Source organism: Shinella sp. HY16, assembly GCF_028534175.1.
GTDB lineage: Bacteria > Pseudomonadota > Alphaproteobacteria > Rhizobiales > Rhizobiaceae > Shinella.
This window is the reverse complement of the sequence record NZ_JAHYXL010000001.1, coordinates 1,601,327-1,657,133: the sequence shown is the minus strand read 5'-3', so window position 1 is coordinate 1,657,133 and position 55,807 is coordinate 1,601,327. Positions and strand designations below refer to the sequence as shown.

The following is a 55,807-nucleotide window of genomic DNA, read 5'->3' as shown; positions in this document are numbered from 1 at the left end:
CTGAAGACGCGCGCCTTCGAACACAAGGATACGATCCGCATCGGCCGCAGCCATGGCATCCATGCCGAGCCGACGACGATGGGCCTGACACTCGCGCGCTTCTATGCCGAGATGGACCGCAACCGCGCCCGCCTCGTTGCCGCCCGCGCGGAAATCGCTACCGGTGCGATCTCCGGTGCCGTCGGCACCTTCGCCAACATCGATCCGCGCGTCGAGGAGCATGTCTGCGCCAAGCTGGGCCTGACGCCGGAGCCGGTCTCCACGCAGGTCATCCCGCGCGACCGCCACGCCATGTTCTTCGCCACGCTCGGCGTCATCGCCTCGTCCATCGAGAACGTCGCCATCGAGATCCGCCACATGCAGCGCACGGAAGTGCTGGAGGCGGAAGAGTTCTTCTCGCCGGGCCAGAAGGGCTCGTCCGCCATGCCGCACAAGCGCAACCCGGTGCTGACGGAAAACCTGACGGGCCTTGCCCGTCTCGTGCGCATGGCCGTCACCCCCGCCATGGAGAATGTGGCGCTCTGGCACGAGCGGGACATTTCCCACTCCAGCGTCGAGCGCGGCATCGGCCCCGATACGACGATCACCTTGGACTTCGCGCTGAACCGGCTTGCCGGCGTCATCGAGAAGCTGGTGATCTACCCGGACAATATGCTGAAGAATCTCAACAAGTTCCGTGGCCTCGTTCACTCGCAGCGCGTTCTGCTTGCCCTTACGCAAGCCGGCGTTTCGCGCGAGGATTCCTATCGCCTCGTGCAGCGCAATGCGATGAAGGTCTGGGAACAGGGCAAGGATTTCCTGGAGGAGCTTCTGGCCGATGCCGAGGTGCGCGCCGCGCTCTCGGAGGAGCAGATCCGCGAAAAATTCGATCTCGGCTACCACACGAAGCACGTCGACACGATCTTCCGCCGCGTTTTCGGCACCGTGTAACCGTCTTGCCGAAGCCGGCCGGCGAAGCCTCTTCGCCGGCCGGTCCCTCTGTATTAGACTTCCCTTGCGTGCAATGACGCACGCCATCCTGGGGGCTGAACATGAGGTTTCCTGCTGCCGCGCTTCTCGCCGTGGCCTTGTTTGCCGGAACGGCGCAAGCACAAACACCGCAATCCGTCATCGACCTTCTGACCGCCGGCTACGACATCATCAACGTATCGCCGATCGCCGAAAGTTATGCGGTCTTTCTGGAGAAGGACGACACGGTCGTCATTTGCCAGATCGGCTTCAAGGACGGCGTGTTTTCCACCGACAAATGCTATCCGCTGACCAAATGACCGCCGGAAACAGCGATGGCGCCAATGGCGCCATCGCTCCCCTCTGACGGGCGGCCTTGCACTCTCCTCCCGGCGCGTGCCGCCCGCAAAAAACCGCGTCAGCGTCGCTCGTTAACGACGATCTTGCGATAGAGATGCCAGGTGGCATGGCCGAGGATCGGCATGATCACGGCAAGGCCGACGAAGACCGGGATGGAGCCGACGATCAGCAGCGCGGCAACGATCAGGCCCCAGCAGGCGATCGGCACCGGGTTCACCAATGTGGCGCGCAGAGAGGTCTCGATCGCCGCCACGGCGCCGACGTCCCGGTCGAGCAGCATGGGAAAGGCGATCACGGTCGTCGCCAGCACCACGAGCGCGAAGCAGAAACCGATTGCATTGCCGGCGAGCACCAGCAGCAACCCGTTCTCCGAGCCGAAGACCGAGGCAAGGAACAGGGCCAGCGACTGCGGCGGTTCCGGCCCGAACAGGCTGGTATAGAGCACCTGCGCAAAGACCAGCCAGGCGATGAACAGCGACATCAGCATGGCGCCGACGGCGAGGATGGATGGCAGGGCCGGCGAGTTGCGCACCTCCAGCGCATGGCGCCAGGAGGTGTCCATGCCCCGCTCGCGCCGCCGGCTGATCTCATAGAGGCCGATCGCGAAGAACGGGCCGAGCAGTGCGAAACCGGCCACCAGCGGAAAGATCAGCGGCAGCATGTTGGCGCCGGAGCTCCAGGTGACGAGCACCACGCCCGCGATCGGATAGATGAGGCTGAGAAAGACGTAGTGGGACGGCTTGGCGCGAAAATCGTCGAAGCCGAGGCGAAGCGCATCCATCACATCGGACATGCCGATCCGCCGGATCGCCGGGTGCGCCACCATCGCGTCGTGGCCTGCCATCACATGAAATGTCGTCATGACAATTCCTCCTTGCCGGTTCGAGACCGTCTCGGCACGCGCGTGGAGGGCAATCGTCCGCCAGCACGACGGGCCGTGATTGGCATTGAAGGGGTGGAATCATACACCCGCAGCGATGATTTGTCCCTCCCCCTTGACTTCAGCACTTCGTGAACGCACATGCCGGCGCATGAAAGCCTCAGAAGCAGAAATCCTCATCGTCCCCGGATACACCAATTCCGGACCCGAGCACTGGCAGAGCCGCTGGCAGTCCAAGCTCGGCTCGGCGCGGCGCGTCGAGCAGGCCGAATGGTCCAAGCCCGTGCGCGAGGACTGGGTGCAGCGCGTGATCGACGAGGTCGCGGCCGCCAGCAAGCCCGTCGTGCTCGTCGCCCATTCGCTGGGCGTGGCGGCGGCGATCCATGCCGCGCCACATCTTGGCAACAAGGTCGCCGGCGCCTTTCTCGTGGCGCCGCCCGATGTCGCCAATGACGGTATCCGGCCGAAACACCTGATGACCTTCGGCCCCTATCCGCGCGAGCCGCTCGTCTTCCCCTCGCTCGTCGTGGCGAGCCGGAACGATCCCTTCGGCACCTACGAGCATGCCGACGACATCGCTGCCGCCTGGGGCTCGATGCTGCTCGATGCGGGCGAGGCCGGGCATATCAACACGGAGTCCGGGCATGGCCCGTGGCCGGAAGGCACGATGGTATTCGCCCAGTTCTTGAGCCGCCTCAAGGCGCCCGACTAATAAGCGCCCAAGTGGCGTACACCCCCGCGTGGTGTGTGCCTCCGGTACACCATTAAGAGGAATTTCATAGAAATCCGGCACGCTGATCCTGTTGAGTTCCAAGCAGGCGCCGCGTTTCATGGCCAAACCATCCGGTTCGACCTCCATTGCCGTGCATGAAACGGAGCGTGAGCCGTTTTATCGCCGGCTTTTCGCACGGTCCGGATTCGGCTTTGCCGCTCTCGATTCCGAAGGACGCATCCTCGACGCAAACGGGACGTTCTTGCGAGCCTTCGGCGTCTCTTCTCCCTCCCGGCTACCGCCCTTCCCCGACTGCGTCTCGCCAAGGGACCGCGCCGTCATCACCTTTGCGATGCGCCCGAGCCTTGCCGAGCAGACACCGTGGGAGATCCGGTTGCAGCGGCCGGATGGCGCCGAATTCTGGGTCCTCGCGTCCTTCGTCGAAGCGCCTGTTCTGCCCGGCGAGCCGCTGGCGCCCGCCCTCATCGTCCAGACCACTGACATCGACGAGCGCAAGCGCAATGCGCTCGAGTTGGCGGAGCGCGAAAGCCGCTGGAACCATGCGCTCGAATCCGCTGGTCAGGGCGTCTGGGACCACGATTTCGCCCGCGGCGACCTCTTCTATTCCCGCCAATGGCGGGCGATCCGTGGCCTCCGGCCGGATGAACCCATCGATGCCTCGCTGGAGGGATGGCTCCAGTGCGTGCATCCCGACGACCGGGCGCATGTCCTGGAGGAAATCCACAAGCAGGAGACCGGCGAGACGCCGTTCAACATGTTCTCCTATCGCGAGCGCCACAAGAACGGCCATTGGGTCTGGATCGAGAGCCGCGGTGCCGTCGTCGACTACGGGGCTGACGGCAAGCCGACCCGCATCGCCGGCACGGACACGGACATAACCGAGCGCAAGGAAGCCGAAGAACGCCTCGCCCAGATGTCGCGGCGCCTGGAACTGGCGCTCGGCGTCTCGCGCATTGGCGTCTTCGACGTCAACCTGCAGACCGGCGAGGTCCGCTGGGACGACCGCATGATCGAGATGTACGGCGTTACGGAAAAGCCGGACGCCGGCACGTGGGAACGGACGCTTCATCCGCAGGATCAGTCGAAAGCAAAGGCAAAGGTCAACGACAATCTCACCCGGAGCCAGGATTTCGCCAACGAGTTCCGCATCATCCGCGGCGACGGCGAAATCCGTCACATCCGCAGCCGTGCGGCCCCCTATGTCGACATCGCCGGCGCACCACGCCTCATCGGCGTGAACTGGGACGTCACGGACGACATGCGGCTGCAGGAGGAGCTGCAACATGCCAAGGACCTGGCAGAGGCGCGCAACGCGGAACTGGAAGCCGCCCGGGCACGCATCGAATACACCGCCCTGCACGATCACCTGACCGGCCTGCCGAACCGCCGCTATCTCGATACCACCATCGAGGCTGCCGCGCGGCAGGCACAGCAGACCGGCAGCCGCCTTGCCGTGCTGCATATCGATCTCGACCGCTTCAAGGAAATCAACGATACGCTGGGGCACCTTGCCGGCGACCAGATGCTCGTGCACGCCGCCGGCGTGCTGAATGAACTGAAAGGTCCCGATGACTTCGTCGCCCGCATCGGCGGCGACGAGTTCGTCTTCCTGTCCGCTGGCTCTGCCGGGCGCAACCTTGCCTTGCTCGCCGAGGCGATCGTCGCGGCGATGCGCAAGCCCGTCACCTTCAACGGCCACATCTGCCGCTTCGGTGCCAGCGTCGGCATCGCCAGCCAGTCGGGCGCCGGCATCGACGCCAAACAGCTTCTCGTCAATGCCGACCTCGCGCTCTATCGCGCCAAGAACCGCGGACGCAGCCGGCACGAGTTCTTCACCAGCGACTTCCAGGCGCAGATCATCGTCAACAAGCAGACGGCCGACGAAATCCTCACCGGCATCGAGCAGCAGCGTTTCCTGCCCTATTACCAGCCGCAGTTCTGCGCCCGTACGCTCGACGTCGTCGGTGTCGAGACGCTGGCGCGCTGGGACCACCCGACCCGCGGCATCCTCGCCCCCGACACCTTCCTGAAGATCGCCGAGGATCTCGACTGCGTGGCGATGATCGACCGGATCGTGCTGGAAAAGTCGCTTGGCGACTATGCCGACTGGCAGGCGCTCGACCTCGGCATCGAAAAGATCTCGGTCAATGTCTCCTCCAAGCGCCTGCACGACCCGGAACTCGCACGCTCGCTGCATACGCTCGCCATCCGTCCGAAGTCCCTTTCCTTCGAACTCCTGGAATCGATCTTCCTCGACGATTGCGACCGCACCGTGCTGGAAAACCTCGCCGAGATGCGCAAACTCGGCATCGACATCGAGATCGACGATTTCGGCACCGGCCACGCCTCGATCATCAGCCTGATGAAGCTCTCGCCGCGCCGGCTGAAGATCGACCGGCAGCTCGTCAAGCCGGTCAGCCGCTCCCCCGGCCAGCGCAAGCTCGTCGGCACCATCGTCGAGATCGGCCGCTCGCTGAACATCGAAGTCGTCGCCGAAGGCGTGGAGACGCCAGCCCATGTCGCCATTATGCGCGATCTCGGCTGCGACATCCTGCAGGGCTATGCGCTCGCCAGACCCATGCCGGCCGCGGCCATTCCCGATTTCGTGCGCCGCCAGGAATGGCGCAACCAGGGCGGCACCGTACGCGACCTCCAGAGCGAGGTCCGCAGGGCCGTCACCCGCTAGAATCGAAAAAAGCCGCCCGGCAGTACCGGACGGCTTTTCGAAACATGGTATCGCGGCAGAGCGCCGATCAGCCCACTTCGAGCTGCGCGATGGCGACGGCCAGGAGCTCGATCATCTGGACGCGGATTTCGTCTTCGCTGCGGGCAATGCCGGCAGCATCGAAATCGGCCTTAACCTTGCGCACGACGTCCTCGTGGCCGACTTCCTCGAAATCGGCGGCAACGACTTCCTTGGCATAGGCGTCCGCCTCGCCGTCGGTCTTGCCAAGCAGGCCGGCGGCCCACAGGCCGACCAGCTTGTTGCGGCGCGCTTCGGCCCTGAAGCGCAGCTCCTCGTCCAGCGCGAACTTGGCCTCGAAGGCCTTTTCCCGATCCTGCATGTTCGTCATCGATGACTCCCGTAGATTCTTTAACCCGTTAGGCTCCCCGCCCATAAATCAAAACGACGGCAAAAGTGCAATGCGAACTTTCGTGACCGCGCCGGCTTCCCGCAAAGGCCGGAAAACGGGGGATCGACAGCGACAGCGATTGTTAAAGTGCGGCATTTCGTTTATGGGAGCGCAAACGAACGACACCTGCGCGGGCCCAAACGCGCCAACAACAGAGACAAAATCCATGAACCGTCGCCGCCGTATCTACGAGGGCAAGGCCAAGATCCTGTACGAGGGTCCCGAGCCGGGCACGCTGATCCAGTTCTTCAAGGATGATGCGACCGCCTTCAACAAGAAGAAGCACGATATCATCGACGGAAAGGGTGTGCTGAACAACCGGATTTCCGAGTACATCTTCACCCAGCTCAACAAGATGGGCATCCCGACGCACTTCATCCGCCGGCTCAACATGCGCGAGCAGCTGATCAAGGAAGTCGAGATCATCCCGCTTGAGGTGGTCGTGCGCAACGTCGCCGCCGGCTCGCTGTCCAAGCGCCTCGGCATCGAAGAAGGCACCGTGCTGCCGCGCTCGATCATCGAGTTCTATTTCAAGGCCGATGCGCTCGAAGACCCGATGGTCTCCGAGGAGCACATCACCGCTTTCGGCTGGGCAAGCCCCCAGGAACTCGACGACATCATGGCGCTCGCCATCCGCGTCAACGACTTCCTCTCCGGCCTCTTCCTCGGTGTCGGCATCCAGCTCGTCGATTTCAAGATCGAGTGCGGCCGTCTCTATGAAGGCGACATGATGCGCATCATCATCGCCGACGAGATCTCGCCCGACAGCTGCCGCCTCTGGGACATCGCCACCCAGGAGAAGATGGACAAGGACCGCTTCCGCCGCGACATGGGCGGCCTGGTCGAAGCCTATCAGGAAGTGGCCCGCCGCCTCGGCATCATCAACGAGAACGAGCCCGTGCGCGGCACCGGCCCGGTTCTGGTGAAGTAACACGCCTCCCAAGGATGGACAGACAGACATGATCAAGGCACGCGTAACGGTTACGCTCAAGAATGGTGTTTTGGACCCGCAGGGCAAGGCGATCGAAGGCGCCCTCGGCAGCCTCGGCTTCGACGGCGTCGGCCAGGTCCGCCAGGGCAAGGTCTTCGACCTGGAGCTCGCGACCGCCGACCGCGCCAAGGCCGAGGCCGACCTCAAGGCCATGTGCGACAAGCTGCTGGCCAACACGGTAATCGAGAACTATACTATCGCCCTCGCCTGACGGTTGAAGGAGACGATGGTGACGGATATCTCTCAGGGACTGATGTACGAGCTTATGAAGCGTATCCAGTCCGACCTTGTCACGCTTAAGGACGGCCAGAGAGATATGCGGCAGGATATCGTAAGTCTGCGAAATCACATGTATGTCATGCAAGGGGACATCAACAACCTGCACGGCAGCATGGCACAGGTATTGACACGCCTCGACCGTATCGAAAACCGCCTCGAACTGCGTGAACTCGCCGAGGCCCAGGCAAGGTTTGAACCACACCCATGAAGTCCGCCGTCGTCCAACTTCCCGGCCTCAATCGTGACCGCGACATGATCGCGGCGCTGACCAAGATCTCCGGCCAGGCGCCGGTCACCGTCTGGCAGACGGAAACGGAACTGCCGGATGTCGACCTGATCGTCATCCCGGGGGGCTTCTCCTACGGCGACTATCTGCGTTGCGGCGCGATTGCCGCCCGCATGCCGGTCATGCAGGCGATCAAGGCCAAGGCCGAGGCCGGCGTGAAGGTGCTGGGCGTCTGCAACGGCTTCCAGATCCTGCTCGAATCCGGCCTGCTGCCCGGCGCGCTGATGCGCAATGCCTCGCTGAAATTCGTCTGCCGCGAAGTGAAGCTGGAGGTGGTCAATGCCGAGACCGACTTCACCCGCGCCTACGACAAGGGTCAGGTCATCCGCTGCCCGGTCGCCCATCACGACGGCAACTATTTCGCCGACGCCGAGACGCTGGCCGCCGTCGAAGGCAATGGCCAGGTCGTGTTCCGCTATGCGGAAGGCACCAATCCGAACGGCTCGATCAACGACATTGCCGGCGTGATGAACGCGAAGGGCAACGTGCTCGGCCTGATGCCGCACCCGGAAAACCTCATCGAAGCCGCCCATGGCGGTTCCGACGGCCGCGGCCTCTTCGCCTCGGTGCTCGACGTCATCGCGGCTTGAGACGCCTCGAAAAACCTTTGGGCCGGGAGTGATTGCGATCTGCCGGCCCGCGGGTTCATGCCGATTCCAGGGATTCGCTCGGATGACGCGTTCCCGGTGCTTCCGACCGTTTCGTCAGGCTCTCTTAACGCCCTGTTGCTATCAAGGGCGCGTGTCCATCCCCGAAAGGCCTTCCATGCGCTCTCTCCTCGCCGCAAAGTTCCTCCTGCCGCTTCTCGCCGCCGCAGGTCTTGTGGCCTGCCAGGCGAAGGCACCCGCACCGAAGGTCAACGGCGCGGCCTTGCCGACCATGGAGCGTGTCGCGCTCGGCGCCAACAGCTGCTGGTTCAAGTCGGGCGACCCCGCCTTCAAGGCCTATCGCCTTGCGCCGGAGCTGAACTCCTTTTCCGGCCGCCCGCGCATCCTCGTCGTCCATCGCAATTCGCCGGAAGCGCGCCCGCTGCTCGTCGTGCAGGCGGAAGGCAATCCGGCGAAGCTCGACGCTTTCGGCCCGCTGATGGGCGAGGCTGCCGGCGCCCGCATCGCCACCGACGTCAAGCGCTGGGCCGGCGGCGGCAAGGGCTGCTGACCGCAGCCTCCCTTCAATCCCAATAGATCGACTTGCGGATTTCCCGCGTTGCTTCGGCACGGCTGACGCCGATGTCGCGAAGCTGTTCGTCCGTCATCTCGACCAGCGCGTGGCGCGTGCGCCGCGTGATGCTCCAGGCATGGCAAGCGCACCAGGCGTGATGCAGCAATGCGCGCAGGCCGGCGGGTCGATTGCACGCCTCCTCGACGAAGATTGTATCAATTGCCATAATCATTTCTCCTGAGGCTTCACAAGCCTTCACAGCAAGCGGTGCATTCAGGAAATAATTGACTCTCCACGCGGTGCAATCTAAGAATTGGCACCATGACAAATTGGCTTCCCGACCTGCAGGCCTCCGATGGCCCGCTCTATGTGCGCATTGCCGACCAGATCGAGCAGGCGATCAGCACCGGCATGCTCGCCTCCGGCAGCAAGCTGCCGCCGCAGCGCAACCTCGCCTATGACATCGGCGTCACCATCGGCACCGTCAGCCGTGCCTATACCATGGTGCGCGAGCGCGGCCTCGTCAGTGGCGAGGTCGGGCGCGGCACCTATGTGCTGGGCTCGGCGCAGGACAACGACCCGGCCGCCGTCGATCCGGTCAGCGCGAAGCTGGTGGGCACCCGCGCGGCGAATGCACCGCCCGGCAAGCTGCGCTTCGACACGACGGCCGCCACCGATGTCGGCCAGTCGGGCGTCGTCACCGACATGCTCACAGACATCTGCCGGGAGCAGCCGAACGAGATCGCCAGCTACACCCGCAATTTTCCGGTGCAATGGCTGGAGGCCGGGAAGCGCTGGCTGAAGCGGGACGACTGGCAGCCGGCGATCGAAAGCATCGTGCCGACGCTCGGCGCCCACGCTGCCGTCATCGCCGCCGTCTCGGTCATCACCGCCCCCGGCGACCGCATCGTCTTCGAGCACGTCACCTATTCGCAGGTGAGCCGCGGCACCGCCCTCATCGGCCGCCAGACGGTGCTGGTCGAATCGGATGCCCATGGCGTGATCCCGGAGGATTTCGAGCGGGTCTGTGTGCAGCAGCACCCGAAACTCGCCTTCCTCATGACATCCGGCCAGAACCCGACGCTGAGCATCATGCCGGAGGAGCGCCGCCGCGCCATCGCCGCCATCGCCCGTCGGCACAATGTCTTCCTCATCGAGGACAATCTTTATGGCGGCACGGTCGACGCCGGCATTCCGCTTCTGGCGGAAATTGCCCCCGACCGGACCTTCCTCGTCGGCGGCCTGTCGAAGAGCGTTGCGGCCGGGGTGCGCGGCGGCTGGATCGCCTGCCCGCCGCACCTTGCCCAGCGCGTGCGCATCGCCCACAAGATGGTCAGCGGCGGCCTGCCCTACCTGCTTGCCGAACTCGGCGCCCGTCTGGTGCTTTCAGGCATGGCGGATGCCATCCGCACGAAGGTTTCCGCTGAGGTCGAGGCCCGAGAGGCGCATGCGCGAGAAATCTTCGCGGGGCTCGATTTCAATTCGCATCCGCGCGTTCCCTTCCTCTGGCTGAAGCTGCCGGACCCGTGGCTGTCGGGCACGTTCCGCCAGGCGGCATTCGCCGAGGACATCCTCATCGACGACGAGGACGAGTTCAAGGCCGGCCGCTCGGAGAGGACGTTCTACCGGGTACGCATCGGCCTCTCCTCGCCGGACAGCCGCGCGGATGTCGTTGCCGGCCTCCAGCGGCTGCGCCGGCTCATCGCCCATGGCCCGACGGGCTATGACAGTCCGGCCTGAAAACGCGCCGTTTCGGCTGTGATCGGGGTCATTTTCCTGTCGCGCTGCAAGGCAGCATAGGTTAAAGAGACCGCAATCCTGCCCTCCACGACAAGACGAGCGACGATGACCATTTCGAACACCCGCCCGATCACCCCGGAGCTGATTGCCGCCCACGGGCTGAAGCCGGATGAATACGACCGCATCCTCTCGCTGATCGGCCGCGAGCCGACCTTCACCGAACTCGGCATCTTCTCGGCCATGTGGAACGAGCACTGCTCGTACAAGTCCTCCAAGCGCTGGCTGCGCACGCTGCCGACCAAGGGGCCACGCGTCATCCAGGGGCCGGGCGAAAATGCTGGCGTGGTCGATATCGACGACGGCGACTGCGTCGTCTTCAAGATGGAGAGCCACAACCACCCGTCCTATATCGAGCCCTACCAGGGCGCGGCGACGGGCGTCGGCGGCATTCTGCGCGACGTCTTCACCATGGGCGCGCGGCCGGTCGCGGCGATGAACGCGCTGCGCTTCGGCGCGCCGGATCATCCGAAGACCCGCCACCTCGTTTCCGGCGTCGTCGCCGGCGTCGGCGGCTACGGCAATTCCTTCGGCGTGCCGACCGTCGGCGGCGAAGTGGAATTCGATCCGCGCTACAACGGCAACATCCTCGTCAATGCCTTTGCCGCCGGCCTTGCCAAGTCCAACGCGATCTTCCTTTCGGAAGCCAAGGGCGTCGGCCTGCCCGTCGTCTATCTCGGCGCCAAGACCGGCCGTGACGGCGTCGGCGGCGCGACCATGGCATCGGCCGAATTCGACGAGTCGATCGAGGAGAAGCGCCCAACCGTGCAGGTCGGCGACCCCTTCACCGAAAAGTGCCTGCTGGAGGCCTGCCTCGAACTGATGCAGACCGGCGCCGTTATCGCCATCCAGGACATGGGGGCCGCCGGCCTCACCTGCTCCGCCGTCGAAATGGGCGCCAAGGGCGACCTCGGCATCGAGTTGAACCTCGATCTCGTGCCGGTGCGCGAAGAGCAGATGACCGCCTACGAGATGATGCTGTCGGAAAGCCAGGAGCGCATGCTCATGGTTCTCGAACCCGCCAAGGAGGAGGTCGCCAAGGCGATCTTCGTCAAGTGGGGCCTCGACTTCGCCATCGTCGGCTACACGACGGACGACCTGCGCTTCCGCATCCTGCACCAGGGCGAGGAAGTCGCCAACCTGCCGATCAAGGATCTCGGCGACCAGGCCCCGGAATACGACCGCCCCTGGCGCGAGCCGGGCAAGCCCGCGCCGCTGCCGGCGAACCTTGTCGCCGAACCCGCCAACTATGGCGAGGCGGTATTGAAGCTCGTCGGTTCGCCGAACCAGTCGAGCCGCCGCTGGGTCTACGAGCAGTACGATACGCTGATCCAGGGCAATTCGCTGCAGATCCCCGGCGGCGATGCCGGCGTCGTGCGCGTGGAAGGCCATGCCAGCAAGGCCCTCGCCTTCTCCTCCGACGTCACGCCGCGCTATGTCGAGGCCGACCCGTTCGAGGGTGGCAAGCAGGCCGTCGCGGAATGCTGGCGCAACATCACGGCGACCGGCGCCGAGCCACTCGCCTCGACCGACAACCTGAACTTCGGCAATCCGGAAAAGCCCGAGATCATGGGCCAGTTCGTCAAGGCCATCCAGGGCATCGGCGAAGCCTGCCGGGCGCTGGACTTCCCGATCGTCTCCGGCAACGTCTCGCTCTACAACGAGACGAACGGCGTCGCGATCCTGCCGACCCCGACCATCGCCGGCGTCGGCCTCCTGCCCGACTGGTCGGTCATGGCCAAGATCGGCGGCGCGAAGGACGGCGACCAGCTCGTTCTGATCGGTGTCGACGGCAGCCATCTCGGCCAGTCCGTCTATCTGCGCGACGTAGCCGGCCTCGTCGACGGCCCGGCACCGGAAGTCGATCTCCACGCCGAGCGCCGCAACGGCGATTTCGTGCGCTCGGCCATCCGCAACGGCCAGGTCACCGCCTGCCACGACATCTCCTCCGGCGGCCTCGCTGTCGCGCTTGCAGAGATGGCGATGGCCTCCGGCAAGGGCGCAACGGTCGATCTTTCCGCGGCGAACGGCCCAGCCCATGCCCTGCTCTTCGGCGAAGACCAGGCACGCTACGTGCTCGCCGTCCCGGCCGATCTTGCGGGCTTCCTGTGCGCCAATGCGGAAGGTGCCGGCGTACCGTTCCGTCGCCTCGGCACGGTCGGTGGCGATGCCCTCGTGGTGGACGGTCTCCTGTCGCTGCCGATTGAGCAATTGCGCGACACCCATGAATCGTGGTTCCCTGACTTCATGGATGGCAACGGCAACGCCGCTGCCGCCGCAGAATAACAGTAAGGGGAAGCGCACATGCCTATGTCACCCGGCGATATCGAAGACATGATCAAATCCGGCATTCCCGGAGCAAAGGTGGTCATCCGCGATCTTGCTGGCGACGGCGATCACTACGCCGCCGAAGTCGTCGCGGAAGCCTTCCGCGGCAAGACCCGCGTGCAGCAGCACCAGATGGTCTACGATGCGCTGAAGGGCAATATGGGCGGCATCCTGCACGCCCTCGCCCTCCAGACCTCGATCCCGGAGTAAAATCCGCCCATGGCCGATCTCATCAAGGAACTCGTCAGCGGTGTGGTCGATGCAGCCCTCAAGGAGGTGCTGAAGAAGACCGGCGTGCGCAAGGCCTCGACCCGGCGCACGCGCCGCAAGACGACGACGCGCAAGAAGGCGTCCGGCGGGCTCCTCGGTGACATCATCGAAGCCGCGCTGAAACCGGAAAAGAAGCCGGCCAGGCGCCCGCGCAAACAGGTGAGCCGCCGCCGGACGGCGGCAAGCCGCAGCCGCCAGCGCAGCCGCTGACCGGACGACCGGGCGCGGCGAACGCGCAACACCGTAGAAATGCTAAGGGAGCCCCGCACGTTTTTTGTGGCGGGGCTTCTGGCATTTGTCACACGAGATTGTTATCTAGGGCGAATGGTTCATCGCATCGGCCCTTGAAGCCGATTTGCTAGGGAATACGGCTATGAGTGGCATCCACGATTTCATCGAAAACGAAGTGAAGACGAACGACGTCGTCCTGTTCCTGAAGGGCACACCGGAATTCCCGCAGTGTGGGTTCTCCGGTCAGGTCGTGCAGATCCTCGACTACGTGGGCGTGGGCTACAAGGGCATCAACGTGCTTGCCGACGCCGACATCCGCCAGGGCATCAAGGACTATTCCAACTGGCCGACCATCCCGCAGCTCTATGTGAAGGGTGAGTTCATCGGCGGTTGCGACATCGTGCGCGAAATGTTCCAGTCGGGCGAGCTGCAGTCTCACCTTCAGGAACAGGGTATTTCGATCAAGGGCGCTGCCTGACGCTTTACGGTCTTTCCGAAGACCCCGAGCTTTTCAAAGGCGCCGCACCCCAGCGGCGCCTTATCTCTTTCATGGATTAATGTGATTATGTCTGGACTTTCCCCCGAAGCTTCCCAGCGCCTGAATGGCATGGGCAAGATAGAATTCATTGCGCTCATGGCGCTTCTCATGGCGCTCAACGCGCTCGCCATCGACATCATGCTGCCCGGTCTGCAGGAGATCGGCGCCAGCCTCGGCGTCGAGAATGAGAACCATCGGCAATATGTCATTTCCGCCTACCTGATCGGCTTCGCCTTCGCGCAGCTGGTCTACGGGCCGATCTCCGACCGGTTCGGCCGGCGCATTCCCATGTTCATCGGTCTGGCCATCTACATCGTCTCGTCGCTCGCCGCGATTCTCGTACCGAGCTTTGCCGCGCTTCTGGCGCTGCGCGTCATCCAGGGCATCGGTTCGGCCGCCATGCGCGTCATCACCATCTCGATCGTCCGCGACATTTTCGGCGGGCGCGCGATGGCGGAGGTCATGTCGCTGATCATGATGGTGTTCATGGTCGTTCCGGTACTGGCGCCGGGCACCGGCCAGGTCGTCATGCTGTTCGGCGAATGGCACCTCATCTTCGTCTTCATGGCGGTCATGGCGGCCGTCATCTGGGCATGGATGTATTTCCGCCTGCCGGAAACCCTGCATCCCGAGGACGTGCGTCCCTTCACGGTGCGTTCGGTCCTCGACGGTTTCCGCATCGTTCTGACGAACCGCGTCGCACTCTGCTACACGCTCGCCAGCACCTTCATCTTCGGCGCCCTGTTCGGCTTCATCAACTCGGCGCAACAGATCTATGTCGGCATCTACGGGCTCGGCGTCTGGTTCCCGGTCGCCTTTGCCGGCGTCGCCGCCTTCATGGCGCTGTCGTCCTTCGTCAATGCGCGGCTCGTCGGCAAGTTCGGCATGCGGCGCCTGTCGCATGGTGCGCTGGTGGGCTTCCTCGGCGTCAACACGCTGTGGCTGCTCCTGACGCTCGTCTGGACGCCGCACCTGCCGTTCGCCATCTTCATCGTGCTCTTCGCACTGTCGATGTTCCAGTTCGGCTGGATCGGCTCCAACTTCAACTCGCTCGCCATGGAACCCCTCGGCCATGTCGCCGGCACGGCCTCCTCGGTGCTCGGCTTCATGGGCACCGCCGGCGGCACGATTTTGGGCGCCATCATCGGCCAGGCCTTCAATGGCACGGCCCTGCCGCTGGTCATGGGCTTCTTCGTGCTGTCGATCATCGGCCTGATCTTCGTCTTGATCGCCGAGCACGGAAAGCTGTTCCAGCCGCACAACAAGCCGGTTTGACAGGGAACACCCTGCTTCCTTCCGCCATCGTCGGGCTCGCCCCAAGGATGACAAGGGAGAAAGGACAGGGATAGAGAAAAGGCCCGGCTGCGGACGCAACCGGGCCTTTTTGCTGGAATGAAATATACCTCAGTCGACGAAGACTTCGCGGCGCAACATCTCCCAGCTGTCCTTGTCGGGCGCGACCAGCAGGCCGCCCTCGACATGGTGCGGTTTGTAGGCCGAGCCGTCGAAGCGGGCGGCATAGGCACCCGCCTCCTGGGCGATGAGCGTGCCGGCAAGGTGATCCCAGGGCATCAGCTTGTTGTACATGAGATAGTGCAGGTGGCCGCCGGCAAAGGTGCGGTACTCGTGCGCGGCGCAACGATAGTTGGAAACGAAGGCGACCTTTGCGAGGTTCGACAGGATACGCGCCCGGCGCTCCCGGTCAAGAAAACTCGTCGAGGCCATGCCGGTCATCGCTTCCAGCGGCGCACCGCCGCGCGTCTTCAGCCGCACGGCCGGCCGGTGATCGCCGGTCTGCCAGGCGCCGCCGCCCTTTTCCGCCATGACGAAATCGTCGCCCATCGGGTCATAGATGATGCCGCCGACCGTCTCGCCGCCGGAGACGATCGCCGCCATGACGCCGAAGAGCGGTACGCCCGAGGCGAAATTGAAAGTGCCGTCGATCGGGTCGACGACGATCGCGACATCCGCATCCTTGAGCTTTGGCAGAAGGGCCGGGTCGGCCGCGACCGATTCCTCGCCGACGAACAGCACGCCCGGAAACTGCGCCGTCACCTCGCGCTTGATGAAGCGTTCGGCCGCCTCGTCGGCTTCCGTCACCAGGTCGTTGGCATCCGCCTTGGTGCGGATATCACCCTTGGCAAGCGCACGGAAGCGCGGGCGGATTTCCGCCTCGGCCGCCTGTGCAAGCACGAGAGCGAGGGCATTGATATCAATCGTCGTCATGGGGCCTTACCGTTTCGAGGGAGGAGAAATCGAAAAGTTTCGGGTCGAGAAGATGGGACGGATTGGTGTGGCCGAGCGCACGCAGCATGGCGTCCTTGCGGCCCGGCATGCGCGTTTCGATGTCCGCCAGCATCGCCTTCATCGCATTGCGCTGCAGCCCGTCCTGCGAGCCGCAGAGATCGCAGGGAATGATCGGGAACTGCATGGCGGCGGCGAACTTGGCGAGATCGTCCTCCGCCGCATAGGCGAGCGGACGCAGCACCATGAGGTCGCCTTCATCGTTCAAAAGCTTCGGCGGCATGGCGGCGAGCCGCCCGCCGTGGAAGAAATTCATGAAAAAGGTTTCGAGAATATCCTCGCGATGGTGACCGAGCACCAGCGCATCGCAGCCCTCCTCCCGGGCGACGCGATAGAGATTGCCGCGCCTGAGGCGCGAGCACAGCGAACAATAGGTCGCCCCCGACGGCACCTTCTCCTTCACGATGGAATAGGTGTCGCGGTACTCGATCCGGTGTTTGACGCCGATCGAGGCAAGATAGTCCGGCAGGATATGCTTCGGAAAATTCGGCTGGCCCTGGTCGAGATTGCAGGCGATCAGCTCGACCGGCAGGAGGCCGCGCCATTGCAGGTCCATCAGCAGGGCGAGCAGGCCATAACTGTCCTTGCCGCCGGATAGGCCGACGAGCCAGCGTTTCTGGCCCTTCAGCATGGAAAAATCATCCATCGCCTGCCGCACCTGCCGGAGCAGGCGCTTTCGCAGCTTGTTGAAGGAGACGCTGGAGGGCGCATCCGCAAAGAGCGGATGGCGGCCGGTCTCCGGTGCGTCGTCGTCGGTGTCAGCAAAGGCCAGGGTCGTTGATGCCGTCATGGGCCTGCAATGCCCCGAACCGGCCGCACAATCAAGCCCCGAACACCGACCAGCCCGTGCGCGCCGCCAGCATTTCGAGCGCCAGCGAGCCGAGAAGCGAATTGCCGTTCTCGTTGAGCCCCGGCGACCAGACGGCGACCGACGCCTTTCCGGGCGCGACGGCCAGGATTCCGCCGCCGACACCGCTCTTGCCCGGCAGGCCGACGCGATAGGCGAAGTCGCCCGAGCCGTCGTAGTGGCCACAGGTCAGCATGAGTGCGTTGATACGCCGCGCCCGAAGGTGCGAGACGACCCGGTGGCCGGTCAGCGGATTGGTGCCGCTGTTGGCGAGGAACAGCCCTGCCCTGGCGAGCTGCCGGCAGCTCATTGCCAGCGCGCACTGATGGAAATAGACGCCGAGCACCAGTTCGGCCGCATGGTCGAGCTTGCCGAAGGAGCGCATGAAATTGGCAAGCGCGAAATTGCGGAAGCCCGTCGCCTGCTCCGAGCGCGCGACGTCCTGGTCGATGATGATATCGTCCTCATCCGCGAGATAACGCAGGAACCGCACGACCTCGCCGATCGCTTCCTTCGGTGTATGTCCGGCCAGCACGAGGTCGGTGATGGCGATCGCCCCGGCATTGATGAAGGGATTGCGCGGGATGCCGCCCTCATGCTCGAGCTGGACGATAGAATTGAAAGCCGAGCCGGACGGCTCGCGCCCGACACGCTTCCAGATCGCCTCACCGTGTTTGCCAAGGGCCAGCGTAAGGGTGAAGACCTTGGAAATGCTCTGGATGGAGAAGGCTTCTTCCGCATCGCCGGCAAGGTGCACCGCACCGTCTGTGGTGACCACGGCGATGCCGAATTTTTCCGGATCCACATGGGCAAGCTGCGGAATGTAGTCCGCCACCCTGCCCTCGCCGCGCCGTGGCGACAGCGCCGCGTGGATTTCCTCGACGATACCCTGCAAGTCCGTCATCCCGTCCCCCCGAAACGAAAAAGCCGCCAATCTCTTGGCGGCTTTTCCGATTTGCGCAAGGTGTCTTCAGCGATTAACGCGAGTAGAATTCGACGACCAGGTGCGGTTCCATGACGACGGCGTAGGGCACGTCGGAGAGAACCGGGATGCGAACGAAGGTCGCGGTCATCTTGTTGTGGTCGGCTTCGATGTAGTCCGGAACGTCGCGTTCAGCCAGGCCAACGGATTCGAGAACCGTGACGAGCTGCTTGGACTTTTCCTTGACTTCGATGACGTCGCCCGGCTTGCAACGGTAGGAACCGATGTTGACGCGGACGCCGTTGACCTTCACGTGGCCGTGGTTGACGAACTGACGGGCAGCAAAGACCGTCGGAACGAACTTGGCGCGGTAGACGATCGCGTCGAGGCGCGATTCGAGCAGACCGATCAGGTTTTCCGGGGTGTCGCCCTTGCGGCGCTCAGCTTCGGCGAAGATCGCACGGAACTGCTTCTCGCGGATGTCGCCGTAGTAGCCCTTCAGCTTCTGCTTGGCGCGGAGCTGAACACCGAAGTCCGAAAGCTTGGACTTGCGGCGCTGGCCGTGCTGGCCCGGGCCGTATTCGCGGCGGTTGACCGGGGACTTCGGACGGCCCCAGATGTTTTCGCCCATGCGGCGGTCGATTTTGTACTTGGATGCAGCGCGCTTGCTCATCGCATTTCCTCTTGGTCTTGTTATCGCCTGCCCGTTGCCGGACCGGCTGAAGGAAACACGCCCTCCTCTGAACCTTTTCCGAGGTTCCGACAGGCTTCTCACGATCGCGACCGGAGAATCCACGGGACATGTCAAATGAAACACCGGACATTTCTGCCCGGCGTTGACGGGGTCATTAGGCAGTTTTCAAAAATTTGTCAACGCATCTTGCAGGAGGAATTCGCCTTGCCTATCTTCCCCGGCAGTAACAGCCCCGGGCCCCTCTGACTTGTGCCTTGCCGGACCTCGTGATGTCGAGGCTGTATCACCAACATATCCGGCAAGGGAAACCGTCATGGATTTTCTGTGGCTTGACTTCCAGGGCACTGCCGTCTGGATGTGGCTGTCGTTCATCGCAATCGTTCTCGCCCTCCTCGCGCTCGATCTCGGCGTTCTCCACAAGGAGAACAAGGAAATCGGCATCAAGGAGAGCCTCCTTCTTTCCACCTTCTATATCGGTCTTGGCCTCGCCTTCGGCGGCTTTGTCTGGTTCCAGTCCGGCGCACAGGCCGGCGTCGAATACCTGACGGGTTTCGTCGTCGAAAAGAGCCTTGCGATGGACAACATCTTCGTCATCGCGATGATCTTCGGCTATTTCGCCGTCCCCCGGCAGTATCAGCACCGCGTGCTGCTCTGGGGTATCCTCGGCGTGATCGTCCTGCGCGGCATCATGATCGCCGCGGGTGCCGCCGTCATCGAGAACTACGGCTGGGTGCTCTACATCTTCGCCGCCTTCCTCGTCTTCACCGGCATCAAGATGCTGTTCTCGTCGGACGAAGCCTACGATGTCGCTTCAAACCCGCTCCTGAAACTGCTGCGCCGCCGCCTGCCGGTGACCGACGCGCTGCACGGCGACCGCTTCCTCGTCCGCCAGCCCGATCCGAAGACCGGGCGCCTGCGCACCTACGTGACGCCGCTGCTGCTCGCCCTGGTGCTCGTCGAATTCGCCGACCTCGTCTTCGCGGTCGATTCGATCCCGGCGATCTTCGCCATCACGACGGATCCGTTCATCGTCTACACGTCGAACATCTTCGCGATCCTCGGCCTGCGCGCGCTGTATTTCGCCCTTTCGGCCCTGATCCACCGCTTCGCCTATCTGAAGTATGCGCTGGCGACGGTGCTCATCTTCATCGGCTCGAAGATCTTCGTCGCCGACATGCTGGGCCTTGCGAAAATTCCGCCGATGGTTTCGCTCGGCGTGACGGTCACCATCCTTGCAGCCGGCATCTTCGGTTCGCTCTGGGCGACCCGCAAGGACGGTGAGAAGGCGATCGCCGAAGACGCGTAAACCTCACTCCGCGGCGGCGGGATGGGTGTCCGTCAGATCGGGCCCATTCGCGTCGCCCGGCTGGGTCTCGCAGCCAAGATCCGGGAAAGCGACGATACGGTGGCCGGCAAGATCGCTGTGCACGACCACCAGCCCCTGCTCCTCGAAGTAACCGAGAAGGCGGCGCGCGCGGCGGGCGGAGTGGGTTCCGTAGGCGCGCGCGATCCGCGCATCGGAGGGGCAGGCAAGCCCGCGCACGGCAGCCTGCGCCACCAGCAGGAACACACCCTGCAGATCCTCGGTGACGCTTCGGGAAAGATCGAGCGCCCGGCCCCAGATTTCGGTCGCCGCGGTCTCGGCATCGACCCCGGAGCGCGCGACCGCCATCTTGCGGCGGAAGGCCGGCAGCGAAAGCGGCGCGCCCGGCACGCGGCGGATGCGGCAACGCACGAGGAAATCCTGAAAAAGCTCTGCATCGGCCCGGAAGGCCGCCTCGGGATTGCCGAGGATTTCGGCAAGCGCCTGGTCGAGCAGGCCCTCGCGCTCCTCCGCGGAGATTTCCGGCGCCGGCGCCTTCGTTTCCGCCTGCACCGGTTCCGGCCGCGCGCGGGACAGTTCGGCGAGAATGTCCGTCGTCGGGCGCGGCGCAGGCGGTGCACGGCGGACGAGCGGACGGGAAAACTCGTCCGGATCGGGCGTGAAGATCAAATCCTCGACATCCGGCAGGGCATCCGGCAACGGCATCAGCTTGGGGCTGGTCGAGCGTGCGGAGGTCTCCACCGTACCGATCGTCACCGGCAAAGGACGGCGCGACAGCGCCGGGCCGAGCGCGACGAAGGAACCGCGCGGCAGGTCGCGGAACATTTCCGCCTGCCGACGGTCGAGGCCGAGCAGGTCGGCGGCACGCGCCATGTCGATATCGAGGAAGGTGCGGCCCATCAGGAAGTTGGAGGCCTCGGCCGCGACGTTCTTGGCAAGTTTTGCGAGGCGCTGCGTGGCGATGACGCCGGCAAGGCCGCGCTTGCGGCCGCGGCACATCAGATTGGTCATCGCGCCGAGCGAGAGTTTGCGCGCCTCTTCGGAGACTTCACCGCTGACGGCGGGCGCGAAAAGCTGCGCCTCGTCGACGACGACGAGCACCGGATACCAGAAATCCCGGTCCGCATCGAACATCGCATTGAGGAAGATTCCGGCCGCACGCATCTGCTCGTCGGCCTCCAGCCCTTCCAGCGAAAGCACGCAGGAGACCCGATGCTGGCGGATACGGTTGGCGATGCCGACAAGCTCGGCCTCCGTGCGCTGGCCATCGACCACGACATGGCCGAACCGGTCGGACAGCGTGACGAAATCGCCCTCGGGATCGATGATGACCTGCTGAACCCATTGGGCGGATTGTTCGAGCAGGCGCCGCAGGAGATGCGACTTTCCCGAGCCCGAATTTCCCTGCACCAGGAGACGCGTCGCCAGCAGCTCCTCGATATCGAGCCTGGCCGGTGCGCCGCCCTGCACCGTCCCCATGTCGATGCCGACCTTCATCCCGTTCCTCGTCTAAAAATTCCTGATTCGCCGGCCGCCACCGGATATCAGGCATGCCCTAACACGAAACACGCAGCCGTCACGCCCGGCTTCTTGAAAGAATCCACAAGGTTCTCACCGCTTTTGTGCTCAAGCGGCCTTCTCATCAAGCGGCTGGACATCGGGTTGCTCACGCTGCATCGCCTGAGCCAGATCGAAATTGACCTGCATGGCAAGCCAAGCGCGCGCGGTGCTGGCCCCCGCCCGTTCAAGGCGCAGGGCAAGATCAGGGCTGACGGCGGCGCGGCCGTGCAAAACACGCGAAAGCGCGACTCGGGACATGCCGAGTCGGCCGGCCGCATCCGTTACAGACAAACCGAGCGGCCGAAGCACGTCCTCACGGAGCAATTCGCCGGGATGGGGAGGAAGTTTCATCATCGCTACAATCCTCTCAATGATAATCCTGGTAATCGACCAGTTCGACATCGGCTCCGATGAAGCGGAAGGTCACCCGCCAGTTGCCGTTCACCCAGACCGACCAATGCCCCTTCATGTTTCCCTTGAGAGGGTGAAGCTTGAAGCCTGGCAGATTGACGTCGGCAGGCGCGCTCGCAACGTCCAGCAAGCCGAGGATACGCCCTAACTTGGCGGCGTGAGATGCCTGGATCCCCTTCGTCGATCCCGACGTGTGGAAGAGTTCCAGGCCTTTGTGTCGGAAACTGACGATCATGACGAAACGTATCGCGTATCGGTACGCGATACAAGTTTCAGACGACCCGGAGCCCGAACCCCTGCATTAGCCGGCGTGTCGAAAAATCCGGTTTGCCCGAGGTGAAGACGGCGATGTCCTCACCGGGGGCGAGGGTTTCCAGTGGCGGCACGAGACGGCGCGCCTGGCGGGCGATGGCCTCGGCCGGGTCGAGCCAGTCGACCGGCCAGGGGGCGAGCTTGCGGAAGAGATTGGCCATGAACGGGTAGTGCGTGCAGGCGAGCACGACGATATCCGTCTTGCGGCCGTCCTCGTCGACGAAACAGGGTGCGATCTCGGCGCGCACGGCATCGTCGGAAAAGGTCTCGCCGCGGATATAGGCTTCCGCCATGCGGGCGAGGTTTTCCGAGCCGACGAGGCGCACGTCGCACTGGCTGGCGAAGGACTGGATGAGGTCGCGCGTGTAGGCGCGCTTCACCGTGCCGGGCGTCGCGAGCACCGAGACGAGGCCGGAACGGGTGCGCTCGGCGGCGGGTTTGATGGCGGGCACGGTGCCGACGAAGGGCATGTGCGGGAATGCGGCGCGCAGGTCCGCTCCCACCAGCGTGAAGGCCGTGTTGCAGGCGATGACGCAGATTTCCGGATCGTGCTCGGCAAGCAGTCCTTCGAAGAGATCGATGACATGCGTCTTCAGCGCCGGCTCTTCCCAGCCGCCGTAGGGAAAACCGGCATCGTCGGCCACATAGGTGAAATGCCGTTCGGGCATCAGCACGCGCGCCTCACGCAGAACGGTCAGGCCACCGATGCCGCTGTCGAACATCAGGATGGGCTTTGCCGTCTGTTCCGGAGCCTTGCCGAGTAAGGAACCGGCCGCCGACTTTTCGGGAAAGGGCCTATTCGTCGTCACGGGGCACCTTGGGCCGACGATTGCGGGTGCGGTTCGGATTGCTCGCGCCGCGCGGCGATTCGCGGGTGAAACGATCGAGGCAGGAGATGATGCCGCGCATGACCTGGATCTCCGTGCCGGTGAAGGAAGGGCGCGTCAGGATGGCGCGCAGGTTCTCCACCAGTTTTGGCTTTTTTTCGGCAGGCCGGAAGTAGCCGCGCGCGTCCAGCGTCTCCTCCACATGATCGAAGAGCCCCTGCAGCTCCTCCTTCTTGGCCGGGCGCTGTGGCAGCGCGTCGAAGGGCGTATCCTCGACGGAGGCAAGGCCGCTCTTCATCCATTCGTAGCTCATGAGGAGCACGGCCTGGGCGAGGTTGAGCGAGGCGAAGGCGGGATTGACCGGAAAGGTCACCAGTTCGTCGGCGAGCGCGATCTCCTCGTTGGTGAGGCCCGTGCGCTCGCGGCCGAAGAGGATGCCGGTCTTTTCGCCAGCGCGGAAGCGCGAGCGCAGATCGTCGGCGGCAACCACGGGCGAGCGAACTTCCTTGTAGCCATAGCGGTCGCGTGCCGTCGTCGCATAGACGAATTCGAGATCGGCGACGGCCGCTTCCAGGGATGGATAGACCTTCGCCGCCTCGATGACGTGATCCGCCTTGCTGGCCGCGGAAATCGCCTTCTCGCTCGGCCAGCCGTCGCGCGGGTTGACCAGGCGCAGCTCGGCAAGGCCGAAATTCGCCATGGCGCGCGCCACCATGCCGATATTCTCGCCGAGTTGCGGATGAACGAGAATGATCGCCGGTCCTTCGGCGATCAGCGTGCGTTCGCTGTTCGTGCCTGCCATGCCCATATGTCCCTAAAGCATGTCACGCAAAAGTGTGCCGCGGTTTTGCGCTACCGACATGCGAAAATCAAAAATCCAAGGCGCCGGAAGCGAATCCGAAGGACCGCGGCGCGCGCGCTTTGGAAAGATGGGCCTCACTGGCACAATACGCCGGAAATGAAAAGCGCCAGCCGCCTATTCCGGGGATTCGGCGGCGCTGCCGCTACCACCGTTGGCGCCAGCCTCGGCGATCTCCAGCATTTCCTTCTTCAGGGAGGCGCCATCCTCGAAGCTGGGACGCTCGATATCGTCGATGACCGCCCTTCCGTCCTCCTCGATCACCTTGAAGACCAGCTTTTCCGGCTGCCAGTCGCTGGCCCGCTCGCCGAAGCAATGGCTGTTGTCGAAGGTCACGGTCACGTCTTCAGCGCCGTTTGCCGGCTGCCCCTCGGCGGTCGCCACGTCCTTCAGCGCGCAGCCGTCCTGTCCGCCGATGATCGGATCGTAGTCGAACGGCGAGCCGCCGTCGTCATAGGCCGGGAACTTCGCCGCCTCCTTGTATTTCGCGACGAAATCCTTGCTGTAGAGACGCTTCAGGAAATCCTCGGAGAAGTAGTCGGTATAGGGCGGCGGCGTATCGGTATCCGTGCCCATGTCCTGCCAGTTGGCCGTGGCGGCCGCCATGACCTCCGCGACGGGCGCCTTGAAATCGGCAGCCTCGACGGAAACGGGAAGCAGAAGGGCGAGCGCCACGAAACCGAAACGCGACATCATATTCTCCATTGGATGACGGCGGACCGGAGCGGCCGCCCGAGAGCCTTCCTGAAACGGAATTTTGGCGAAACTTATTCTCAACCCCGGCGAAAATAAACCGTCTCGGTAATTGGTTGTCTTTGCCTTCCCGGCCGCGAGTGCTATAGGGCCAAGCGTTCCTTTCAAGTCCACGATCCGGGGCGCTAGGCCCCGACAAAACACGAGGCTCTCCATGGCAAAGATCAAGGTCGCCAACCCCGTCGTCGAACTCGACGGCGATGAGATGACGCGCATCATCTGGCAGTTCATCAAGGAAAAGCTGATCCATCCTTACCTGGATATCGACCTCCACTATTACGACCTCGGCATGGAAAACCGCGACGCCACCGACGACCAGGTGACGATCGACGCGGCGAACGCCATCAAGAAGCATGGCGTCGGCGTCAAGTGCGCCACCATCACGCCGGATGAAGCCCGCGTCGAAGAATTCAAGCTGAAGAAGATGTGGAAGTCGCCGAACGGCACGATCCGCAACATCCTCGGCGGCGTCATCTTCCGCGAGCCGATCATCTGCAAGAACGTGCCGCGTCTCGTTCCGGGCTGGACCAAGCCGATCATCGTCGGCCGCCACGCCTTCGGCGACCAGTACCGCGCCACCGACTTCAAGTTCCCCGGCAAGGGCAAGCTGACGATGAAGTTCGTCGGCGAGGACGGCAAGGAAATCGAATACGACGTGTTCGACGCCCCGTCCGCCGGCGTCGCAATGGGCATGTACAACCTCGACGATTCGATCACCGAATTCGCCCGCGCGTCGTTCAACTACGGCCTGCAGCGCAAGGTGCCGGTCTATCTCTCGACCAAGAACACCATTCTCAAGGTCTATGACGGCCGCTTCAAGGACATCTTCCAGCAGGTCTTCGACGCCGAATTCGCCGACAAGTTCAAGGAAGCCAAGATCTGGTACGAGCACCGCCTGATCGACGACATGGTCGCCTCGGCGCTCAAGTGGTCCGGCGGCTATGTCTGGGCCTGCAAGAACTATGACGGCGACGTGCAGTCCGACATCGTCGCCCAGGGTTTCGGTTCGCTCGGCCTGATGACGTCGGTTCTGATGACACCGGACGGCAAGACCGTCGAAGCCGAAGCCGCCCACGGCACGGTGACGCGCCACTACCGCCAGCACCAGAAGGGCGAAGAAACCTCGACCAACTCGATCGCCTCGATCTTCGCCTGGACGCGTGGCCTTGCCCACCGCGCCAAGCTGGACGGCAATGCGGAGCTGGCCAAGTTCTCCGAAACGCTGGAACGCGTCTGCGTCGAAACCGTCGAATCGGGCTTCATGACCAAGGACCTCGCGCTCCTCATCGGTCCCGACCAGCCGTGGCTCTCCACCACCGGCTTCCTCGACAAGATCGACGAGAACCTCAAGAAGGCCATGGCGGCCTGAGCCTGAAACGAGACTTCGGAAAGCCCGGCCCAGCGCCGGGCTTTTCTTTTGCATGCCCTTGCGCACCCCGGCCCGCGCCCTATTCTCCCCTCGCCATAGGAGGAGGATACCATGGCCGAAGAGCTTGTTTTCTATAGCAACCCGATGTCGCGCGGGCGCATCGCCCGCTGGATGCTGGAGGAGGTCGGCGCGCCCTACCGCACCGAATGGCTGACCTTCGAAGGCTCGATGAAGGCGCCAGAATACCTTGCGGTCAATCCCATGGGCAAGGTGCCCGCCATTCGCCACGGCAAGACCGTGGTGACGGAAGCCGCCGCCATCTGCGCCTACATGGCCGACGCCTTTCCCGAAGCCGGCCTTGCCCCGCCGGCAAACCTGCGCGGGGACTATTATCGCTGGATGTTCTTCGCAGCGGGTCCGGTTGAAATGGCGGTCTCGCTCAAGGCCTTCGGACTCAGCGTGCCGAAGGAACGCGAACGCAGCATCGGCTGCGGCAGCTATCAATCGGTGCTGGACGCCCTCTCCTTCGCCGTCACCCGCACGCCCTATATTGCCGGCGACACCTTCACCGCCGCCGACGTCTATGTCGGCTCGCATATCAGCTGGGGCCTGCAGTTCGGCTCGCTGGAAACACGGCAGGAATATCAGGCCTACTGGGACCGTCTGAAGGATCGCCCGGCCTATCTGAAGGCCAAGGCGATCGATGACGAGGAGATGCATCGGCAGCTCGAAGCGATGAAGAAGAGCTAGGGCTGGCTGTCTTTGCCGCTTCTCTTTTCTTTCGTGGTGGTCGGGTTCGGCCCGAACGCCCAGCACCCGGTGTATGGGGATCCTCGGGCCGAGCCTGAAAGCGACAGGTCGGAACAATCACCTGCTGCAACGCTCCGCGCCGTGCTGCCGGCCTCAGGCCACCGCCGCCGCCCGCTGGAGCGGCAGGCAGATTTCCGTCAGGAGCTCGTTCGGCGGAACCTCGCGCGGATTGTTGAGATAGGTCTCGAACATCACCTCGTCGCGGATCGAGCGGCCCGAGGCGGGAAGCCATGTGGCGTAGAGCCAGCGATAGGCCGCGCCCATATTCGCATATGGCCCCTGGTGGCGCAGCACCGCGTAGTCGCCTTCTGCGAGCGTGCGGCGCACGAGCGGCGCCTCGGCAGGAACCTCCGCGCCCGCCGTCACGCAGGCGAAGGAGCGCAGTTTCGCCTCCGGCACAAGATCGGGATCATCAAGGAAGATGCCGATCATGCGCATGTCCGGCCGGAAGATGTTGCGGGAAAAGAGCGCGCCGTAAAGCGCCTCGAAGGCCTTTCCGATGCCCATATAGGAGCCGGAATGGGGAACCGCGAGCAGCGTCTGCTCGGGCATGGTGCGAATGGTCACGTCGAACATGCGGGAAGACTCCTTGTCCTTTTCGGGTTCATAGGCGCGATGGGAGCCCTCCTTGCGGTAGCGTGCCGGCGGCAGGCCGTAGACTGCGGCAAAGGTACGGTTGAAGGACTGGAGGTTGGGGTACCCCCATCGCGCGGCGATGTCCCGGACGGAGCGGTCGCTGCGCACCAGATCGCCCGCCGCACGGTGCAGACGCAACCGGCGGACGGTACCCGCCAGCGTCTCGTTGTGTACGGCGCGGTAGACGCGGTGCCAGTGATAGGCGGAAAGGCAGGCGATCTCCGACAGCCGGTCGAGGTCGAGATCCTCTTCCAGATGCTCGTAGATATAGGCGGAAACCCTGAGCAGGCGCTTTTCATAGGCTGTCCAGATCTCGTTTTCACTCATGCCGTTTTCCTCTCGCCGGAACGCATTCAATCAAGCACGGCGCGATTTCACAAATCCTGCGCTTCTTCTTGCTCTGCAAATTTCGCATAGCCTTGCCTTGTGTCATTGCAAAAACGGGCGACTCGGCGTGAGATGCCCGCGCCGGCCCCTTTCTCCATCCTCCGGCCTTTCGAGGCACCCATGACCGATACCCTGATGCCGAAGCTCGCCAGCGTTTTCGCGGAGGGCTACGGCCCCGCGCGTTTCAAGGCCGATGCGCTGTCCGGCCTCACGGTGGCGATCGTCGCGCTGCCACTGTCCATGGCGATCGCCATCGCCTCGGGCGTCACGCCGGATCGCGGTCTCTACACCGCCATCATCGGCGGTTTCCTGGTTTCCGCCCTCGGCGGCAGCCGGTTTCAGGTGGGCGGGCCGGCCGGCGCCTTCATCGTGCTGGTCTCGGCGACGGTCGCCCGCCACGGCGTCGAGGGCCTGCTGCTTGCCACCCTGCTTTCCGGCATCCTGCTTGCGCTTGCCGGCTATCTCAGGCTCGGCAAATACATCAAGTTCATCCCCTATCCCGTGACGGTCGGCTTCACGGCCGGCATCGCCGTCATCATCTTCGCCAGCCAGATCGGCGAGCTGTTCGGCCTGAAGCTGGACGGGCGCGAGCCGGGGCCGATCCTCGACAAGCTCGAAGCACTATGGATCGCCCGGCCGAGCTTCAACCCGGCCGCCTTCGGCGTCGCCGGGCTTACCGTCGCCGTCATCCTCCTCCTGCGCCGCTTCCGCCCGAGCTGGCCGAACCTCCTCATCGCCGTCACCGTCGCCTCGTTCGCCACCGCGCTCCTCTCGCTGCCGGCAGATACGATCGGCAGCCGGTTCAACGGCATTCCGCGTGGCCTGCCCTTGCCGGCGCTACCGTCCTTCTCGCCGGAACTCGTCATCGCCGTGCTGCCGGATGCCGTCGCCTTCGCCCTGCTCGGCGCCATCGAATCGCTGCTCTCGGCCGTCGTCGCCGATGGCATGACGGGGCGCAGGCACCGCTCCAGCATGGAACTGGTCGCCCAGGGGGTCGCCAATGTCGGCTCGGCGCTGTTCGGCGGCATCTGCGTGACGGGCACCATCGCCCGCACCGCAACGAATGTGCGCTCCGGCGCCACCAGCCCGGTCTCAGGCATGCTGCACGCGCTCTTCCTGCTGCTCTTCATGCTCGTCGCCGCGCCGCTCGCCAGCTACATCCCGCTCGCCGCGCTTGCCGGCGTGCTCGCAGTCGTCGCGTTCAACATGGTGGAGCGCCCGGCCATCGCCGCCCTCTTCCGCTCCTCGCGCGGCGATGCGGCAGTGCTCGTCGTCACCTTCCTGCTCGTCGTCTTCCGCGACCTGACGGAGGGCATCGTCGTCGGCTTCCTCATCGGCGCGGTGCTGTTCATCGATCGCATGGGCAAGGCCGTCGCCATCCGTGAGGAGACCGTGCCGCGCGTCGTGCGCGCCATCGAGAATGCCGGGGAGGACAGCGGCCTGCCCGAACGGCCGGTCGTCGCCAACGATCCGGACACCGTGATCTACCGCATCAGCGGCGTCTTCTTCTTTGGCGCAGCCGCCAGCGTCGGCTCGGTGCTCGACCGCATCGCCGACCAGCGGCGCAACTTCGTGCTCGACTGCGCCGACGTGCCGCTGCTCGATTCGACCGCCGCCAGCGTCATCGAAGGCCTGGTGCGCAAGGCAGAGCGGGCCGGCGTGCGCGTCTTCATCACCGGGCTGAAGCCCGACATGCGCCGCCTGCTGGAAGCCCACGAGCTGCACGCCCCGCGCGTCACCTTCACCGCGACGGTGGAAAGCGCGCTGGAGGAGATCGCGACCTTCCCACCATCGCGCTGAAGCTATCCGGGCAGGCGCGTAAAGAGGATCTCTGAAAGGCCTCAGCCGGTGCGGGCAACATCCGCCGTGACAGGCGTCTTCATGCGCTCGGCGAGACCGGGAAGGCCCAGCGAGGGCGCCGCACGCTTCACCTGGTTGCGGCCCGCCTCCTTGGCCGCATAGAGCGCGCCGTCGGCCGCCGAATGCAGGCGGTCGAAATCCGCCCCGAAGGTCGCGACATCGGCTAGGCCGATGCTGACCGACACGGCGATCTCATGCTCTTCCGTGGGGATCGGCAACGCGGCCACCGTGTGCCGCAGCCCCTCGGCGAAGGGTTCGGCACAGGCCATGTCGCGCCCGGGCGCAAAGAGCGCGAACTCCTCGCCGCCGAAGCGGCAGAACAGCATGCCCGTTTCGAGACGCGCGGCGACCAGCGCGGAAAACCGCTTCAGCACGAGATCGCCCGCGACATGGCCGTAGGTGTCGTTGATCGCCTTGAACCGATCAAGGTCGAAAATCATCAGCGTGCCCTGCGGCCGGTCGGCAAGCCGCTTCTGCATGTCGTCCAGGAAGGAGCCGCGATTGGCGATGCCGGTCAGCGCATCGGTGCGCGAGGCCTGGCGGTAGAGCGCCTCGCCGCGCTCCTTGATCAGCACCAGCATAGCGACGGCGGCCAGGATCGTGTGGGCGAAGAGTTCCAGCGAGAAGAGTGCAAACCAGGCGGAATAGGCGGTGCCATGGCCGAAGGCCGCGGGCAGCATGATCGCCATGGGGATGCGCAGACCGTAGATGACGCCGTGGCTGACGAAGAAGGCGGCAGCAAGCGTGCGGGTCGGCAGCGGCTCGGCGCGGCGCCCGCGCCAGATATCGGCGCCGATCCACAGCGAATAGGCCGCGATGATGACCGAGGTGACGATGATGCGGTTGTTCACGTCCGCCGTCACCTGCGGCACGAAGAGATAGGCAAGAGCCCAGAAGAGCGGGCCGGAAAGGATGACCGCAAGATGCGCGCGGCGGCGGTCGAAGACGCGAAAACCGGCCCACATGAAGGCGTAGCCGAAGGCGGCGAGCAGATTGCCGAGGCCGACGGTGAGGAGCGGCGGGCCCACGGCACGAAGGGCGAAGAGCAGCGTGCAAAGCGAGCCGACCCACATGGACAGGCACCAGTAGCCGGCTGCCCTGTGCCGCCGGTCCGTCAGCCAGAGCTGCAGCATGAAAATCCCGACGATGGTGGTCGACAGGAACGTACAGATCATCAAGGTTGAAATACTGATGACGTCTTCAATCAAAACACCCACTCCGCACGCGCAGGATGCTAGGGGCAAACCTTGAAGACTTCGCAAACAAAAGCGGCGGGCCGAAGCCCGCCGCCATGATCCATTTGCATTCCGGTCCGGCCGGTCAGCCGGCGATCGCGCCGGCGACCGCCTCGATCGCGTCGCCCGCCTTGGCGCCATCCGGGCCGCCGGCCTGCGCCATGTCCGCACGCCCGCCGCCACCCTTGCCGCCAAGCGCCTCGGAGGCGCGGCGCACGAGGTCGACAGCGCTGAACCGGCCGGTAAGGTCTTCGGTGACAGCGACAACGGCGCTCGCCTTGCCGTCGGCCGAGACGCCGACGAAGGTGACGATGCCGGAGCCGAGGCTCTTCTTGCCGTCGTCGGCAAGGCTCTTCAGGTCCTTCGGCTCGACGCCTGTGACGACCTTGCCGAGATATTTCACGCCAGCGACCTCGCGCACGCTGTCGTCGCCGCCGGCAGTGCCGCCCGACAGCGCCAGTTTCTTCTTCGCCTCGGTCAGTTCGCGTTCCAGCTTGCGGCGCTCCTCGACCAGCGCCTCGACGCGGGAAAGCACCTCGCCCGGCTGCGCCTTCAGCGTGGTGGCGAGCGATTTGACGCGCTCGTCCTGTTCGGCAAGGTAGGCCCGGGCCGCCTCGCCCGTCAGCGCCTCGAGGCGGCGCACGCCCGAGCCGACCGCGCTTTCCGAAAGGATGCGCACGAGGCCGATCTCGCCGGTCGCCGACACGTGCGTGCCGCCGCAAAGCTCGACGGAATAGGGCCGGTTGGCCTTGGCGCCGTGCAGGCCGGTGCCCATGGAAACCACACGCACCTCGTCGCCGTATTTTTCGCCGAAGAGCGCCATGGCGCCCTCCGCGATCGCGTCGTCCACCGTCATCAGGCGGGTGGTGACCGGGGCGTTCTGCACGATGATCTCGTTCGCCATGTCCTCGATGACGCGCAGCTCCTCCGCCGACATGGGCTTGGGATGGGAGACGTCGAAGCGCAGGCGCTCGGGCGCGACCAGCGAGCCCTTCTGGGCGACGTGGGTGCCGAGCACCTCGCGCAGTGCCTCGTGCAGCAGGTGGGTGGCGGAGTGGTTGGCGCGCAGCCGCGAACGGCGGGCATGATCCACCGTCAGGGCGACAGCGTCGCCGACGGCAAGCTTGCCGCTCTCGACGACGGCACTGTGGACGAAGACGCCCTCGCCCTTCTTCTGCGTATCGGTCACCGCAAGGCGCGCATGGTCGCTGACGATCACGCCCGTATCGCCCATCTGGCCGCCCGATTCGCCGTAGAACGGCGTCTGGTTGACGACGATCTGGACGCTGTCGCCGGCAGTGGCGCCGTCGATCGTCTTGCCGTCCCGGACGATCGCCTGGACGACGCCCTCGGCCGTCTCCGTGTCATATCCGAGGAATTCGCTCGCGCCGTGCTTTTCCTTCAGCTCGAACCAGACGGCTTCCGTCGCCTTGTCGCCGGAGCCGGACCAGTTCGCGCGCGCTTCCGCCTTCTGGCGCTGCATCGCATCGTTGAAGCCGGAAAGGTCGACATGGATGTCCCGGGCGCGCAGCGCGTCCTGGGTCAGGTCGAGCGGGAAGCCATAGGTATCGTACAGCTTGAACGCGGTCTCGCCATCCAGCATGTCGCCTGTCTTGAGCGTCACGGTGGCATCCGAGAGCAGCGACAGGCCGCGCTCCAGCGTCTTGCGGAAACGGGTTTCCTCAAGCTTCAGCGTCTCGGAGATCAGCGCCTCGGCCCGCACGAGTTCGGGATAGGCGCGGCCCATCTCGCCGACGAGCGCAGGGAGCAGCGACCACATCAAAGGTTCGCGGGCGCCGAGCAGCTGCATGTGGCGCATGGCGCGGCGCATGATGCGGCGCAGGACGTAGCCACGGCCTTCGTTCGACGGCAGGACGCCGTCGGCGATCAGGAAGGCGGAGGAGCGCAGGTGATCGGCGATGACCCGGCAGCTCGCTGCCGCTTCGCCCTCGGCCTTCGTGCCGACGGCCTCCTCGACGGCCGAGATCAGCGTGCGGAAAAGATCGGTCTCGAAAACGCTCTGCACGCCCTGCAGGATGCAGGCCATGCGCTCGAGGCCCATGCCGGTGTCGATCGACGGGCGCGGCAGCAGACTGCGCTCGCCGGGCGCCGTCTGGTCGAACTGCATGAAGACGAGGTTCCAGAATTCGAGGAACCGGTCGCCATCCTCTTCGGGCGAGCCGGGCGGGCCGCCCCAGACATGCTCGCCCTGGTCGATAAAGATTTCCGAACAGGGGCCGCAGGGACCGGTGTCGCCCATCTGCCAGAAGTTGTCCGAGGTCGGGATACGGATGATCCGGTCGTCGGAAAGGCCGGCGATCTTCTTCCAGAGGATGGCCGCTTCCTCGTCCTCGGAATAGACCGTCACGAGCAGCCGGTTCTTCGGCAGATCGAACCCCTTCGTCACCAGCGTCCAGGCAAGCTCGATGGCGCGCTCCTTGAAATAGTCGCCGAACGAGAAGTTGCCGAGCATCTCGAAGAAGGTCAGGTGCCGCGCGGTATAGCCGACATTGTCGAGGTCGTTGTGCTTGCCGCCGGCACGCACGACCTTCTGGGCTGTCGTCGCGGTGGAATAGGGACGTGATTCCAGGCCGGTGAAGACGTTCTTGAACTGCACCATACCGGCATTGGTGAACATCAGCGTCGGGTCGTTGCGCGGCACGAGCGGGCTGGACGACACGATCTCGTGGCCGTTCTTTCGGAAATAGTCGAGGAAAGTCGACCGGATCTCATTCACGCCGCTCATATCGCGTCCTTCATCTCTGCCCTTTTGCGCCGGAAAACCGGCGCATCACCCACCCAATTCACTGCAACGATGGCGAAACCGCCTCGCCGGCCGGAGTGCCCGCCCGGAAGACCCGTCAAGGTCGCCCATCCGCGAATTCCGTCGAAACCGCCCGCGCCTGCCGCTTAGAGGAGGCGGAAGGTCGAAAACCTTGGCGCGCGCGAGAACTGAAGGCTTTTATCGCCCGCCTCGGCCCCTGTCCAGACACCAAAAAACCGGCCTTTCGCGAAGAAGAGGCCGGTCTTCGATGTTTTTGCGAAACCGTTGCGCGGCGATTACATGCCGGCCGCGTCGTCCGCGTCGTTCGGATCCGGTCCGCCGTTCTCCAGGAAGCGGTCGGCGATCAGGCCGGCATTCTGGCGCAGCGCCGTCTCGATCTCGCGGGCGAGATCCGGATTGTCGCGCAGGAACGTCTTGGCGTTCTCGCGGCCCTGGCCGAGACGCTGGCTGTTGTAGGAGAACCAGGCGCCGGACTTTTCCACGATGCCCGCCTTGACGCCGAGGTCGATGAGCTCGCCGGTCTTGGAAACGCCCTCGCCATACATGATGTCGAACTCGACCTGCTTGAAGGGCGGCGCCATCTTGTTCTTGACGACCTTGACGCGCGTCTGGTTGCCGATCACCTCGTCGCGCTCCTTGACGGCGCCGATGCGGCGGATGTCGAGGCGGACGGAGGCATAGAACTTCAGCGCGTTGCCGCCCGTCGTCACTTCCGGCGAACCGTAGACGACACCGATCTTCATACGGATCTGGTTGATGAAGATCACCATCGTGTTCGACTTGGAGATCGAGGCGGTGAGCTTGCGCAGCGCCTGGCTCATCAGGCGCGCCTGGAGACCCGGCAGGCTCTCGCCCATCTCGCCCTCGATTTCGGCGCGCGGCGTGAGCGCGGCGACCGAATCGACGACCAGCACGTCGACGGCGCCGGAGCGCACCAGCGTGTCGGTGATCTCGAGCGCCTGCTCGCCGGTGTCGGGCTGCGAGATGAGAAGGTTTTCAAGATCGACGCCGAGCTTGCGGGCATAGACCGGGTCGAGCGCGTGTTCGGCGTCGACGAAGGCGCAGATGCCGCCCTTCTTCTGGGATTCGGCGATGGTCTGCAGCGCAAGCGTCGTCTTGCCCGAGCTTTCCGGGCCGTAGATCTCGATGATACGGCCCTTGGGCAGGCCGCCGATCCCGAGCGCGACGTCGAGACTGAGCGAGCCCGTCGACACCGTCTCGATCTCGATGACGCTGTCCTTGCCACCGAGCTTCATGATGGAGCCCTTGCCGAAGGAGCGCTCGATCTGGGAGAGTGCCGCTTCGAGTGCCTTGCTTTTATCCACTGCTTTATCCTCTACGAGCCGCAAAGTGTTCTGTGCCATTTCGTCCACCTTTAGGTTATTGAAGCAAGACAGGCAACGAAGCCGTCGATGAAAGCTATGTACACATTTTGTTCTCTTTTTGCAAGGTCCATTCATCCATTTGAATGATTTCGTGAATCGAGCGTGTGTTCTCTTTTCGTTTAGGGCTGTTGAAAGCCGTGGCGGAACAAGGGTGTACCCGCGCAGGGTCTGCACGGTTGCAGGCGAATCGTGCCGCGGGAATGAAGGAAGACGATGACGGGAAAGACGATACTGGTGATGGGCGGCGCCCATGTGGACAGGCGCGGGCGCATTGCCGGCGAGACGGCGCCGGGGGCGAGCAATCCCGGCGCCTGGTTCGTGGAAGCGGGTGGCGGCGCGTTCAATGCGGCGCGCAACCTCGCCCGGCTCGGCCGGACGGTGCGGCTCGTCTCGCCGCGCGGCGGCGATGCGGACGGCGACATCGTCGCGGCGGCAGCGGAAGCGGCGGGGGTCGAGGACACGCCCTTCACCTTCCTCGACCGGGCGACGCCGAGTTATACGGCGATCATCGAGCGGGACGGCAACCTCGTCATCGCCCTGGCGGACATGGAACTCTACCGCCTCTTCTCGCCGCGCCGCCTGCAGCAGCGGGCGATGCGCGATGCGGTCGCTGCGGCGGGGCTGATCCTCACCGATGCCAACCTGCCGGCCGAAACGCTGGCGGCCATGACGACGGCGGCGTGCGTCGCAGGTGTGCCGATCGCCGGAATCGCCATTTCACCGGCCAAGGTCCCGCGGTTCGCCGCTAGCCTTCCCGCCCTCGCCTTCCTGTTCATGAACGAGGCGGAGGCGCGCACACTGACGGGCGCAGCACCGGACAATCCGGCCGACTGGCCGAAGGCGCTGCGCGCAACCGGCCTTTCCGCCGGTGTCGTGACGCGCGGCGGCCGCGGCGTCGTCGCCTTCGATGCAAAGCGCGCCGCATGCGTTGCGCCGCCGGAAGCCCCCGCGCTCGGCGACGTCACCGGTGCGGGCGATTCGCTCGCCTCCGGCTTCCTCGACGCCTGGATCAGCGGCCACGAGATCGGCGAGGCGCTGCGCCACGGGGTTGCCGCCGCGGCGATCACCGTGCGCTCGCCGCTCGCCGTCGCCGAAGAAATGTCGCAGGCGGCGCTTCAGGCCGCACTTTCCCTTGTGCCGGAGGCCGAAGGAATGGCATGAGACTTTTTTGCCGAAATTCCTGCAAGGACCTCGCATGACCAGACCCGTTTCCACCCTCCTGCCGATGCAGTATTCGGACGAAGTCGCCGCCGCCAAGAGCCGCGGCGCGCCGATCGTCGCGCTCGAATCGACGATCATCACCCACGGCATGCCCTATCCGGGCAACCTGAACATGGCCCGCAGCGTCGAGCGCATCATCCGCGAGGAAGGCGCCGTGCCGGCGACGATCGCCGTCATCGACGGCATCCTGCATATCGGCCTCGACGATGCGACGCTGGAAACGCTGGCGCAGACCGAGGGCGCGATGAAGCTGTCGCGCGCCGACCTCGCCTTCGCGATCGCCGAGCGCCGCACGGGCGCGACGACCGTTGCGGCGACGATGATCGGCGCCGCCCGCGCCGGCATCAAGGTCTTTGCGACCGGCGGCATCGGCGGCGTGCATCGCAAGGCGGAGGAGACCTTCGACATCTCCGCCGACCTCGACGAACTGTCGCGCACCGGCGTCATCGTCGTCTGCGCGGGCGCCAAGGCGATCCTCGACATTCCGAAGACGCTGGAAGTGCTGGAGACGCGCGGCGTGCCCGTCATCACCTACGACAGCCCCATCTTCCCGGCCTTCTGGTCGCGCGATTCGGGGCTCAAAAGCCCGCTGACGCTGAACAGCCCGGCCGCCATCGCCAATTTCCAGAAGGTGCGCGACCAGCTCGGCGTCGACGGCGGCATGCTGATCGCCAATCCGGTGCCGGAGGCCGACGAGATCGCCCGCGAGGAGATGGAGATCTACATCGCCCGCGCGCTCGACAATGCCGAACGCGACGAGATCGCCGGCAAGGCCGTGACGCCCTATCTGCTCGACAGCCTGTTCCGCCTGACGGACGGCCGCAGCCTCAAGACCAATATTGCGCTCGTCGAGAACAATGCGCGCCTCGCGGCGGAAATCGCCGTGGCGCTGGCGGACTAAGCCGCCCTGCGGGGCAGCCGCACGGCCTGCCCTGCTCCCTCCGGTCAGCCGGACACCTCCCCCAACGACAAGGCCCCCGCGTCTGGAATGAAAGCGGCGCCGCATTCTCCTTCTTCCCTCATGGAAAAGGGCAATGCGGCAATGTCGAATTCCAGATGCGATTGCTTGCCGTCGGAGAGGTGCGGGCAGCCCCGCCCCTCATAGAAACGAAAACGGCGGCAGCGCGTTTTCTCGCACTGCCGCCGAAAGATGCGTCGTGGCTGATCAGCCCCGCAGGATGCCGCGGCCGGCGTATTTCGCTTGGGTGCCGAGCTGCTCCTCGATGCGGATCAGCTGGTTGTACTTGGCGGTGCGGTCGGAGCGGGCGAGCGAGCCGGTCTTGATCTGGCCGCAGTTGGTCGCGACGGCGAGGTCGGCGATCGTCGAATCCTCGGTCTCGCCCGAGCGGTGCGACATGACGGCGGTGTAGCTTGCCTTGTGCGCGGTCTCGACGGCGTCGAGCGTTTCGGAGAGCGAGCCGATCTGGTTGACCTTGACGAGGATCGAGTTGCCGACGCCCATCTTGATGCCGTCGCGAAGGCGCGCCGAGTTGGTCACGAACAGGTCGTCGCCGACGAGCTGCACCTTTTTGCCGATCTTGTCGGTCAGCGCCTTCCAGCCGTCCCAGTCGTCTTCCGCCATGCCGTCCTCGATCGAGAAGATCGGGTACTTTGCGGCAAGCTCGGCGAGGTAGTCGGCCATGGCGCCCGGCTCCAGCGTGCGGCCTTCGCCTTCCAGCACATACTTGCCGTCCTTGAAGAACTCCGTCGAGGCGCAGTCCAGCGCGATGAACATATCCTCGCCCGGGCGGTAGCCGGCCTTCTCGATCGACTTCATGATGAAGTCGAGGGCGGCGGGGGCGGAGGCGAGGCCCGGCGCAAAGCCGCCTTCGTCGCCGACATTGGTGTTGTGGCCGTCGGCGGCAAGCTGCTTCTTCAGCGTGTGGAACACTTCCGAGCCCATGCGCACGGCGTCGCGGATATTGTCGGCGCCGACCGGGACGATCATGAATTCCTGGAAGTCGATCGGGTTGTCGGCATGCGCGCCGCCATTGATGATGTTCATCATCGGCACGGGCAGGATGCGGGCGTTCGGGCCGCCGACATAGCGGTAGAGCGGCAGGTTGGCCGCTTCCGCGGCGGCCTTGGCGACGGCGAGCGACACGCCGAGGATGGCATTGGCGCCGAGGCGGGCCTTGTTCGGCGTGCCGTCGAGCTCGATCATCGTCTGGTCGATCTCGATCTGGTCTTCCGCATCGAGGCCGCCGATCGCTTCGAAGATCTCGCCGTTGACGGCGGCGACGGCGTTCTCGACGCCCTTGCCGAGGTAACGCTTGCCGCCGTCGCGCAGTTCGACGGCTTCATGCGCGCCGGTGGAAGCGCCCGAGGGAACGGCCGCACGGCCGAAGCTGCCATCCTCGAGATGCACGTCCACTTCGACGGTGGGGTTGCCGCGGCTGTCGAGAATCTCGCGGCCGATGATGTCGATGATTGCAGTCATGGATATCGTCCTGTTCCGGGGTTTATAAATCGATTAAAATCCACTTTTAATCGACGATGCAGAAATTACAATGGCGTTTCCGCAGCAGAAAAACGGATGACATGCCTCCATGTCATCCGTTTGAAATGTCAGGCCTTGGCGATGTCGTCGAAGGCGACGAGCTTTTCCAGAAGGCGCGGCATGTCCTTCAGGTGCACCATGTTCGGCCCGTCGGAGGGGGCGTTGTCCGGGTCCTCGTGGGTCTCCACGAAGAGGCCGGCAATGCCGACGGCGATGGCCGCGCGCGCCAGGGTTTCGACGAACCGGCGGTCGCCGCCCGTCGAGCCGCCCTGCCCGCCCGGCTGCTGCACCGAGTGCGTGGCGTCGAAGACGACCGGCGCGCCGAGCGAGGCCATGATCGGCAGCGAGCGCATGTCGGAGACGAGCGTGTTGTAGCCGAAGGAGGCGCCGCGCTCGCACAGCATGACGTTGGGGTTGCCGCTCTCGGTGAACTTCGCCAGCACGTTCTTCATGTCCCAGGGCGCCAGGAACTGGCCCTTCTTGACGTTGATCGCGCGGCCGGTCTTGGCGGCGGCGACGAGCAGGTCCGTCTGGCGCGACAGGAAGGCGGGGATCTGCAGGATGTCGACCGTCTCGGCGACGACGGCGCACTGCTCTTCCGTGTGGATGTCGGTGACGACCGGGAAGCCGAAATCCTTCTTGAGGTCGGCGAAGATTTCCAGCGCCTTTTCAAGGCCGATGCCGCGCTTGCCGGAGAGCGAGGTGCGGTTCGCCTTGTCGAAGGAGGACTTGTAGACGAGGCCGATGCCGAGCTTGTCGGTCATCTTTACCAGCGCCTCGGCCATCATGTAGGCGTGGTCGCGGCTCTCCATCTGGCAGGGGCCGGCGATCAGCGAGAAGCGCTTGTCCTGCGCGAAGGTGACCTTCTTGGCGCCTTCGCCGACGACGACGGTGGAATTGGTGTTCATCTCATTCTCCGAAGACAAAGAGGACGCCCTGCCCCGGTGCCGGCGGCACGAGGAGACGGTTGTCCCGTTTCTGGAAGGCGATGCCGCGCTCCATCAGGAGACGCTCGCATTCCGCTGTATTTTCAACCTTGAAGACGACCGCGCGCCCTTTCAGGCCGCGATCCGTGCCGGCAACCGGCGCGATCCCGTAAAATCCCGCAAGGCCGGCATCGTTGAGCACGGTGATGCGCCCGCGCGGCGTATCGACGGACATGCCGAACGACAGGGCCTCGACCTCGCGCTCGTCGGCCGCCTCCTGCACCAGATACTGAAAATCCGTCGGATTCTGCTCCGACAGGACGACCTCGGACAGGGCGATGACGCCGTTCTCGTGGGCCTCCAGCGCCTTGCGGTCGGCCGGCAGCGGCAGGATGCGCTGCGAGGCGAAGAAGAAGAAATCGGGGCTGCGCAGGTCGGCGGCAAAGGCAAGGCGGAAGCTGCCGGTGGCGCTGGTCCCGTCGGGCAGCAGCATGTCGCGGGAAAATTCCAGCACCTCGCCGCCGGAAAGGCCGGCCTGGGTGTAGCGCTGGTCGTCCTCCCAGGCATCGCCGCTCGCCATGGCAATGCCGGAAAAGCCCTCAAGGCCGCGGCGGAAGCGGAAGGCCTGGTCGCGCGCGACGAAGACGTTGCCACCACGCGCCGCTTCCTCGCATTCCTCGCGGTTGGCGATGCCGAGCGGCTCCAGATAGGCGCCGTCGGCAAGGAAGACGCAACAGTTTTCCGTGCCGAAAGGGTGGCGGGCGTCCCTGGCGACGGTGAAGCCGAGCGCGGTCAGGCGCTCGCGGGCCACCCCGAGGTCGGACACCGGCAGCACCAGATGGTCGATCGGGCGGGGCGTTCTCGAACTCACGGTCATGGCGAAAAATCCGGCGTGTTTCAGGCGCCCCGTGCTTTGCCCGCTTTCGGCGCGCAATGCAAGCGCCAGCACGGCCCGCCGCGCCTTGCGGGAACTTTTCCGCCGTCCGGCCATTGCGGATGCGCCCCTCGGCACAGGAGCCCGCCCATTCCGAGATCCCGCGACATCACCCGCCAGCGCGACCTGCATGAAGCCCGCCCTCTCTGGGCCGGTTCGCCGCGCCTTGCGCTGCGCACGCGGCAAAGGCCGTCACGCGCCGACTACGACGTCGTCATCGTCGGCGCCGGGATTTCCGGGGCGCTGATGGCCCATGCACTGGCGGATGGCCGGCGCGCCATCCTCGTCATCGACCGGCGTCCCCCCGTGCAGGGCAGCACGCTCGCCAGCACCGCGATGATCCAGCACGAGATCGACCTCCCGCTCTCCAGGCTCTCGGACATGATCGGCGCGCCGAAGGCCCGGCGTGCCTGGCAGCGCTCCGCCCGTGCCGTCGAAAGCCTGTCTGAAATCGTCGCCGATCTCGGCCTCTCCTGCGGTTTCGCGCGCAAGCAGACCCTGTTCCTCGCCGGCAAGGCTTATGGCCGCCGGGCCCTGCAGGAAGAGGCCGAGGCGCGCCGCGCGGCCGGCATTGCGGCCGACTATCTCGACGCCACCACCCTTGCCGAACGCTTTTCGATTGCGCGCACCGGCGCCATCCTCAGCAACGTCTCCGCTGCGGCGAACCCGGCGCAGCTGGCCGCCGGCATCCTGCGTGCAGCGATGACGCGCGGCGTCGAACTCGTCAGCCCGCTCGAAATCACCGATCTGCGCAGCACGGCGGACGCAGCCTTTCTGGTGACGGCCGAGGGGCGGATCTTCTCTGCCCGCCATGCCGTCTTCTGCTCCGGCTACGAATTTCTGAAGGCCGTCGCCGACGAAAACCACGCCATCGTCTCCACTTGGGCGCTCGCCACGCCGCCGGGCACCACGCTGCCGGACTGGCTGAAGACCTGCATCGTCTGGGAGGGCGCCAACCCCTATCTCTACCTCCGCCGCACGCGCGACGGACGGCTGATCGTCGGCGGCGAGGACGAGGGCAGCGCCGAGGCCTATGCTTCAACAAAGAAGCTCCGACAGAAGGCAAAAACCATCCGCCGCAAGGCGGAAAGCCTGCTCGGCCTCGCCCTGCCGGAGCCCGACCACGTCTGGGCGGCCCCCTTTGGCACCACCCGCACCGGCCTGCCGCTGATCGGCCGTGTGCCGGGCTTGAAAAATGTCTTCGCCGTCATGGGCTTTGGCGGCAACGGCATCACGTTCAGCCAGATCGCCGCCGAGATCGTCTCGTCCGCGATCGCCGGCCATGCCGATGCGGATGCCGACCTCTTCGCCTTCCCAGGCCGCCGGACTTGACGAAGCGCCAGTCCGGCCGGCCGATATTCCCCTTCCGTTGGATGGCTGGAGACGGAAAGGCGGGTTATGCTCGCCGGACATCGATGAAACCGGACTGCCATGCTGCTTGCCATCCTCTCCGATATCCACGCCAACCGCGAAGCCTTCGAAGCCGTGCTCGCCGCCGTCGAGGGCGCGGGGGCCGACCGGCTCGTGCTGCTCGGCGACATCGTCGGCTACGGCGCGGATCCGGAATGGTGCGCGGAACAGGCGATGATGCTTGCCGCAGGCGGCGCCATCGTGCTGCGCGGCAACCATGACGAGGCCGTCGGCAATCTCGCCGTCTCGATGAATCCGACCGCCACCTTCGCCCTCGAATGGACGCGCCGCCAGCTCGGTGGCGAGACCCGCGCCTTCCTCGCCGCCCTGCCCTTCGAGGCGCGCGAGGGCGACTGTCTCTTCGTACATGCCGATGCCAGCGCGCCGTCCGACTGGAACTATGTGCTCGATGCCAGCGATGCCGGCCAGCACCTTTCCGCCTGTGCCGCGCGTGTCAGCTTCTGCGGCCATGTGCACAAGCCGGCGCTCTATTCCACGGCGCCGGGTGGCAAGGTCACGCATTTTCGCCCCGTCGCCGCCACGCCCGTGCCGTTGCTGATGCAACGCCGCTGGCTCGCGGTGATGGGTTCCGTCGGCCAGCCGCGCGACGGCGATGCCGCGGCCGCCTACGCGCTCTACGACACGCAAAGCGCCGAGATTCGCTTCCAGCGCGCCGCCTATGACGTGGAACGGGCGGCGGAGAAGATCCGGGCGGCCGGGTTGCCGGCCTCGCTCGCCGACCGGCTCTTGCGGGGGCGCTGATGGTCAAGGCGCGGCTGAAACCCGGCGATGTCATCGACGGTTTCCTGATCGAGGACATCGCGCACAATGGCGGCATGGCCCGCATCTGGCAGGTGTCGCGGCCCGATATCGACTTCCCGATCCTCATGAAGGTGCCGGTCATCGGCGAAGGCGACGACCCGGCGGCCATTGTCGGCTTCGAGATGGAGCAGATGATCCTGCCGCGCCTGTCCGGCCCGCATGTGCCACGCTTCGTCGCCAATGGCGATTTTTCGACACTGCCCTACATCGTCATGGAGCGCCTGCCCGGCGCCTCGCTCTATCCGCTGCTGGAGCGCCTGCCGCTGCCGCCGGAGGAGGTTGCCGCGCTCGGCGCGAAGATCGCCGTCGCGCTCGATTCGCTGCACCGCCAGCACGTCGTGCATCTCGACCTGAAACCTTCCAACGTCATGTTCCGCGAAACCGGCGAGGCGGTGCTGATCGACTACGGCCTTGCCCGCCACATCCACCTGCCCGACCTGATGGACGAGCAGTTCCGCCTGCCCTACGGCACCGCGCCCTATATGGCGCCCGAACAGGTACTCGGCACCCGCAGCGATTTTCGCAGCGACCTCTTCGCGCTCGGCGTCCTTCTCTACTTCTTTGCGACCGGCGAGCGTCCCTTCGGCGATCCGCAGCGCCTGAAAGGCCTGAAGCGCCGCCTCTGGCGCGACCCGCTGCCGCCGCGCGCCCGCAATGCCGCCATCCCGCCGGCCTTGCAGGAGGTCATCCTGCGTTGCCTGGAGGTCAACCCCGCCTGGCGCTATCCGAGCGCCGCCCAGCTCGCGCTCGACCTGCAGGACCTGCCCGCCGTCAAGCTGACGGCCCGGGCGGAAAAGATGACGCGCGACCCGTTCGGGATGGTGTTGCGCCGCCGCTTCAATCCGGTGCCCATAGAGACCGTCAGGCCGCAGACCGCCGAGGCGCAGCTCGCCAATGCGCCGATCGTCGCGGTGGCGATCGACCTTGCCGCCGGCACGCCTGATCTTGCCGACGCCATGCACAGGACCGTCGCCCGCATCATCGAGAACACGCCGGACGCCCGCATCGCCTGCATCAACGTCCTGAAGATCAACCGAATCGCCATCGACACGTCCCTCGACGAGGAGGGCCGCAACAAGCATGTGATGCGCCTCGTCGCGTTGCGCACCTGGTCGACGGGCCTTGCCGTCCCCGGCGGCGGCATCACCTTCCACGTGCTGGAGGCCGTCTCGCCGGCCGACGCCATCCTCGACTATGCCCGCGAAAACCACGTCGATCACATCGTGATGGGCGCGCGCGCCGAATCGGCCATGCGCTCCATGCTCGGCAGCGTCTCCGGCGAAGTCGCCGCCCACGCCCCCTGCACCGTCACCGTCGTGCGCAACCGTGCCCGTCCCCGATAGGTCAGGAGCGGAACCGCTTGCGGTACTCACCCGGCGTCAGCCCGACGATGCGGGCGAAGACTTTCCGGAAGGCGCCGGGATCGTTGTAGCCGACGTCGAGCGCCACGCGGTCGACGGAGCGCGTGGTGAATTGCAGGTGCTCCTGCGCCTTCGCCACTCTCAGGCGCTGGCAATAATCCGTCGTCGTCAGCCCTGTCGCTCTTCGGAAGCGCCGCAGGAAGGTGCGCTCCTCCAGCCCGGCCTGCGCGGCGAGCAGGTCGAGGCCGATCTCGCGCGCCTCGCTCGCCTGCAGGAAATGCTGCACCTTCAGGATCGCCGCATCACCATGCAGCAGGCGCGGCGAGAAGGTGCTGTAGTAGCGCTGCTCGCGGCCCGGCGGATCGATGACGAACTGCCGGGCGATCTCCAGCATGACCGTCGGCCCGAGGAACCGGTCGATGAGTTTCAGCCCGAGATCGACCCAGGCCATCACGCCGCCGGCCGTGACGATGTCGCCGTCGTCGGCAAGCAGCCGGTCGGTATCGACGGTGACGTCGCGAAACCGCCGTTCGAACGTCTCGGCGATCACCCAGTTGGTGGTAATCGTCCTGCCGGCGAGAAGCCCCGTCTCGCCCAGAAGGAAGGCGCCCGCGCAGATCGAGGCGAGCTGGATGCCGCCTGCATGGCATTCGCGCAGCCAGGCGGCAAAGGGCGCCGCCTCCTCGCGCCGGATCGGATCGCCGAGCGCCGGGGGAAGCACGAGGACACAGGGGCGCGACCCGTCGCCGCTCCCTGCCTGCGCGTCCACCCGCGCCGGTTTGCCGTCTTCCAGCCGCCAATGGCTGACGGTGAGCACAGGCCCTGCCCGCCCCTTCTTGCGGCCGAGCTCCATCGCCGACTGGAAGAGGTCGGTCATGCCGAGCACGGCGGCCATCTGCACGCCGGGATAGAGAACCAGTCCGATCTCGGCGTCACGCACCATGTCACTTTCACCCCGGATTATGTCGGTCCCGCCAATGGCGAGAGATGGCAGGCCCGGGGCAGAATGTCCACATCATCCATCGCCTGCAAAAAGGAACCGCCATGAGCAAACGCGCCATCATCATCGTCGACCTGCAGAAGGACTATCTTTCCTCCGGCAGCTTCGCGCTGACGGGCATCGATGCCGCCGCCGCCAATGCCGCGCGCGTCGTCGAGGCGGGGCGCGGCAAGGGTGACCGGATCATCCATGTCCACCACATCGCGAAGGACGCCGCTTCGCCGCTCTTCGCCCCGGGCACGGACGGCATCCAGCCGATCCCGGCCGTCGCGCCGCGGCAGGACGATACGGTCATCGTCAAGAACTATCCGAACTCCTTCCGGGAGACGGCGCTGCACCAGATCCTGCGGGACGGCGACATCGAGGATGTGGTGGTCGTCGGCGCGATGAGCGACGTCTGCATCGACGCGACGGCGCGCGCCGCCGCCGATCTCGGCTACAACCTCACCGTCGTGCACGACGCCTGCGCCACGCGCGACAAGGCCTTCGGTGATTCGGTCGTCCCGGCTCGCCAGGTGCATGCCACCATCATGTCGGCGCTGGAGTTCGGCTACGGCAAGGTCACCACGACCGCCGATTTCCTGTCGTAACCCCCGGCAACCGCCGTCCTCGTCCCGGGCAAGAAGGTTATCGCACAGGGAAGGAAGCCGTTGCCACATCTCCCTTCTCCCCACGGGGGAGAAGGGAAGAATGACAATGCCGCATACGGTCCGGCCCAGGCCGGGGCGGTCTGTGGAGCGGCGGGCACGGCGCCGCTGGAGCCATCGCACCGCCCGTCATTCCCCTGTCATGTGACGATGGTGTCTCTTCGCGCGTGAATGCACCCCGGCGGCCGCATCCTGATCCGGCGCCCAGCGGAGTACGCGTGAATGGATACGGCTCAGGCCCTGGCCCTTGCCTCGGGCGCCCTCGTCGCCACCAACCTCTTCAGCATCCTCATCGCCGGCAAGCGGCTGAAACCGACAGGCGCACTGCCGCCCGGGATCGACGAAAAACCGCCCGTCTCCATCGTCGTTCCCGTGCGCGGGATCGAGAACTTCTCCACGGAGACGCTGGACCGCGCCTTCCGCCTCACCTGGCCGGACTACGAGCTGCTGTTCTGCGTCGCCCATGGCAGCGATCCCGTCGTGCCGCTGATAGAGGCCGCCGCCGCGGCCCATCCGCATGTCGCCGCGCGCGTCCTCGTCGGCGACGATCGCGTCAGCGCCAATCCAAAACTCAACAACTGCGTCAAGGGCTGGCAGGCGGCGCGGTACGACTGGGTGGTGCTCGCCGATTCGAACGTCCTGATGCCGCCCGACTACATCCAGCACCTGATGGGCGGCTGGCGCAGCGATTCAGGCCTCGTCTGCTCGACGCCGCTCGGCTCGCGGCCGGAAGGGTTCTGGGCCGAGGTGGAATGCATGTTCCTCAACACCCAGCAGGCGCGCTGGCAATATGCCGGCGAGGCGCTCGGCCTCGGCTTTGCGCAGGGCAAGAGCATGCTGTGGTACAAGCCGATGCTCGATGCCAATGGCGGCATCCAGGCGCTGAACGCCGAGATCGCCGAGGACGCCGCCTCGACCAAGCTCGTCAGCCGGCTTGGCCTCAAGGTGCACCTCGTCTCCTCGCCCTTCGAGCAGCCGCTGGGGCGGCGCAGCGAACAGGAGGTCTGGTCACGCCAGTGCCGCTGGTCGCGCCTGCGCCGGGTCACCTTCCCCGCCTTCTTCAGCCCGGAAATCCTGCTCGGCGCCGTCCCGCCGCTGCTTCTCGCGCTTGCCGCGGTGCTCGTCGGCGGCGCGCCGCTGCTGCCCGCCATGTCGCTCGTGCTCGCCGGTCTCTATCTGCCGGAGGCTGCCCTTGCGCGTTCCAAGGGCTGGCGGCTGTCGCGCTGGTCCGTGCCGGCGATGATGGTGCGCGACGTCATGATGCCGGCCATCTGGCTGCGCGCCTGGATCGGCGGCGCCATCGACTGGCGCGGCAACACGATGACGATCGGCACGACGGCCTGCGAGCTGAAGGAAGCGCCGGCGGGGCCGTGAGCGACCCTCAGCCCTTGATCCGCAGCCCCTCGAGCAGCGTCCGGAACCCCTTGACCGCGCGCTTCGAGGTTTCTTCCGGATCGTCCGACTTGGCGATCCACAGCGCGGCATGGCTGCTCGCCCCGTTGATCAGCCGGGCGGCGGCCTCCGTGTCTATGTCCGCCATCACCCCGTCGGCCTTCAGTAGCTCGATGCTGCGGCTGAGGGCGGCGATGCAGCCGTTGTTGGTCGGCCATTGCGAGATGTCGCCGAGCACCGCCGGTCCGTCGCGGAACATGATGCGCTGGATTTCCGGCTCCAGCGCCATCTCGATATAGGCGACGCATTCCTCGACGAAGCCCTGCCAGCGGTTCGGCGCCTCGGCCGAGATCCGGTTGAGCCGGACCGACATTTCCGCATCGACCTGCTGGACCACTGCCTGCAGAAGTCCCTTCTTGTCACCGAAATGGTGGTAGAGTGCGCCGCGTGTCAGCCCCGCCCCCGCGGTGAAGTCGTCCATCGACGCAGCGGCGTAGCCCACCGTGCCGAACGCCTGGCGGCCGGCGGCGATCAGCTTTGCCCTTGTTTCGGCGATCATTTCCTCACGCGGCTTGCGCATGGCGTCTCCTCATTCACATACGCCGCGTATTTTATTTGACATACGCGTCGTATGCAACTATCTCTTCAACATACGCCGCGTATGTAAATATCGGAACCGCCCATTCCCAGGAGCAGGCCATGTCCAACCCCTACAAAGAAATTTTCAGCGTGCCGGGAACCAAGACGTTCTCCGCCGCCGGCTTCCTCGCCCGCCTTCCCATCGCCATGGCGCCGATCGGTATCGTCGCCATGCTCTCGCAGACCCATGGCGAATACTGGCTTGCCGGCGCCGTCTCCGCCACCTTCGCGCTCACCAACGCGCTCATCGCGCCGCAGGTCTCCCGCCTCGTCGACCGCTTCGGCCAGGCCGCGGTGCTGACGCCCGCGACCATCGTCTCCGTCCTCGCCTTTCTCGTGCTGATAGCCGCCACGCACCAGGGCTGGCCGGTCTGGACGCTCTTTGCCTCCGCCTTCCTTGCCGCCACCATGCCCAGCATGCCGGCCATGCTGCGCGCCCGCTGGACCGAGATCTTTCGCGACAGGCCCGAGCTCAACACCGCCTTCGCCTTCGAATCGGCGGCCGACGAGCTGGTCTACATCGCCGGCGCGTCGCTCTCCGTCGGCCTTGCCGTCGCCCTCTTCCCCGAGGCCGGCATGCTGATCAGCACCGCCTTCCTCGCCGTCGGCACGCTCGCCTTCGTCCTGCAGCGCGCCACCGAGCCCGCCATACGCCATGTCGCCGGCAGCCCCCCGCAAAAATCGGCGATCCGCCTGCGCGCCGTCCAGGTCATCACGCTCGCCCTCGTCTTCGTCGGCTCGACCTTCGCGACCGCCGAGGTCAGCGCCGTCGCCATCACCAAGGAACTCGGCCAGCCGAATGCCGCCAGCCTCGTCATCGGTGTCTATGCCATCGGCTCCTTCGTCGTCGGCCTCGTGCTCGGTGCCCTGAACCCGAAGATGGCGCTGCAGAAGCAGCTGATGATCGCCGTCGCCGTGCTGGCGCTCACAGCCTTGCCGCTGCCCTTCGCCGATACGGTGCCGCTGCTCGCCTTGGCTGTCTTCGTCAGCGGTGTCGCCATCTCGCCCACCTTCATCACCGCCTTCGGCCTCATCGAGCGTCGCGTGCCGGCCGCCATGCTGACGGAGGGCATCACCTGGGTCACGACCGGCATCGGCATCGGCATGGCGCTGGGCGCGTTCGTCGCCGGCTGGGCGGTGGACAATTTCGGTGCCCAGAACGGCTTCTGGGTCTCCGTCGCCGCCAGCATCAGTGCGGCAATCACCGTCGGGATCGGCCAGCGGATCCTCGCCGGCGAGGATCCCGACGACGGGATCGACGCCCTCGTCCAGGCGGCCGAATGACAAAAAGCCCGGCAGAAATGCCGGGCTTTTTTCATAGTGTTGGAAGCCTGCCTCTCCCGTCGTCACCCTCGGACTTGAGCCGACCGGGAAGGAGAGGCTTGCATGCTGCCTAGACGAGGCGGCTCTGCTCCAGGGCCGCTTCCACGAAGCTTGCGAAGAGCGGGTGCGGATCGAGCGGCCGACTCTTCAGCTCCGGATGGTACTGCACACCGATGAACCACGGATGGTCGGGATACTCCACCGTCTCCGGCAGCACGCCATCCGGCGACATGCCGGAGAAGACAAGGCCGCAGCCTTCGAGCCGGTCCTTGTAGTCGACATTCACCTCGTAGCGGTGGCGGTGGCGCTCGGAAATCTCCGTCGAACCGTAGATATCGGCGATCTTCGTGCCGCCCTTCAGCGCCGCGCGATAGGCGCCGAGGCGCATCGTGCCGCCGAGATCGCCGGAAGCCGACCGCTTCTCCAGCTCGTTGCCCTTCACCCATTCCGTCATCAGGCCGACGACGGGTTCAGCCGTCTTGCCGAATTCCGTGGACGAGGCCTTTTCGAGACCGGCAAGATTGCGTGCCGCTTCCACGACCGCCATCTGCATGCCGAAGCAGATGCCGAAATAGGGCACCTTGCGCTCGCGGGCAAAACGCGCCGCATTGATCTTGCCTTCCGAACCACGCTCGCCGAAACCGCCGGGAACGAGGATGCCGTGCACCTTCTCGAGATACGGCGCCGGATCCTCCTTCTCGAAGACCTCCGACTCGATCCATTCGAGCTTCACCTTGACGTGGTTGGCGATGCCGCCGTGATACAGCGCCTCGATCAGCGACTTGTAGGCGTCCTTGAGGCCGGTATACTTGCCGACGATGGCGATCGTCACCTCGCCCTCGGGCGTCTTGATGCGATCGGAGACGTTCTGCCAGGCTTCGAGCCGCGGCTTGGGCGCCGGCTCGATGCCGAAGGCGGCAAGTACTTCGTCGTCCAGGCCTTCCTTGTGGTAGGCAAGCGGCACGTCGTAAATCGACGCGACGTCGAGCGCCTGGATGACGGCAGTCGCACGAACGTTGCAGAACAGCGAAAGCTTCTTGCGCTCGGCTTCCGGAATTTCGCGGTCGGCACGCACCAGCAGGATATCCGGATGGATGCCCATCGCCTGCAATTCCTTGACGGAGTGCTGCGTCGGCTTGGTCTTGAGCTCGCCGGCTGCCGGAATATAGGGCATCAGTGTCAGGTGGACATACACGGCCGTGCCGCGCGGCAGGTCGTTGCCGAGCTGGCGGATCGCCTCCATGAAGGGCATGGCCTCGATGTCGCCCACCGTGCCGCCGATCTCGCAGATCACGAAGTCGTAGTCGTCATTGCCTTCGGTAACGAAATTCTTGATCTCGTTGGTCACGTGCGGAATGACCTGCACGGTCGCGCCGAGATAATCGCCGCGGCGTTCCTTGTCGATGATGTTCTTGTAGATGCGACCGGTGGTGATGTTGTCGGTCTTGGTGGCCGAGCGACCGGTAAAGCGCTCGTAGTGGCCGAGGTCGAGGTCGGTTTCCGCGCCGTCGTCGGTGACGAACACCTCGCCGTGCTGGGTCGGGCTCATCGTGCCCGGGTCAACGTTGAGATAGGGGTCGAGCTTGCGCAGGCGAACGCGGTAACCGCGGGCCTGCAGGAGAGCTCCGAGTGCAGCGGCGGCAATGCCTTTTCCGAGGGAGGAAACCACGCCGCCTGTGATGAATACATATCGCGCCATGGGAGTCACCGGATACCTTTTCAAAATCGATTCCGCCACCGAAAAATCACCTTGGGCGTGATTTCGGAAGGCGCAATCGGCGTTTTACACAAGAAGAAGGCCGGTTGGATTTCGCCAACCGGCCGGTTTGTTTTCAGTCCTTGCGGCTTACTGGCCGCTCGGGACGCCGGAGTTCTGCTCCGTGCCCGTTGCAGCGCCCGTGCCGGTGCCCGTCGTGGACGTGTTGCCGGTGCCGGTTGCTGCGCCGCCTTCGGTCGGAACGGCATCGGTGCCGGTCGTCGCGGGCGTCTGGTTGGTCGTGTTGTTGTTCTGGGTGCCCTCGCCCTGCGATGCGCCGCCGAGTGCGTCGAGAACGCCGCCCGTGCCCGTGGTGCCGGGGATACGGTCGAGAATGTCCGTCGGCTGCGTCTCGTAGCGGGCGAGGATGCCCATGCCGAGCGCCAGGACGAAGAACAGCGTGGCAAGGATCGCCGTGGTGCGCGTCAGGGCATTGGCCGTGCCGCGCGCCGACATGAAGCCGGAGCCGCCACCGATGCCGAGGCCGCCGCCTTCAGACCGCTGGATCAGCACGACGCCGATCAGCGCGACGACGACCATGAGATAGATGACGAGCAAGATGGTCTGCATGTTTTCGGTATCCCGGCCAGATGGCCCAAATGTCAGGTTTGCGGCTCAATATACCAAGCCGCGCACCATTCCAAGCCCTAGGTGTCGATCCGTCTGCCCTTTTCGGGCCGACGGAAGGGATCAGGCGGTCAGCGCTTCGTATGCGCGGTAGATGGCGAGGAAATCGTCGGATTTCAAGCTCGCCCCGCCGATCAGCGCGCCGTCGACATTGGCGACGCCCATCAGTTCCTGTGCATTGCCCGGCTTCACCGAGCCGCCATAGAGGATGCGCATCTTGGTGCCCTCGCCGGCAAAACGGCCGGCCAGCTCCGCGCGCATGAAGGCGTGCGCTTCCTCGACGTCACCGGCCGTCGGCGTCAGGCCGGTGCCGATCGCCCAGACGGGCTCATAGGCGATCACGGTGTTTTCTGCCGTTGCGCCATCCGGCACGGAGGCTGCAAGCTGCGTCTTCAGCACGTCGAGCGTCTTGCCCGCCTTGCGCTCGTCGCCGGTCTCGCCGATGCAGATGATCGCGACGAGGTCGTTCGCATAGGCGATCTCCGCCTTGGCACGCACCAAAGCGTCGCTTTCCTTGTGGTCGGTGCGGCGCTCGGAATGGCCGACGATGACATGGGTGCCGAAGCAGTCGGCGATCATTTCCGCCGAGACGTCGCCGGTATGGGCGCCGGAGGCCTTTTCGTGGCAGTCCTGCGCGCCGATCATCAGCGGACTGTCGTCGCAGAGCGCCGTCGCGACATAGAGCAGCGTCGCCGGCGGGCAGATCAGCGTCTCGACCTTGTCGGAAAGCGGCCCCTTCACGCCTTCGGCCATCGCCTTGATCTGGTCGAGCGATGCGCGCGTGCCGTTCATCTTCCAGTTCCCGGCAACGAGCGGGGTTACATCCGGTGTCATGAGACCTCCCTGTCCTTGAAATTCGCGTGGTTTGCGGCGTAGCAAATCGGCGCCTATTGCGCAAACAACCAGTTGAGCGTCTCGCGCCAGTCGGTCATGCGCACGGGCGTGCCATGCCCGCCGGTCTGGAACAGCACGAAGCGCGCCGGCACACCGGCCTTGCGCAGCCGGCGGAACACCGCGATCTGGTCGTTTGCGGCATAGACGCTGTCGCTGTCGCCATGGGTGAAGAACACCGGCAGCTTCGCCTTGAAGGCCGGCGTCTTGCCGTAGTCGCCGTCCGCCGCCCCGCCCATCAGCACCATGCCGGCAAGGCTTTTCACCGCCGCCGGATCGCGCGCCACGCGGGCGCAGATGAAGCTGCCCATCGAGGCACAGGCGAGGATGACCGGGGCATCCGGCGACAGCGCCTTGGCCGTCAGGATTAGGCCGGAGATGCGCGCGGCGCCCTTGTCGTCGAAGGAGGGAACGCTCGGGGCGTAATAGACCCCGCCATTCTGCAGGGCGAGGTTCTTCAGCCGGTTGAAATTGCCGCCGAAATTCCAGTCGTTGTTGCCGAGCCGCCGGTCGCCGCCGCGGCCATGGATGAAGATGACCGTGAAGGCCGCGCCCTCCCCCTTGCCGGTCATCGCGACGTCGATCGGCCCGGCCGGCGTGTCGATCGTCACATTCTTCTGCGCCTTCTTCACCGCGGTCGAGACATAGGCCGCCTTCACCCGGCGCTCCGGCACCTGGTCACGACCGTTGATGTCGCGCAGTTCCTGGTAGTCGACGACCGTGAGCGCCCCGTCGTCGCTCGTCTCCACAACGGTGCCGTAGCCGAACAGGTCGTCTTTCCAGGGCTTCAGGCTCAGCGCCGCCGCCTCGCCGGCCACCGAGCAGGCAAGGGCCGCGGCCAAAAACAGCCGGGAAAGGCAATGAACTGTGGACTGACGCATGAACTGTGGCTCCCTGGAGGCTGCGATACTTGCCATCCGCCCGCCCGCAACGCAATCCTCCGCCAGCGGTTGGCGCGGCTTGGCGCATCCTTGAGGCCGGTCAGACCATCCGGCATCGCACGAATGCGGCCGAAGGCGGACGGGGCGGCACGCCGTCCCGGCATCGCGAAAGCCCACGGAATCTGGCAGAGTCGCAAGTGATTCGCTAAACGACATTTTTTGCGCCAGACCCCGGTCCGTCACCGACCGGCGGAGAAACTGGCAAACGGAACAAAATCTGAACGGCCCATGCAAGACGACAGCAACGACCTCTTCGCCAACATGCCCTCCCAGCCCGCCACGCCGCCGGTCGAAAAGCCCGCTGTGGCGGCCGCCCCTGCCCGCGAGGCGCGCCCTGCCCCGCCGAGCGAAGGCACCGGCGGCTACGACGCCTCGGCGATCCGCGTGCTGGAAGGCCTCGAACCGGTCCGCATGCGCCCCGGCATGTATATCGGCGGCACGGACGAGAAGGCGCTGCACCACCTCTTCGCCGAAGTCATCGACAACTCGATGGACGAGGCCGTCGCCGGCCACGCCAATTTCATCGAGGTCAATCTCGATGCCGAAGGCTACCTGTCCGTCACCGACAACGGCCGCGGCATCCCGGTCGAGAACCATCCCCAGATGCCGGGCAAGTCGACGCTGGAGGTCATCCTCACGGTCCTGCATGCCGGCGGCAAGTTCGACGGCAAGGCCTACGAGACCTCGGGTGGCCTGCACGGCGTCGGCGTCTCGGTCGTCAACGCCCTCTCCGACCATCTCGAGGTCGAGGTCGCCCGCAACAAGAAGCTCTACCGCCAGCGCTTTTCGCGCGGCAAGCCGGTCGGCGGCCTGGAGGAGCTCGGTGACGTGCACAACCGCCGCGGCACCAAGGTGCGCTTCCATCCGGACCCGGAAATTTTTGGCGCACACGCCCATTTCGATCCGGCCCGCGTCTTCCGCATGGCCCGGTCCAAGGCCTATCTCTTCGGCGGCGTCGAGATCCGCTGGAGCTGCGACCCGTCGCTGCTGCCCGAGGGTTCGGAAACGCCGGAAAAGGCGGTCTTCCACTTCCCCGGAGGCCTCAAGGATTATCTCCAGGCGACGCTCGGCAAGGACTACACCGTCACCCGCGAGATCTTTGCGGGCAAGAGCGAGAAATCGGGCGGCCACGGCTCGCTGGAATGGGCCGTCACCTGGTACGGCGGCGATTCGCTGATCCACTCCTACTGCAACACGATTCCAACGGCCGACGGCGGCACGCACGAGGCAGGCCTGCGCATCGCGCTCACCAAGGGCCTGAAGAATTATGCCGAGCTGACGCAGAACAAGCGTGCCGCCGCCATCACCACCGACGACGTGATGATCTCGGCCGTCGGCATGCTCTCCGTCTTCATCCGCGAGCCGGAATTCGTCGGCCAGACGAAGGACAAGCTTGCCAGCGTCGAAGCCCAGCGCATCGTCGAGAACGCGCTGCGCGACCCCTTCGACCACTATCTCGCCGACAATCCGGGCGAAGCGGCAAAGCTGCTCGACTGGGTGATCGAGCGTGCCGAAGAGCGCCTGCGCCGCCGCAAGGAAAAGGAAGTCAGCCGCAAGACCGCCGTGCGCAAGCTGCGCCTGCCGGGAAAGCTGGCCGACTGCTCGCAGAATTCCGCCGAAGGCGCCGAACTCTTCATCGTCGAAGGCGATTCGGCCGGCGGCTCGGCCAAACAGGCGCGCAACCGCGCCAACCAGGCGATCCTCCCGCTCCGCGGCAAGATCCTCAACGTCGCCAGCGCCGGCCGCGAAAAACTCGGCGCCAACCAGCAGATCTCCGACCTGGTGCAGGCGCTCGGCTGCGGCACGCGCTCGAAGTACCGCGAGGACGACCTGCGTTATGAACGCGTCATCGTGATGACCGACGCCGACGTCGACGGTGCGCACATCGCCTCGCTGCTCATCACCTTCTTCTATCAGGAAATGCCCGACCTCATCCGTGGCGGCCATCTCTATCTCGCCGTGCCGCCGCTTTACCGCCTCAGCCAGGGCGGCAAGACGCTCTATGCCCGCGACGACCCGCATCGCGAGGAACTGATGCGCACCGTGTTCAACGGCCGCGGCAAGGTGGAGATCGGCCGCTTCAAGGGCCTCGGCGAGATGCTGCCGGCGCAGCTCAAGGAAACCACGATGGATCCGTCGAAGCGCACGCTTTTGAAAGTGGCGATCGACGACGTCGATTTCGAGGGCACCCGCACCGCCGT

The 55,807-nt window shown here is 65.2% G+C and carries 54 protein-coding genes (2 of these 54 cut by a window edge); 28 read left to right on the top strand and 26 right to left on the bottom strand.

What is annotated here, in order from left to right:
- Both purB and K0P03_RS08475 read left to right on the top strand, forming a co-directional pair.
- Positions 1–930, top strand: the 3' portion of a protein-coding gene (gene purB / locus K0P03_RS08480; RefSeq protein WP_023516395.1) for an adenylosuccinate lyase. Its footprint begins 378 nt before the window's first position; the window shows 930 of its 1,308 coding nt (coding positions 379–1,308); its start codon lies beyond the left edge, outside the window; it ends in the stop codon at positions 928–930.
- A gap of 101 nt (positions 931–1,031) precedes the next feature.
- Positions 1,032–1,268: a hypothetical protein gene (locus tag K0P03_RS08475; protein WP_272789356.1), complete on the top strand. Its 237-nt coding sequence runs from the start codon at positions 1,032–1,034 to the stop codon at positions 1,266–1,268.
- A gap of 98 nt (positions 1,269–1,366) precedes the next feature.
- Here K0P03_RS08475 and K0P03_RS08470 read toward each other — a convergent pair whose 3' ends face one another.
- On the bottom strand, positions 1,367–2,170 hold the full coding sequence (locus tag K0P03_RS08470) for a DUF2189 domain-containing protein (protein ID WP_272789355.1): 804 nt from the start codon (positions 2,168–2,170) through the stop codon (positions 1,367–1,369).
- Positions 2,171–2,339: 169 nt separating this feature from the next.
- Between K0P03_RS08470 and K0P03_RS08465 the strand changes: the two genes are divergently transcribed.
- The gene (locus K0P03_RS08465; protein WP_023516479.1) at positions 2,340–2,900 is read left to right on the top strand and encodes an RBBP9/YdeN family alpha/beta hydrolase; all 561 of its coding nucleotides are present in this window, start codon (positions 2,340–2,342) and stop codon (positions 2,898–2,900) included.
- A 118-nt stretch (positions 2,901–3,018) separates the two neighbouring features.
- On the top strand, positions 3,019–5,607 hold the full coding sequence (locus K0P03_RS08460) for a sensor domain-containing protein (RefSeq protein WP_272789354.1): 2,589 nt from the start codon (positions 3,019–3,021) through the stop codon (positions 5,605–5,607).
- A 67-nt stretch (positions 5,608–5,674) separates the two neighbouring features.
- Here the strand turns inward: K0P03_RS08460 and K0P03_RS08455 are convergent, their stop codons facing one another.
- On the bottom strand, positions 5,675–5,995 hold the full coding sequence (locus K0P03_RS08455) for a DUF1476 domain-containing protein (RefSeq protein ID WP_023516477.1): 321 nt from the start codon (positions 5,993–5,995) through the stop codon (positions 5,675–5,677).
- 226 nt (positions 5,996–6,221) lie between these two features.
- On the opposite strand from K0P03_RS08455, the gene purC reads away from it, so the two are divergent.
- The 5 genes from purC (at position 6,222) to K0P03_RS08430 (ending at position 8,769) form a co-directional block, all read left to right on the top strand.
- A complete protein-coding gene (gene purC / locus K0P03_RS08450; protein ID WP_024271230.1) occupies positions 6,222–6,986 on the top strand; it encodes a phosphoribosylaminoimidazolesuccinocarboxamide synthase in 765 nt (254 codons plus the stop codon).
- Positions 6,987–7,014: 28 nt separating this feature from the next.
- Entirely contained in the window at positions 7,015–7,257 is a 243-nt protein-coding gene (purS, locus tag K0P03_RS08445; RefSeq protein ID WP_023517061.1) for a phosphoribosylformylglycinamidine synthase subunit PurS, read from the top strand.
- A gap of 15 nt (positions 7,258–7,272) precedes the next feature.
- Positions 7,273–7,533, top strand: a complete 261-nt coding sequence (locus tag K0P03_RS08440; protein WP_272789353.1) for a hypothetical protein — start codon at positions 7,273–7,275, stop codon at positions 7,531–7,533.
- Entirely contained in the window at positions 7,530–8,201 is a 672-nt protein-coding gene (gene purQ / locus K0P03_RS08435) for a phosphoribosylformylglycinamidine synthase subunit PurQ (RefSeq protein ID WP_023516240.1), read from the top strand. The genes K0P03_RS08440 and purQ overlap by 4 nt, the downstream gene beginning before the upstream one ends.
- Positions 8,202–8,376: 175 nt before the next feature.
- The gene (locus K0P03_RS08430; RefSeq protein WP_023516239.1) at positions 8,377–8,769 is read left to right on the top strand and encodes a hypothetical protein; all 393 of its coding nucleotides are present in this window, start codon (positions 8,377–8,379) and stop codon (positions 8,767–8,769) included.
- 13 nt (positions 8,770–8,782) lie between these two features.
- On the opposite strand, the gene K0P03_RS08425 is transcribed toward K0P03_RS08430, so the two are convergent.
- The gene (locus K0P03_RS08425) at positions 8,783–8,998 is read right to left on the bottom strand and encodes a DUF1127 domain-containing protein (protein ID WP_023516238.1); all 216 of its coding nucleotides are present in this window, start codon (positions 8,996–8,998) and stop codon (positions 8,783–8,785) included.
- A 95-nt stretch (positions 8,999–9,093) separates the two neighbouring features.
- Between K0P03_RS08425 and K0P03_RS08420 the strand changes: the two genes are divergently transcribed.
- From K0P03_RS08420 to K0P03_RS08395, 6 genes are all read left to right on the top strand, one after another.
- The gene (locus K0P03_RS08420) at positions 9,094–10,512 is read left to right on the top strand and encodes an aminotransferase-like domain-containing protein (RefSeq protein ID WP_050743921.1); all 1,419 of its coding nucleotides are present in this window, start codon (positions 9,094–9,096) and stop codon (positions 10,510–10,512) included.
- A gap of 105 nt (positions 10,513–10,617) precedes the next feature.
- The gene (gene purL / locus K0P03_RS08415; protein WP_272789352.1) at positions 10,618–12,855 is read left to right on the top strand and encodes a phosphoribosylformylglycinamidine synthase subunit PurL; all 2,238 of its coding nucleotides are present in this window, start codon (positions 10,618–10,620) and stop codon (positions 12,853–12,855) included.
- Positions 12,856–12,873: 18 nt separating this feature from the next.
- Complete coding sequence (locus K0P03_RS08410; protein ID WP_023516235.1) at positions 12,874–13,107, top strand: BolA/IbaG family iron-sulfur metabolism protein; 234 nt, start codon at positions 12,874–12,876, stop codon at positions 13,105–13,107.
- Between the two features lie 9 nt (positions 13,108–13,116).
- Positions 13,117–13,377, top strand: a complete 261-nt coding sequence (locus tag K0P03_RS08405; protein WP_023516234.1) for a hypothetical protein — start codon at positions 13,117–13,119, stop codon at positions 13,375–13,377.
- 163 nt (positions 13,378–13,540) lie between these two features.
- Entirely contained in the window at positions 13,541–13,876 is a 336-nt protein-coding gene (gene grxD, locus K0P03_RS08400) for a Grx4 family monothiol glutaredoxin (RefSeq protein ID WP_023516233.1), read from the top strand.
- A 129-nt stretch (positions 13,877–14,005) separates the two neighbouring features.
- The gene (locus K0P03_RS08395; protein WP_050743919.1) at positions 14,006–15,211 is read left to right on the top strand and encodes a multidrug effflux MFS transporter; all 1,206 of its coding nucleotides are present in this window, start codon (positions 14,006–14,008) and stop codon (positions 15,209–15,211) included.
- Between the two features lie 129 nt (positions 15,212–15,340).
- Here K0P03_RS08395 and K0P03_RS08390 read toward each other — a convergent pair whose 3' ends face one another.
- The 4 genes from K0P03_RS08390 to rpsD form a co-directional block, all read right to left on the bottom strand.
- The gene (locus K0P03_RS08390; protein WP_023516781.1) at positions 15,341–16,162 is read right to left on the bottom strand and encodes an inositol monophosphatase family protein; all 822 of its coding nucleotides are present in this window, start codon (positions 16,160–16,162) and stop codon (positions 15,341–15,343) included.
- Positions 16,149–17,030: a tRNA 2-thiocytidine(32) synthetase TtcA gene (ttcA, locus tag K0P03_RS08385; protein WP_023516780.1), complete on the bottom strand. Its 882-nt coding sequence runs from the start codon at positions 17,028–17,030 to the stop codon at positions 16,149–16,151. The genes K0P03_RS08390 and ttcA overlap by 14 nt, the downstream gene beginning before the upstream one ends.
- 31 nt (positions 17,031–17,061) lie before the next feature.
- Complete coding sequence (locus K0P03_RS08380; protein WP_023516779.1) at positions 17,062–17,991, bottom strand: glutaminase; 930 nt, start codon at positions 17,989–17,991, stop codon at positions 17,062–17,064.
- Between the two features lie 73 nt (positions 17,992–18,064).
- Entirely contained in the window at positions 18,065–18,682 is a 618-nt protein-coding gene (gene rpsD, locus K0P03_RS08375) for a 30S ribosomal protein S4 (RefSeq protein ID WP_023516778.1), read from the bottom strand.
- A gap of 334 nt (positions 18,683–19,016) precedes the next feature.
- Between rpsD and K0P03_RS08370 the strand changes: the two genes are divergently transcribed.
- Entirely contained in the window at positions 19,017–20,009 is a 993-nt protein-coding gene (locus K0P03_RS08370; RefSeq protein WP_272789351.1) for a TerC family protein, read from the top strand.
- A gap of 3 nt (positions 20,010–20,012) precedes the next feature.
- On the opposite strand, the gene K0P03_RS08365 is transcribed toward K0P03_RS08370, so the two are convergent.
- The 6 genes from K0P03_RS08365 to K0P03_RS08340 form a co-directional block, all read right to left on the bottom strand.
- Positions 20,013–21,524 carry an ATP-binding protein gene (locus K0P03_RS08365; protein WP_050743917.1) on the bottom strand — a complete coding sequence of 504 codons (1,512 nt, stop codon included), beginning with the start codon at positions 21,522–21,524 and terminating at the stop codon, positions 20,013–20,015.
- 129 nt (positions 21,525–21,653) lie between these two features.
- Positions 21,654–21,941 carry a HigA family addiction module antitoxin gene (locus K0P03_RS08360; protein ID WP_023514533.1) on the bottom strand — a complete coding sequence of 96 codons (288 nt, stop codon included), beginning with the start codon at positions 21,939–21,941 and terminating at the stop codon, positions 21,654–21,656.
- A 13-nt stretch (positions 21,942–21,954) separates the two neighbouring features.
- Positions 21,955–22,233: a type II toxin-antitoxin system RelE/ParE family toxin gene (locus tag K0P03_RS08355; RefSeq protein ID WP_023514532.1), complete on the bottom strand. Its 279-nt coding sequence runs from the start codon at positions 22,231–22,233 to the stop codon at positions 21,955–21,957.
- A gap of 37 nt (positions 22,234–22,270) precedes the next feature.
- Positions 22,271–23,032 (bottom strand): glutamate racemase, encoded by a 762-nt coding sequence (gene murI, locus K0P03_RS08350; protein ID WP_272790461.1) that lies wholly within the window; start codon positions 23,030–23,032, stop codon positions 22,271–22,273.
- Positions 23,033–23,105: 73 nt separating this feature from the next.
- Positions 23,106–23,939 (bottom strand): RNA methyltransferase, encoded by an 834-nt coding sequence (locus K0P03_RS08345; RefSeq protein ID WP_272789350.1) that lies wholly within the window; start codon positions 23,937–23,939, stop codon positions 23,106–23,108.
- 174 nt (positions 23,940–24,113) lie between these two features.
- The gene (locus tag K0P03_RS08340; RefSeq protein WP_023514529.1) at positions 24,114–24,689 is read right to left on the bottom strand and encodes a hypothetical protein; all 576 of its coding nucleotides are present in this window, start codon (positions 24,687–24,689) and stop codon (positions 24,114–24,116) included.
- 214 nt (positions 24,690–24,903) lie between these two features.
- On the opposite strand from K0P03_RS08340, the gene K0P03_RS08335 reads away from it, so the two are divergent.
- Both K0P03_RS08335 and K0P03_RS08330 read left to right on the top strand, forming a co-directional pair.
- On the top strand, positions 24,904–26,118 hold the full coding sequence (locus K0P03_RS08335; RefSeq protein ID WP_023514528.1) for an NADP-dependent isocitrate dehydrogenase: 1,215 nt from the start codon (positions 24,904–24,906) through the stop codon (positions 26,116–26,118).
- 111 nt (positions 26,119–26,229) lie between these two features.
- Positions 26,230–26,868 carry a glutathione S-transferase family protein gene (locus K0P03_RS08330; protein ID WP_272789349.1) on the top strand — a complete coding sequence of 213 codons (639 nt, stop codon included), beginning with the start codon at positions 26,230–26,232 and terminating at the stop codon, positions 26,866–26,868.
- Positions 26,869–27,021: 153 nt separating this feature from the next.
- Here K0P03_RS08330 and K0P03_RS08325 read toward each other — a convergent pair whose 3' ends face one another.
- Positions 27,022–27,891 (bottom strand): AraC family transcriptional regulator, encoded by an 870-nt coding sequence (locus K0P03_RS08325; protein ID WP_272789348.1) that lies wholly within the window; start codon positions 27,889–27,891, stop codon positions 27,022–27,024.
- A 180-nt stretch (positions 27,892–28,071) separates the two neighbouring features.
- Between K0P03_RS08325 and K0P03_RS08320 the strand changes: the two genes are divergently transcribed.
- Complete coding sequence (locus K0P03_RS08320) at positions 28,072–29,751, top strand: SulP family inorganic anion transporter (protein WP_272789347.1); 1,680 nt, start codon at positions 28,072–28,074, stop codon at positions 29,749–29,751.
- A 41-nt stretch (positions 29,752–29,792) separates the two neighbouring features.
- Here K0P03_RS08320 and K0P03_RS08315 read toward each other — a convergent pair whose 3' ends face one another.
- The 3 genes from K0P03_RS08315 to recA form a co-directional block, all read right to left on the bottom strand.
- Positions 29,793–31,019 carry a GGDEF domain-containing protein gene (locus K0P03_RS08315; RefSeq protein ID WP_157255835.1) on the bottom strand — a complete coding sequence of 409 codons (1,227 nt, stop codon included), beginning with the start codon at positions 31,017–31,019 and terminating at the stop codon, positions 29,793–29,795.
- A 112-nt stretch (positions 31,020–31,131) separates the two neighbouring features.
- Positions 31,132–33,792: an alanine--tRNA ligase gene (gene alaS, locus K0P03_RS08310; RefSeq protein ID WP_272789346.1), complete on the bottom strand. Its 2,661-nt coding sequence runs from the start codon at positions 33,790–33,792 to the stop codon at positions 31,132–31,134.
- Between the two features lie 314 nt (positions 33,793–34,106).
- Positions 34,107–35,195 (bottom strand): recombinase RecA, encoded by a 1,089-nt coding sequence (gene recA, locus K0P03_RS08305; RefSeq protein ID WP_023516798.1) that lies wholly within the window; start codon positions 35,193–35,195, stop codon positions 34,107–34,109.
- A 234-nt stretch (positions 35,196–35,429) separates the two neighbouring features.
- Between recA and K0P03_RS08300 the strand changes: the two genes are divergently transcribed.
- Both K0P03_RS08300 and K0P03_RS08295 read left to right on the top strand, forming a co-directional pair.
- A complete protein-coding gene (locus tag K0P03_RS08300) occupies positions 35,430–36,377 on the top strand; it encodes a carbohydrate kinase family protein (RefSeq protein WP_272789345.1) in 948 nt (315 codons plus the stop codon).
- A gap of 34 nt (positions 36,378–36,411) precedes the next feature.
- Entirely contained in the window at positions 36,412–37,338 is a 927-nt protein-coding gene (locus tag K0P03_RS08295) for a pseudouridine-5'-phosphate glycosidase (protein ID WP_272789344.1), read from the top strand.
- Between the two features lie 264 nt (positions 37,339–37,602).
- Here the strand turns inward: K0P03_RS08295 and eno are convergent, their stop codons facing one another.
- The 3 genes from eno to K0P03_RS08280 form a co-directional block, all read right to left on the bottom strand.
- Entirely contained in the window at positions 37,603–38,877 is a 1,275-nt protein-coding gene (gene eno, locus K0P03_RS08290) for a phosphopyruvate hydratase (RefSeq protein ID WP_272789343.1), read from the bottom strand.
- A gap of 128 nt (positions 38,878–39,005) precedes the next feature.
- Positions 39,006–39,845 carry a 3-deoxy-8-phosphooctulonate synthase gene (kdsA, locus tag K0P03_RS08285; RefSeq protein ID WP_272789342.1) on the bottom strand — a complete coding sequence of 280 codons (840 nt, stop codon included), beginning with the start codon at positions 39,843–39,845 and terminating at the stop codon, positions 39,006–39,008.
- A 1-nt stretch (position 39,846) separates the two neighbouring features.
- The gene (locus tag K0P03_RS08280; protein ID WP_272789341.1) at positions 39,847–40,740 is read right to left on the bottom strand and encodes a VOC family protein; all 894 of its coding nucleotides are present in this window, start codon (positions 40,738–40,740) and stop codon (positions 39,847–39,849) included.
- Between the two features lie 147 nt (positions 40,741–40,887).
- Between K0P03_RS08280 and K0P03_RS08275 the strand changes: the two genes are divergently transcribed.
- From K0P03_RS08275 to K0P03_RS08265, 3 genes are all read left to right on the top strand, one after another.
- Complete coding sequence (locus K0P03_RS08275) at positions 40,888–42,129, top strand: NAD(P)/FAD-dependent oxidoreductase (protein ID WP_272790460.1); 1,242 nt, start codon at positions 40,888–40,890, stop codon at positions 42,127–42,129.
- Between the two features lie 99 nt (positions 42,130–42,228).
- Positions 42,229–42,969, top strand: coding sequence for a metallophosphoesterase family protein (locus K0P03_RS08270; RefSeq protein WP_272789340.1), 741 nt, complete (start codon positions 42,229–42,231; stop codon positions 42,967–42,969).
- Positions 42,969–44,372 (top strand): serine/threonine protein kinase, encoded by a 1,404-nt coding sequence (locus tag K0P03_RS08265; RefSeq protein WP_272789339.1) that lies wholly within the window; start codon positions 42,969–42,971, stop codon positions 44,370–44,372. Before K0P03_RS08270 ends, K0P03_RS08265 begins: the two co-directional genes overlap by 1 nt.
- Position 44,373: 1 nt before the next feature.
- Here K0P03_RS08265 and K0P03_RS08260 read toward each other — a convergent pair whose 3' ends face one another.
- The gene (locus tag K0P03_RS08260) at positions 44,374–45,333 is read right to left on the bottom strand and encodes a GlxA family transcriptional regulator (RefSeq protein ID WP_272789338.1); all 960 of its coding nucleotides are present in this window, start codon (positions 45,331–45,333) and stop codon (positions 44,374–44,376) included.
- Between the two features lie 101 nt (positions 45,334–45,434).
- Between K0P03_RS08260 and K0P03_RS08255 the strand changes: the two genes are divergently transcribed.
- Positions 45,435–45,980, top strand: a complete 546-nt coding sequence (locus tag K0P03_RS08255; protein ID WP_272789337.1) for a cysteine hydrolase family protein — start codon at positions 45,435–45,437, stop codon at positions 45,978–45,980.
- A gap of 279 nt (positions 45,981–46,259) precedes the next feature.
- Entirely contained in the window at positions 46,260–47,411 is a 1,152-nt protein-coding gene (locus K0P03_RS08250) for a ceramide glucosyltransferase (RefSeq protein WP_272789336.1), read from the top strand.
- Positions 47,412–47,418: 7 nt separating this feature from the next.
- Here the strand turns inward: K0P03_RS08250 and K0P03_RS08245 are convergent, their stop codons facing one another.
- Positions 47,419–48,009 (bottom strand): TetR/AcrR family transcriptional regulator, encoded by a 591-nt coding sequence (locus K0P03_RS08245; protein ID WP_272789335.1) that lies wholly within the window; start codon positions 48,007–48,009, stop codon positions 47,419–47,421.
- Positions 48,010–48,128: 119 nt separating this feature from the next.
- Here K0P03_RS08245 and K0P03_RS08240 point away from each other — a divergent pair, with 119 nt between their 5' ends.
- On the top strand, positions 48,129–49,352 hold the full coding sequence (locus K0P03_RS08240; RefSeq protein WP_130516041.1) for an MFS transporter: 1,224 nt from the start codon (positions 48,129–48,131) through the stop codon (positions 49,350–49,352).
- Between the two features lie 109 nt (positions 49,353–49,461).
- Here the strand turns inward: K0P03_RS08240 and K0P03_RS08235 are convergent, their stop codons facing one another.
- From K0P03_RS08235 to K0P03_RS08220, 4 genes are all read right to left on the bottom strand, one after another.
- A complete protein-coding gene (locus tag K0P03_RS08235) occupies positions 49,462–51,090 on the bottom strand; it encodes a CTP synthase (RefSeq protein ID WP_037407662.1) in 1,629 nt (542 codons plus the stop codon).
- A gap of 147 nt (positions 51,091–51,237) precedes the next feature.
- Positions 51,238–51,717 (bottom strand): preprotein translocase subunit SecG, encoded by a 480-nt coding sequence (gene secG / locus K0P03_RS08230; RefSeq protein ID WP_023514369.1) that lies wholly within the window; start codon positions 51,715–51,717, stop codon positions 51,238–51,240.
- A gap of 120 nt (positions 51,718–51,837) precedes the next feature.
- On the bottom strand, positions 51,838–52,608 hold the full coding sequence (tpiA, locus tag K0P03_RS08225; protein WP_023514370.1) for a triose-phosphate isomerase: 771 nt from the start codon (positions 52,606–52,608) through the stop codon (positions 51,838–51,840).
- A gap of 53 nt (positions 52,609–52,661) precedes the next feature.
- Entirely contained in the window at positions 52,662–53,546 is an 885-nt protein-coding gene (locus tag K0P03_RS08220) for an alpha/beta hydrolase (RefSeq protein WP_272789334.1), read from the bottom strand.
- 288 nt (positions 53,547–53,834) lie between these two features.
- Here K0P03_RS08220 and parE point away from each other — a divergent pair, with 288 nt between their 5' ends.
- Positions 53,835–55,807, top strand: the 5' portion of a protein-coding gene (gene parE / locus K0P03_RS08215) for a DNA topoisomerase IV subunit B (protein WP_130516045.1). The gene runs 85 nt beyond the window's last position; only the first 1,973 of its 2,058 coding nucleotides appear in the window; it begins with the start codon at positions 53,835–53,837; its stop codon lies beyond the right edge, outside the window.

Coding starts and splice junctions, on each gene's coding strand:
- secG (WP_023514369.1), bottom strand. CDS start 51,717: ATGCAGACCATCTTGCTCGTCATCTATCTCATGGTCGTCGTCGCGCTG.
- tpiA (WP_023514370.1), bottom strand. CDS start 52,608: ATGACACCGGATGTAACCCCGCTCGTTGCCGGGAACTGGAAGATGAAC.
- alaS (WP_272789346.1), bottom strand. CDS start 33,792: ATGAGCGGCGTGAATGAGATCCGGTCGACTTTCCTCGACTATTTCCGA.
- K0P03_RS08460 (WP_272789354.1), top strand. CDS start 3,019: ATGGCCAAACCATCCGGTTCGACCTCCATTGCCGTGCATGAAACGGAG.
- K0P03_RS08355 (WP_023514532.1), bottom strand. CDS start 22,233: ATGATCGTCAGTTTCCGACACAAAGGCCTGGAACTCTTCCACACGTCG.
- K0P03_RS08455 (WP_023516477.1), bottom strand. CDS start 5,995: ATGACGAACATGCAGGATCGGGAAAAGGCCTTCGAGGCCAAGTTCGCG.
- K0P03_RS08260 (WP_272789338.1), bottom strand. CDS start 45,333: ATGGTGCGTGACGCCGAGATCGGACTGGTTCTCTATCCCGGCGTGCAG.
- rpsD (WP_023516778.1), bottom strand. CDS start 18,682: ATGAGCAAGCGCGCTGCATCCAAGTACAAAATCGACCGCCGCATGGGC.
- K0P03_RS08270 (WP_272789340.1), top strand. CDS start 42,229: ATGCTGCTTGCCATCCTCTCCGATATCCACGCCAACCGCGAAGCCTTC.
- K0P03_RS08320 (WP_272789347.1), top strand. CDS start 28,072: ATGACCGATACCCTGATGCCGAAGCTCGCCAGCGTTTTCGCGGAGGGC.
- K0P03_RS08335 (WP_023514528.1), top strand. CDS start 24,904: ATGGCAAAGATCAAGGTCGCCAACCCCGTCGTCGAACTCGACGGCGAT.
- K0P03_RS08255 (WP_272789337.1), top strand. CDS start 45,435: ATGAGCAAACGCGCCATCATCATCGTCGACCTGCAGAAGGACTATCTT.
- K0P03_RS08465 (WP_023516479.1), top strand. CDS start 2,340: ATGAAAGCCTCAGAAGCAGAAATCCTCATCGTCCCCGGATACACCAAT.
- K0P03_RS08360 (WP_023514533.1), bottom strand. CDS start 21,941: ATGATGAAACTTCCTCCCCATCCCGGCGAATTGCTCCGTGAGGACGTG.
- K0P03_RS08395 (WP_050743919.1), top strand. CDS start 14,006: ATGGGCAAGATAGAATTCATTGCGCTCATGGCGCTTCTCATGGCGCTC.
- K0P03_RS08405 (WP_023516234.1), top strand. CDS start 13,117: ATGGCCGATCTCATCAAGGAACTCGTCAGCGGTGTGGTCGATGCAGCC.
- K0P03_RS08300 (WP_272789345.1), top strand. CDS start 35,430: ATGACGGGAAAGACGATACTGGTGATGGGCGGCGCCCATGTGGACAGG.
- purS (WP_023517061.1), top strand. CDS start 7,015: ATGATCAAGGCACGCGTAACGGTTACGCTCAAGAATGGTGTTTTGGAC.
- grxD (WP_023516233.1), top strand. CDS start 13,541: ATGAGTGGCATCCACGATTTCATCGAAAACGAAGTGAAGACGAACGAC.
- K0P03_RS08410 (WP_023516235.1), top strand. CDS start 12,874: ATGCCTATGTCACCCGGCGATATCGAAGACATGATCAAATCCGGCATT.
- K0P03_RS08475 (WP_272789356.1), top strand. CDS start 1,032: ATGAGGTTTCCTGCTGCCGCGCTTCTCGCCGTGGCCTTGTTTGCCGGA.
- K0P03_RS08235 (WP_037407662.1), bottom strand. CDS start 51,090: ATGGCGCGATATGTATTCATCACAGGCGGCGTGGTTTCCTCCCTCGGA.
- K0P03_RS08245 (WP_272789335.1), bottom strand. CDS start 48,009: ATGCGCAAGCCGCGTGAGGAAATGATCGCCGAAACAAGGGCAAAGCTG.
- K0P03_RS08430 (WP_023516239.1), top strand. CDS start 8,377: ATGCGCTCTCTCCTCGCCGCAAAGTTCCTCCTGCCGCTTCTCGCCGCC.
- recA (WP_023516798.1), bottom strand. CDS start 35,195: ATGGCACAGAACACTTTGCGGCTCGTAGAGGATAAAGCAGTGGATAAA.
- K0P03_RS08240 (WP_130516041.1), top strand. CDS start 48,129: ATGTCCAACCCCTACAAAGAAATTTTCAGCGTGCCGGGAACCAAGACG.
- K0P03_RS08250 (WP_272789336.1), top strand. CDS start 46,260: ATGGATACGGCTCAGGCCCTGGCCCTTGCCTCGGGCGCCCTCGTCGCC.
- K0P03_RS08440 (WP_272789353.1), top strand. CDS start 7,273: ATGGTGACGGATATCTCTCAGGGACTGATGTACGAGCTTATGAAGCGT.
- K0P03_RS08425 (WP_023516238.1), bottom strand. CDS start 8,998: ATGGCAATTGATACAATCTTCGTCGAGGAGGCGTGCAATCGACCCGCC.
- murI (WP_272790461.1), bottom strand. CDS start 23,032: ATGTTCGACAGCGGCATCGGTGGCCTGACCGTTCTGCGTGAGGCGCGC.
- K0P03_RS08330 (WP_272789349.1), top strand. CDS start 26,230: ATGGCCGAAGAGCTTGTTTTCTATAGCAACCCGATGTCGCGCGGGCGC.
- purL (WP_272789352.1), top strand. CDS start 10,618: ATGACCATTTCGAACACCCGCCCGATCACCCCGGAGCTGATTGCCGCC.
- purQ (WP_023516240.1), top strand. CDS start 7,530: ATGAAGTCCGCCGTCGTCCAACTTCCCGGCCTCAATCGTGACCGCGAC.
- purC (WP_024271230.1), top strand. CDS start 6,222: ATGAACCGTCGCCGCCGTATCTACGAGGGCAAGGCCAAGATCCTGTAC.
- K0P03_RS08365 (WP_050743917.1), bottom strand. CDS start 21,524: ATGAAGGTCGGCATCGACATGGGGACGGTGCAGGGCGGCGCACCGGCC.
- kdsA (WP_272789342.1), bottom strand. CDS start 39,845: ATGAACACCAATTCCACCGTCGTCGTCGGCGAAGGCGCCAAGAAGGTC.
- K0P03_RS08345 (WP_272789350.1), bottom strand. CDS start 23,939: ATGGCAGGCACGAACAGCGAACGCACGCTGATCGCCGAAGGACCGGCG.
- K0P03_RS08370 (WP_272789351.1), top strand. CDS start 19,017: ATGGATTTTCTGTGGCTTGACTTCCAGGGCACTGCCGTCTGGATGTGG.
- K0P03_RS08295 (WP_272789344.1), top strand. CDS start 36,412: ATGACCAGACCCGTTTCCACCCTCCTGCCGATGCAGTATTCGGACGAA.
- K0P03_RS08325 (WP_272789348.1), bottom strand. CDS start 27,891: ATGAGTGAAAACGAGATCTGGACAGCCTATGAAAAGCGCCTGCTCAGG.
- eno (WP_272789343.1), bottom strand. CDS start 38,877: ATGACTGCAATCATCGACATCATCGGCCGCGAGATTCTCGACAGCCGC.
- K0P03_RS08420 (WP_050743921.1), top strand. CDS start 9,094: ATGACAAATTGGCTTCCCGACCTGCAGGCCTCCGATGGCCCGCTCTAT.
- K0P03_RS08380 (WP_023516779.1), bottom strand. CDS start 17,991: ATGACGGACTTGCAGGGTATCGTCGAGGAAATCCACGCGGCGCTGTCG.
- K0P03_RS08220 (WP_272789334.1), bottom strand. CDS start 53,546: ATGCGTCAGTCCACAGTTCATTGCCTTTCCCGGCTGTTTTTGGCCGCG.
- K0P03_RS08340 (WP_023514529.1), bottom strand. CDS start 24,689: ATGTCGCGTTTCGGTTTCGTGGCGCTCGCCCTTCTGCTTCCCGTTTCC.
- K0P03_RS08280 (WP_272789341.1), bottom strand. CDS start 40,740: ATGACCGTGAGTTCGAGAACGCCCCGCCCGATCGACCATCTGGTGCTG.
- K0P03_RS08390 (WP_023516781.1), bottom strand. CDS start 16,162: ATGACGACGATTGATATCAATGCCCTCGCTCTCGTGCTTGCACAGGCG.
- K0P03_RS08470 (WP_272789355.1), bottom strand. CDS start 2,170: ATGACGACATTTCATGTGATGGCAGGCCACGACGCGATGGTGGCGCAC.
- K0P03_RS08265 (WP_272789339.1), top strand. CDS start 42,969: ATGGTCAAGGCGCGGCTGAAACCCGGCGATGTCATCGACGGTTTCCTG.
- ttcA (WP_023516780.1), bottom strand. CDS start 17,030: ATGACGGCATCAACGACCCTGGCCTTTGCTGACACCGACGACGACGCA.